Source organism: Streptococcus sp. 9903 (assembly GCF_013276625.1).
In the GTDB taxonomy this organism is placed as follows: Bacteria; Bacillota; Bacilli; order Lactobacillales; family Streptococcaceae; genus Streptococcus.
On record NZ_VMLI01000009.1, the window covers coordinates 1 to 57,671 of the forward strand.

A 57,671-nucleotide genomic window follows, 5' to 3' on the forward strand; every position below is an offset into this window, starting at 1 on the left:
TTTAGGACATCCATTACAGACAAAGGTAGCTTTGTCTAGTAAAGGACAAGGAAGGTTATGGCCTGTAGACTCTCGGACTTGTCTGTTTCGTTTGACCTCTTTGGAAACAGTAGTTGGGTCTTTTAGAATGGATTGTCCAATAGCTTTGAATGTTTCACCGCGCTCTAAACCTAATTGGATATCATTACGGTCTGAAAGGGTAAGGTGTTTATGTTTTGTCATAGTAGACCTCATTTCTAATTCAAACGTCTCACACTTAATTCCACCATAAAAATCCGTTTTAGACTAATTTCCACTTTGGTCAGGCAAGTGGAAGTTACTTTGAGAAGTTACATTCAAACTATTTTTCTAATTTTTTATTCAAAAGACTACTATTTTTTTCGCTTTTATGGTAAAATTTTCTGTGGAGAAGGAAAATAGAGGTAAAAATATGGCAATTCCCAAATATCAATACATAAAAGACGAATTAAAAAATAAAATCATCTCTGGGCAGTTTAGCAGTGGAGATAAATTTTACACTGAAGCAGAGCTCATTTCAATGTACGATGTCAGTTCTATCACAGTTGTCCGCGCCTTAAACGACCTTGCTAAAGATGGCTATATTGTCCGCCAACAAGGAAAAGGAACCTTCGTTTCACGTGCACGCAAACACAAGCTTGTAGAGTTTTCAGATATTGAACTCTTTAATGCTAAAGATGATAAGGTAACTGTTCTTTCAATTGAACGCGGAAACAAACTCGCTTACTTGGAAAAATTGGGTCTACGCGGCGATCAATTCTACTACAAGATTGAACGTGTCCGCGAATCAAACGGTGTCGTTTATATCTACCATACATCCTACATCCCAGAACAATATATCAACGCAAATTATCCAAACCTTGAATACTATAGTTCTATCTATAACCGTTTCAAGTTAGACTACCACATTCACATGAATGATGAACACTTTGAAGAAATCAACGAAATAGTCTTTCCAACTCCAGAACATGCGGCTTCAGTCCTCGGAGTCGATGAACAATTCCCTACTGTCCTACAAACTAAAATCACCAAACTCGAATCAACTGGTCAAGTTTTAGGATACAGTGAAACTTACAAACGATCTGATTATTACAAGATTAAATTCATCTCATGTGATCGTGATCACTAAGAAGAAAGCCTGAGCCTAAGCGCTTGGGCTTTTTCTATGCTTATTATATAACATAGTAGATTGAAATAGAATATGGACAAATCGATTAGGAAATTCAAATCAATTTCTAGTAATATTTTAGAAGTCACAGTATACTATTCTATATTCAACATATTATAAAATATTGGTTATTTTTTTCTAAAGCACTTTAATAAAAAAGAAAAATCGAAGTTCTGCTACTCCTATAAATGGAGTAATAGAAATTCGATTTTTTCTAATTATCCTAATCCAAGACGTTCAAAAATATCATCCACTCGTTTAGTGTAGTAAAGAGGGTTGAAGATCTCGTCGATTTCTTCTTGTGTGAGGCGTGATGTCACCTCTGGATCTGCTTCTAGCAGTGGTTTGAAGTCTACTTGGTTGTCCCAAGAGTAGGCTGTTTTTGGTTGTACCAAGTCATAGGCTTGCTCACGGGTCATCCCTTTTTCAATCAAGGTCAACATAGCACGTTGGCTGAAAATCAAACCAAATGTCGAGTTCATATTGCGGATCATATTTTCTGGGAAGACCGTCAAGTTCTTGACAATATTTCCAAAGCGGTTGAGCATGTAGTCAATCAAGATAGTTGTATCTGGTGTGATGATGCGTTCAGCTGATGAGTGGGAAATGTCTCGTTCGTGCCAGAGAGCAACGTTTTCATAGGCTGTAATCATATGACCACGGATAACACGCGCAAGACCTGTCATATTTTCAGAACCGATAGGGTTGCGTTTGTGAGGCATAGCAGATGAACCTTTTTGACCTTTGGCAAAGAATTCTTCTACTTCGCGTTGTTCAGATTTTTGCAAACCACGAATCTCAGTCGCCATACGTTCGATAGAAGTTGCGATGCTGGCAAGAACCGCAAAGTACTCAGCGTGAAGGTCACGAGGAAGCACCTGTGTAGAGATTTCTTGGGCACGAATACCCAATTTGTCGCAGACATATTGCTCTACAAATGGTGGGATATTAGCAAAGTTCCCAACCGCACCAGAAATCTTACCAGCTTCCACACCAGCAGCCGCATGCTCGAAACGCTCGATATTGCGCTTCATTTCGCTATACCAAGTCGCCAATTTAAGACCAAAGGTTGTAGGCTCAGCGTGCACACCGTGGGTACGACCCATCATGATGGTGAACTTGTGTTCCTTAGCCTTGTCAGCGATGATGTTGGTAAAGTTTTCAAGGTCACGACGGATGATATCGTTGGCCTGCTTGTAGAGGTAACCGTAGGCCGTATCCACCACGTCGGTAGAAGTCAAACCATAGTGAACCCACTTGCGCTCTTCACCAAGAGTCTCAGAAACCGCACGTGTGAAGGCAACCACATCGTGGCGAGTCTCTTGCTCAATCTCCAAAATACGGTCGATGTCAAAGTCCGCCTTTTCACGAATCAAAGCTACATCTTCCTTAGGGATTTCCCCCAACTCAGCCCATGCCTCATCAGCGAGGATTTCTACCTCAAGCCAAGCACGGTATTTATTTTCTTCACTCCAAATGTTCGCCATCTCCGGGCGAGAGTAACGGTTGATCATGTTGTTTCTCCTTAAAAATCTTTTTTATCTATGAGGCTCAGGAAACTTTGCATTATTAGATGCTAAATTAGGGTTTGTAGAAAATAAAATTAGGAAGTAATAATCCTTTGATTACTCTAATCAGCTATCATGCAAACTTCAACCATTGCAATAAGTCAAATGGTATGATTCTCTTATTCTAAAATCTCACACTTCCATTGTTCAAGTCTATTTTCCGCATTTGATACACCCTCTAAATGTTTTAAAACATGTAAATCATCTAAAAGATAAAGTAAAACTAGTAAATCTCTAGCTGTTTTTTTTCGTTCTTCATCAGAAATGGTATCAAAGAAATCAATACTCAAAGTTTTAACCGGATCCTTAAAATGACTTTCACCGTTTAAAACCAGTCTATACATAAGATTCTCAAAATAAGTTCTGTATTCTTTATCAATTTTTTCAACAATTAAAGGATCTGTTGTTAGCTCGGCAATTCCCTTCTTATAATTAAAACTACCATAGGCTTCTAAAATTTTTCTCATTGCATTCCCAACAAAACTTTCCGAAGTAGGTGTACTATTTCCCAATGCATAACCGAAGACTATTTCAAGTAGTTCTGTATAATCGTGAGTACTAGTTTTGAATTCTTGTAATTTACCAGAAACCAATTCTAACTTCTTGTATTTAGATTTTTGTCCACCTTCCTCTTCTTTACAGGATTCCATTATCTCTTTCAAAAAGATATCAAAGTCATATATTGTTTGTTTATCATGGGTCATTAGTAAAACTCTAGTATTACTATTCCCCTTAAAAAATCTAGTTAAACAGTATTTTAAATACGAGGTTATTCCAACTTTATTTTCCATATCAAAACTAGAAATTGGATCGTCAATAACAATAAAATATTCATGACTATAAGCATCTGCTAACTCTCTCTGTTGAATTATCTCAGTAAAGAAATAACATAATGCCAGCGCATTTCGTTCCCCTACGGAAACCCTACTGGGGACCACAGACTTACCTCTTGATAACAGATAGTATTTTCCGTTTTGATTCTGTATAGCTAACCGATTTTTTGAAAAAAATATGTAATTTAAACTTTTATTAATTTCATCAACTGCAATATCTATATTAAGTTTCTTGTCTTCTAAATCAGAAATCTGCTTCTCATAATCCTTTACTCGTTTACTACTGCTATTATAATTATTTTCACAAATTGCTTTTTTATTTGTTTTCTCTTGAAACTTTTTGTATGCATCTTGAATTTCATAAAAAGCTAATTCATTATTTATTTGAAGGAGATCTACTTTTAACTTTTGAATATCCGAGATTTCTGAATTATGTTTGATAATTGCTTGGTTAATTTTTTCAATATCATGCTCTGCTTGACTTAATTCTTGAGAAAAGCTTATATTAGGTAACTCAACTATATTATATGGATTATCAATCTTCTTATCGATTATTGAGTTAATTTCGTTAAATTTAGCATTCAAAGCATTAATACTATTTTGATAAGACTGAATTAATATTGGATCTATCTGTTCATAACCAGAAAAATCTTGATTAATCTCATCAATTTTTTTACCTCTCAATGCGGATTGGTGTTCTTCGACTGCTCTTGATAGTAGTTTAGTTATGCCATTCGTGAGTTCAACTTTAACATCTTCTGATACTGATTGAGTACAAAAAGGACATTTTTTTTGATGTTCATCTTCAAAGAAATCTTTAACTTCTCTCAAATGACGTTCACCTTTTGTGGAATCAGATAATAATGTCAGTAAATACTTATCCCTAGAATTCAACTCAGGTTCTTCGATTTTTTCAGACAATAAAGTTGATAATTCATTGCTATCAAAATTAATATCAGGTAAAGATAGTTCATTATTTATAGTAACTGCGGAATCTCTTATTGAAAAATATCTAGCTTTTTTATTGTTGAATTCAACCTCTAACTCATTTTTATCTAAGATTGGTTGTAAATCAACAAAATTTTGAAAGGTATTATTATGAACGGGAGATGCAGCTCGATTTCCTTTTATCTCCCTATCTCTTTCGGCCCAGTTGCCTACTCCTTTCAAAGAATCTGTCATTTCCTTTTTCCAAAAGTCTGGAGATTTTTCATTTTTTTCATCTAAATATTCTTCATATTCAGCATAATAATCTTGAGATTCAATTTGTGATTCTGATAACTGCGTTCTTAATCTATCCAGTTCCTCATCGATATCAACCTGTTCACCTAAAATTACAATTGTATCTAACCCTTCTTGAGCAATTTTGACTTTCTGATCAACATAGTGTTCATTGAAAACAAATATCGATTTTCGTTCAGTATCACTAAGTACAATATTATTATTATTTTTATCAATAAATGATACTCTATCTGTTCCAAACTCACCATTTTTTAATTGATTTATTCCTCGAGCAATGGTACTTTTCCCTGAACCATTCCTTCCAAACAATAAACTTGCCCTATCGTTTTGTACTGGATTTGTTCCCTCAAAATTTCCTTCAAAGAGTTCTAATTTTGTTTCATCTTCAAAAATACCTGATTTTATATTAATTCCTTTAATTTTTTCAAACATTTTTTCTTTAGACCCCTCTCCCCTAAAACTCTCCCACACTATCTGGTTCATCACTAAATAAAGTCACATGTCCCATCTTGCGGTTGTGCTTCGCTTCTATTTTACCATACATGTGGAGGTGGGCGCTTGGATTTTCTGTGACATATTTTTCAGCAGCTTCGACATGCTGGCCGAGGACATTGAGCATGACGGCTGGAGCATGCAGTTTGATAGCTGGCAATGGTGCCCCCAGAACACCCAGAATATGGGCATCAAACTGGGAGAAGTCGCAAGCTTCAATAGAGTAGTGCCCAGAGTTGTGTGGTCGTGGGGCAATCTCGTTGACAATGATATCATCAGCTGTCGCAAACATTTCCACGCAAAGGGTTCCAGACAAGTTGAGTTGCTCAGCGATTCTCACTGCCATAGCTTTGGCTTTCTCGGCTAAACTTTCAGAAATGCGAGCAGGCACAATAGTTTTTGAAAGGATATTGTTTCGGTGGATATTTTCCTGAACTGGGAAAACCGTCACGTCCTTGCCATTTCCTGATACAATGACAGAAATTTCAAGGTCAAAATTGACAAATTCTTCCAAAACACAGTCTGCTGAATCGGCTAGTGCATTGGCTTCTTCCAAGTCTTCTGCCGAGCGAATGACCTTTTGTCCATGGCCATCATAACCACCTGTTGCCGTCTTGAGGACATAGTTTTTCGACAGGTCGATATCTGCCAAGTCTTGGCTAGAAGTCACAACCTTGTAAGGTGCTACAGTGACTTGAGCCTTGTTTGAGAGGAAGTCTTTCTCAAAGATCCGGTTTTGGGAGATGCGAAGCAGGTCGGTCCCTTGAGGGAGTTGCCCATCCTTGATAACAGCATCAAGACCGTCAGCATCTACATTCTCAAATTCATAAGTCAGGACATCGCAACGCTCAGCTAGCTGACGAAGTGCATCCACATCGTTATAAGGCGCCACAATGATTTCCGCCACACGAGAGGCTGGGCAATCCGCAGCAGGATCCAGCGCAATGACCTTGTGCCCCATATAGATAGTTGAGATCGCCATCATCTGACCCAGCTGACCGCCACCGATAATTCCGATTGTTTTAGATGAGCTCATTGGTAGACTCCTCTGCGATTTTTCCTTGTTCTTCTGCAAAATCTGCCAAAGCTGTCGCGATAGCTTGATCCTCTACTGAAAGAAGACGGAGGGCGAAGAGAGCCGCATTTGTCGCACCAGCTTCACCGATAGCCATTGTCGCAACAGGTACGCCACCCGGCATCTGAACGATAGAATAGAGTGAATCCACTCCACTAAGAGCACGAGATTTGACTGGCACACCAATGACTGGAAGGGTTGTTTTAGCAGCGACCATACCTGGCAAATGGGCTGCACCTCCAGCACCTGCGATGATAACCTTGATGCCACGACTACGAGCTTCTTCGGCATGTTGGAACATGAGGTCTGGTGTACGGTGGGCAGAGACAACTTTCTTTTCGTAGGCTACACCGAAGCGGTCTAAGACTTCTGCTGTTTTTTGCATGGTTGCCCAATCGGATTTTGAGCCCATGATAATGGAAATTACGGGTTTCATTTCTTCTCCTTTTTCCTGTTTTTCAACAATCACCTTAGGTTGTGAGGGACGGCAGCAGCCATCAAAGGTGTCTCATGCCTAAATTGGAAGCCCAAGGTCTTCTAATTTCCCTGAACGGCGGCGATTGTTCTATATTAGCTCGCTAACGCTCGCAAACCATACGGTCATTAACGTATTTTGTGAATTTTTATTTTTCTTTTTGATAATCGTCTAATGTAGTGCGGACGTAAGCGACCGCCTAGGGCGTTCCATTACTAAAACTGGAGCCTAGGTCTCCAGTTTTCCGCTCCTAGTAGCAAAGCTACTAGGAGTTCCACTACTGCGACGATTATTCTATTTTGGCTCGCTTTCGCTCGCCATAACAAAGTTAGTATCTGTTAATCTTTTATCGCCTTGCTTCCGATATCTGTTCGGTAGAAGAGGCCTTCTGTTTTTTGTTGGGTGAGTTCTTGGTAGATGGTATCTTGAGCCTCTTTGACGGTATCTGCTGTGTTAACGAGCATATAGACACGTCCACCGTTTGATAGCAGTGCTCTGCTATTTGCCGCAAACTTAGCACCTGCATAGTAGGTGATAATGCCGCCATTGGTTTTTGCTGGCAATGCAACACCCTTTTCATATTCTAGCGGGTAACCCTTGGATGCGACAACCACACCCAGAGTCACACCCTTATCCGTCCAGGTGATGTTTGGCTCCTTGCTATCCAGAATATCTGTAATATTTTGTGCAAAGTCAGATGTCAAACGAGGCAAGATAATCTGTGTTTCAGGATCTCCAAAGCGAGCATTGAACTCGATGACTTTAGGACCTTCTGCTGTCAGGATAAGCCCTGCGTAGAGGATGCCAAGATACGGACGGCCTTCTTTGATCATCCCTTCAAGAACTGGCTTGACAATAGTCTCAACCGCTGTGTCAACTACACTCTGTGGCAAGTGTGGAACTGGCGCATAGGCACCCATACCACCCGTGTTAGGCCCTTTGTCACCATCATAGGCACGTTTGTGGTCTTGCGCTGTCGGCATGATATAGAACTTGTCGCCATTGACAAAGACAAAGAGTGAAAATTCCTCTCCTTCAAGGAATTCCTCAATAACTACACGCGCACCTGAGTCACCAAATTTATTGTCCAAAAGCATCTCGTGAGCTGCTTCGACCGCTTGCTCGACTGTCTCCGCAACGACGACACCTTTCCCAAGCGCCAAGCCATCCGCCTTGACCACGATAGGCGCACCCTGTTTTTCGATATAGACCTTGGCTTCCTCAAAATCCGAGAATGTGCCATAGGCTGCTGTCGGAACGCCATATTTGACCATGATTTCCTTGGCAAAATCCTTGGACCACTCCAGCTCCGCTGCCAATCTTGTCGGACCAAAGGCTTTGAGACCCGCTGCATGGAAATCATCCACGATACCAGCCGCAAGGGCGTCATCTGGCCCGATAAAGGTCCAAGCAATATAGTTGGTTTTTGCAAACTCAATCAATTTAGAATGTTCGGAAATGGAGATATTTACCAACTCCAAACCATCCAGAGTCATCCCATCATTCCCAGGAGCTACAAATACTTTTTCAACGTCTTTTGACTCAAGTAACTTCTTAGCAATCGCATGTTCACGACCACCTGAACCTACAACTAACAGCTTCATCTCACAACCTCTTTTGCGAATTATTTAATAACATTATACCATAAACGTTCGTTTTAATCTTATTTCACTCCGCATTTTTACGCAAAAAAGGAAAGAAACTGTTTTCTTCCCTTTCGTTTTCTTAATGTCTAAAATGTCTCACTCCTGTGAAGACCATAGTCAAGCCGTATTTGTCAGCAGCTTCGATGGATTCCTGATCACGGACCGATCCACCTGGCTGGATGATAGCCTTAATACCTGCTTTAGCGATTTCTTCCACGTTATCGGCAAATGGGAAGAAGGCATCCGAAGCAAGGACAGCACCGTCAAGACGGTCTTTAGCTTGGTCAATGGCAATACGGACTGAAGCCACACGGTTGGTTTGACCTGGACCAATACCAAGTGTCATATGGTCTTTGGTTACGATGATACCGTTTGATTTGACGTACTTGATGGCTTTCCAAGCGAACTCAAGAGCTGTCGCTTCTGTCTCAGTTGGCTGACGTTTGGTCACCACTTGCCAATCAGCTGGGCTTTCTTTCACTACGTCTTGATTTTGCACCAGAAGTCCACCAACTACACCTGTGTATTCTGCTTCCACTTCACTGGCCTCTTGAGCATCAAATGGCAAGGCAAGGATACGCAAGTTTTTCTTTTTGTTGGTCAAAATGGCTAGCGCTTCATCCGTATAGCTTGGTGCAATGATGATTTCAAGGAAAACGCCGTGCATCTTCTCAGCTGTCGCAGCATCCACCTCACGGTTGAGAACGACAATCCCACCAAAGATAGACACTGGGTCAGACTCATAAGCGTAGTCCCAAGCAGTCTCGATGTCATCAGCTTGACCAATCCCACATGGGTTCATGTGTTTGAGAGCTACAACCGTTGGGCGTTCTTTGAAATCGCGAATAATACGAATGGCAGCGTCAGCATCGCGGATATTGTTAAATGACAATTCTTTCCCGTTGAGCTGTTTCGCTGAAGCAATCGAATAGTCTGTTGGCAAAGCTTTTTGGTAGAAATCCGCATCTTGTTGAGGATTCTCACCGTAACGCATAGCTTGTTTGAGGTCATAGGTCAAAGTGAGCTTTTCAGGTTTGCTTTCTCCGACTTGAGCTGTGAAATACTCTGCAATCAAGGCGTCATAAGCCGCTGTGTGACGGAAAACTTTGGCTGCCAAACGTTGACGCGTTTCGTAAGTCGTTTCACCATTGGCTGACAACTCGTCCAAAACCACTGTATAGTCAGCAGGGTCTACCACAACCGTCACGCTGGCATGATTCTTCGCTGCCGAGCGAAGCATAGATGGCCCACCGATATCGATGTTCTCAACCGCATCAGCGTACCTCACGTCTGGTTTGAGGATCGTTTCCTTGAAAGGATAAAGGTTGACCACTACAAGGTCGATAAGCTCAATTTGGTTCTCCTTGGCCGCTTCCAAGTGGCTATCCAAATCACGACGGGCGAGGAGCCCACCGTGGATATTTGGATGAAGGGTCTTAACACGGCCATCCATCATCTCTGGGAAGCCCGTCACATCATCGATCGCAATAGTCTCCACCCCAGCATTGTCAAGGGCAACCTTTGTCCCACCTGTCGAGATAATATCCCAACCAAGTTTTTTGAGTTCTTGGGTAAATTCAACAATGCCCGCTTTATCTGAGACGCTGATTAAGGCGCGTTTAGTCATGTTAGTTATCTTCCTTTTCTAATATCATATACTTCACTTCGTATAAAATATCTGTTAAATACACTTCTTTTGAAGCCTTTCCAAATACAGGATATTTAATAATTTTTTTAATCCCACTATCTATAAGTTTGATTAAAATTACCATTATAGCTACAATAATAATTATATTTCCAAACGTTTCGCCAGAAATGTTTGTTTTATCTTCAACGAATAATCTATTTAAAGCCAGAGTAATAGTTGCTGTTACCAAAACTTTCCCAATAGTACCTATAGCTTTAACTATATTTTCATATTTTTGTAGCTGACTATTTCTTTTCTCGCTTAAATCATTAACCAACATATCAGCGACTTCTTTAGCATTATCTCCGTAAAGATATTTCAATCTATACTTGACTTTATCACATAATTTGGTAAATTTACTAGGCACCCCAACTGAAACTTCATCAAATTTTATAGTATAAAATAAAACTAATACTGTAAAAATTATGGTAAGAAAAATAAGAATATTCCTCAAACAAACAAATTTAGGGAAAAATTGGAATACAATTGCAGCTCCTATGATAAACAGTATCCATAAGATAAAGTATATCATCAACCTTTGTCTCTCTTTCCGTATTTCAGGATAAAATTGTTTTTCATATTCATTAAAGGATGCTTCAAATTCTTTTATATTTTTCAACAAATCATCAACTACTTTATTCATAAAATTCTCTTATTTATCCTCTCCACTCCCAAACTATCCAGCACCTCTGGATACAACTTATACTCTGCTTCATGAATCCGTTCTTCAAAACTGTCAATGGTATCATCAGCTAACCGTGGCACACGGACTTGTTTGATAACCTTGCCTGTATCCACACCTGAATCCACCCAGTGAATGGTCACGCCGCTCTCAGCAACGTCAGCATTCCAAGCATCCTCAATCCCATGAGCTCCTGGAAATTCTGGCAAGTAGGCTGGATGAATGTTGATAATCCGACCTTCATAAGCCGCCAATAAGGTTGGCCCAACGATTTTCATGTAGCCTGCTAGGCAAATCAAGTCAATCTGGTGTTCTTCCAAGAGTTCGACAATAGCTGCTTCGTAGTCTGCCTTGCTTTCAAACTCCTTGAGTTCAAAAGCATAGGACAGAACGCCGAGCTGCTCTGCACGCTCAAGCACATAGGCGTCACGATGGTCTGAAAAGACAAACTCTACTGGAAATTCTTCGGCAATCACCTGAAAATTTGAGCCATTACCAGAGGCAAAAACCGCTATTTTTTTCATTTGATGATGACACTTTCGTTTTCTTTCTTGACGATACGACCAATTTCATAGACTGGTTCATCCAACAACTCCTTGACACGAATTACATTTTCAGGGCTAACTGCTAGCATAAGTCCCACACCCATATTGAAGATTTCAAACATTTCTTCGTGTTTAATCTGACCGTATTTTTCAAGGGCTTTGAAAATTGGAAGCACTGGAACTTTGCTTTCATCAATCTCAGCAGCCAAGTCAGCTGCAAACATACGAGGGACATTCTCAATAAAGCCACCACCTGTGATGTGGGCAATGCCGTTGACCAACCCTTCCTTGATGAGTGGTAAGACAGCCTTGACATAGATACGAGTCGGCTCAAGAAGAACTTCCTTGAGTTGCTTGCCTTCCAATTCTGGCAAGATTTCCTCACCTGTGTAATCCGCAAAGACACGACGGACGAGAGAGTAACCATTGGAATGAATCCCACTTGAAGCAAGTCCGAGAAGAACATCTCCTTCTGCCACCTTTGAACCGTCAATGATTTGAGATTTTTCAGCCACACCAACCGCAAAACCAGCCAAGTCATAGTCATCTTCGCCGTACATGCCAGGCATTTCAGCCGTTTCCCCACCAATGAGGGCAGCACCTGCCTGCACACAACCTTCTGCCACACCAGCGACAACTTGTTCTAGCTTAGCTGGTTCATTCTTCCCTGTCGCTACGTAGTCAAGGAAATAGAGGGGCTCCGCACCCGCAGCGATGATATCATTGACACACATGGCTACACAGTCCTGACCGATGGTATCGTGCTTGTCGTACTTGATAGCCAGCATGAGCTTGGTTCCGACACCATCAGTTCCTGAAATCAAGACGGGTTCTTTGACACCTGTTTTTGAAAGGTCAAACATACCACCAAAGCCACCCAGAGCTCCCATGACACCTGCACGCTCCGTACGAGCCACGTGCTTTTTAATCCGTTCAACAACTTCATAACCCGCTTCAACATCCACACCAGATTGAGCGTACGCATTTTTATTTGCCATTTTATTTTTCCTTTTCTTTTTTTGGGGGAAAGATTGCGACGTATTTCTAGATAAACAATTATTTTATCTAAAAATACTAGTCAGGGCTCTAGCTTTGATCCTATAGGACAAAGCGTCTACTGACAAATACTTTAGCTTTTAGTCAGTAGTGAGACGTGAAGCATAAGCATTCTTATTTGTCATTCTATCTCCTCTTCCTTTCCTTTAATGGAGAATCTATTGTCTATTTGTAAAAACTGGTCTTTTCTTCCAAACTTCGACGATAGTCTTCTTCGTAGTCATAGAGAGGTGTCGGGTAGTCACCGTCAAAATAAGCAACACAGAGACCACCATTTGGTGCATCTGTTTCAATCCCAATCGACTCAATCAACCCCTCAATAGAAAGATAGGTCAGACTGTCAGCTCCAATGATTTGGCGAGTTTCTTCGACCGTATGATTAGCTGCAATCAGCTCCTGACGGGTCTGGATATCAATCCCGTAGAAGCATGGATAAGCTAGTGCTGGACTACCAATGGCAACGTGAACTTCAGTCGCCCCTGCTTCCTTTAAAAGCTGGACGATACGACGAGAGGTCGTCCCACGTACAATAGAGTCATCAATCATAACCACACGCTTGCCTTTGACAACGCCAGAAACAGCAGATAGTTTCATCCGCACCCCTTGCTCCCGCAATTCTTGAGTCGGTTGGATAAAGGTACGTTGGGTGTATTGGTTCTTGATCAGACCCATTTCATTTGGCAAACCAGATTCTTCCGCAAATCCCATGGCTGCGCTGAGGGAAGAATTGGGCACACCGACCACGATATCCGCCTCATGCTTGAATTCACGCGCCAATTGGGCACCCATACGTTTACGTGCCGTATGGACATTGACACCATGAATGTTAGAATCAGGGCGAGCAAAATAGATATACTCCATAGAACAGATTGCTAACTGAGTATCGTCTGTATAGCTATCATACTGGATTCCCTTGTCATCAATGATGACAATCTCACCTGGCTTCAAATCACGAATCCACTCGGCACCAATGACCTCAAAAGCACAAGTTTCAGAGGAAACAACCACCGCTCCATTAGCCATTTTACCAATCGAAAGCGGACGGAAGCCATTAGGGTCAAGGGCAGCAATCAACTTGTCCTCAAACAGCAGGATATAAGCAAAGCCACCTTTGACAAGGCTGAGCGCTTCCTTGATTTTGCCCATTAGATTAGGATTGTGACTCCGACGAATGAGATGAGCCAAGATTTCCGAGTCCGAAGTCGCACTGAAAATCGCGCCTCTTTGTTCCAGTTCTTTCTTGAGAGAGGCAGCATTGGTCAGATTCCCATTATGAGCCAAGCCAAACTGCATATCGTGAAAACGGAAGAGGAAGGGCTGAATGTTATCTACAGAAGCTTCGCCAGCAGTCGCATAACGCACGTGACCAATCGCACCAGTTCCTGTCAATTTATCCAAATTAGCTGGATTTCTGAAGACTTCTGATAGAAGACCCATATCACGATGCCGCTTTAGTTTCCCTTGGTCATTGGAGAGGATTCCTGCCCCCTCCTGACCACGGTGCTGAAGACTATGGAGACCAAAATAGGTCAATTTAGCAGCATCTGGATGTCCCCAGATACCGAAAACACCACATTCTTCATTAAGAGATTTTACTTCGTATGTCATTTTTATACCTAATTTTCATTTGCAATCGTCAAGAGATAAATCTACATGACTTTTACATTACTGATACTATCTATTAGAAAATCTGTAAATCTTATTTTCCAGTAAAGTATTTAACCGCCGACGCAAACAGGTGCTGATCTTTATTTCCTGGGATATTTTGGAAAAGACCATCCTCATAACGTTCTGAGTGGCCCATCTTACCGATGATTTGGCCATTCTTGCTAGTAATTCCTTCGATGGCATGAACAGAACCATTTGGATTGTACTTAGAATCCATACTTGGTTTGCCGTTAAAGTCAACATATTGGCTGAAAATTTGTCCATTGTCACGGAGCTCAGCGAATTCCTCAGCCGTCACGACAAACTTCCCTTCACCATGCGAAACAGGAATAGCGTGGATATCGCCTACTTGCACACCAGCTAACCATGGTGAGTTGGTATTGGCAATACGGGTTTCCACCATCTTGGCCACGTGTTGATTGGCATCATTGTAGAAGAGGGTTGGACTAGTATTATTAGCATCCTCGAAATTTCCGTATGGAAGAAGACCTGATTTGACCAAGGCCTGGAATCCATTACAGATACCGATAATCAAGCCACCACGAGCGATAAAGCTATCAATAGCTGCACGCACTTTTTCATTGAGCAGGATGTTGACAATAAACTTAGCTGAACCATCTGGCTCGTCCGCAGCTGAGAAACCACCTGCAAAGAAGAGAATGTTAGCCTTGCCGATGTTGTCAACCATGGTTTCAACCGACTTGACAATGGCTTCTTCATTCAGTGTGACAAATGGTACCAAGTTGACCTCTGCACCTTCTTTTTCAAAGGCCTTTGCTGAGTCATATTCTGAGTTGGTTCCTGGGAATACTGGGATGTAAACCACTGGTGTCTCAACTTTTTCTTTAGCTTTAATCATAGCATCTGATGTTACAGCAGGTACTTCTTCTAGTTCAGTAGCCTGTTCAAACTCAGTAGGGTAAACTTCTTCCAATTTTTCTTGGAAGGCACTGTCAAGTTTGTGTCCATCTAGCTTCACACCGTTGACAAGGAGTGTAAAGTCTGTACTTGTTTGTCCAATCTTCTCTACTCCAGCGATTTCTTCAGGCGATGTGAAGATAAATCCGCCTAATTGAGCTGTCAAAGCTGTTTCAAGTTCAGGCAAGACCACCTCTGCACCAATATGATTTCCAAAAGTAGCAAGAGCCAAACTTTCAACCACACCGCCGTATTTGACAGCTGAAGCTGCTGTTACTTTGTGAGCCTTTTGAAGGGCTTCAAATTGAGTAAAGTTTTTCTTAATCAAGTCAAAATCAATCTCTGCTGAGAGGACTTGTCCTGGGATGTAGTAGATATTTTCCCCAGCAGTTTTGAACTCCGGAGAAAGCACCTTACGGCTATCTGCTGTTGTCACCCCAAAGGCTACCAAGGTTGGTGGCACTGTCAATTCTTCAAAAGTACCAGACATAGAGTCCTTACCACCAATAGATGGCAAACCAAGTTGGATTTGTGCTTCGATTGAACCTAGAAGAGCTGCTACTGGCTGACCAAAACGCTCCGCTTGTTTGTCCATGCGCTCGAAGTACTCTTGGTAAGAGAAACGAGCCTTAGACCAGTTTGCACCAGCAGCCACCAAACGAGCAGTTGCTTCGATGACCGCATAAGCAGCACCGTGGTATGGAGACCATTCAGCTACATATGGGTTAAAACCTTGAGCAATGACTGACGCAGTATGAGTTACTCCATGTTGAACTGGCAATTTTTGTACAGAAGCCTCAGTTGGTGTGAGTTGGTAGCGACCACCAAGTGGGTGATTGACCGTTGAACGACCGACAGAACAGTCAAAGATAGTCTGTAATCCTTTTTGACTCGCATGGTTGAGATCAGACAAGACTTCAAGAGTATCCGCTTCAAGGGTTTCAGCAGATGTTTGACGTTCTTCTGGAAGCTTGACATCCTTGTCCACCACCTTTGCATCAACGACCACGCGCACACCGTTTGTATCAAGGAAACGACGTTCCAAGTCGACAATGGTTTCACCATTCCAGTGCATGACTAGATTTGGTTTTTCAGTCACTGTCGCAACCACAACAGCATCAATATTCTCTTTGTTACATTCAGCAACGAAGGCATCTACATACTCAGGACGAACCACGACTGCCATCCGTTCTTGAGATTCAGAGATGGCAATTTCGGTACCATTCAAGCCCTGGTATTTAAGAGGCACCTTGTTGAGGTCAATTTCAAGACCGTCTGCCAATTCACCGATGGCTACACAGACACCACCAGCACCAAAGTCGTTGGATTTCTTGATGAGACGAGTGACATCACCATTACGGAAGAGGCGCTGAATCTTACGTTCCTCGATAGCATTCCCTTTTTGAACTTCAGCTCCAGCAGTTTCCACAGACTCAACTGTTTGAACCTTAGAAGAACCTGTCGCACCACCGACACCATCACGTCCAGTCTTACCTCCAAGGAGGATAATGACATCACCCGCTTCTGGTTTTTCACGGACAACATTGCCCTTAGGAGCCGCACCAACAACAGCACCAAGTTCCATACGTTTAGCTACAAAGCCTGGGTGGAAGTACTCACGAACGTAGGTTGTTGCAAGCCCAATCTGGTTACCATATGAAGAATAACCATGGGCCGCTGTTTTAGAAATAACTTGTTGTGGTAATTTCCCAGCGCGAGTTTCCGAAATCGGCGCTGTAATATCACCAGCACCTGAGATGCGCATGGCTTGGTAGACATATGAGCGACCTGACAATGGGTCACGAATGGCTCCACCGATACAAGTAGCCGCTCCACCAAATGGCTCAATCTCAGTAGGGTGATTGTGGGTTTCGTTTTTAAACATGAGAAGCCATGGTTCTTTCACACCATCAACGTCCACTTCGATTTCTACTGAGCAAGCATTGATTTCGTCTGACACTTCCATATCATCCAAACGTCCATTAGCACGCTCATAACGACCGAAAATAGTTGCCATATCCATCAAGGTTTGCGGTTTTTCAGAACGCCCCAACTCCTCACGCATAGCGATATATTTGTCATAGGTTGACTGCAATTGTTTTTGGAATTTAGAAGCTGAGAAATCAATCTGCTTCAACTCAGTCTCAAACGTCGTGTGACGGCAGTGGTCAGACCAGTAAGTGTCCAAAACCTTGAGTTCAGTCTCAGTTGGCACGCGCCCGATTGACTTAAAGTAGTCTTGGATAAAGAGCAAATCATCCACTTCCATGGCCATCCCTTGCTCGGCCTTGTAGAGAGCAAAGTCCTCTGCTGTATAGCTTTCAAAGAAAGTCAATTTTGGAATGGTCTTGTCTGACTCTGAAAATTCCTGCTTGGCAATCCCTGTCGTGATGTCCTTGAAACGAGAATCAACTGGATTGAGCAAGTAATTTTTGACTGCTTCCAACTCATTCGCATCAATATCTTTATTAACCAAGTACAGTTGAGCTGTGTTGACTGTCACGTCACTTGAACCTCCCAGTAAAAGCAAGGCTTCCTGTGAAGACGTCGCACGCTGGTCAAACTGCCCTGGCAGGCTTTCAATAGCAAAGAAAGCATAGTTAGCAAGATCCGCTTGTACAGCTACTTCATCTAAAACAGTATCTGTAACCTGTTCAGAGAAGATGTGCTTCTCTGCAGGCGCAAACAAGTCCTCAGCCAAATCAAATACATCATAAACTTGCACGATGCGAATACTTTTCAAGCTTGAAAGTCCCAAGTTATGCTGGAGTTCTCTAACCAAACTCTCTGACTTGACCTGAAAATCAGCCTTTTTTTCAACAAAAATACGTTTATCCATCAATCCTTATTCCTTTATTTCAGCTCTTGCAATGTTTCCAAATGACCTTGAGAGTCTTGCAAATAGATTATTTCAAACCCTGCAACTTTTCCCAAACAATTTCGTAAACGTCAGTTAATTCACCTAGTCCCCTACGAAAAACATCCTTATCCATGTGGTTGCCATCCGCATCCCACAAGCGGCAGTTATCTGGTGAAAATTCATCTGCTAAGATAATCTTGCCATCCTTGTCAAAACCGAACTCTAGCTTAAAGTCAATCAACTTAAGCCCAATCTCAGCAAACCAAGCCTTCAAGAGTTCATTGATACGACGCGTTTCTTCCTTCAAATAGGCAATCTGCTGATCATCCGCAATTTTAAGGAATTTCACATGCTCGTCATTGATAAAGGGATCATCCAAATCATCATTTTTATAGTAAAATTCGACAATTGGAGTCTCAAATACGATTCCCTCATCCACACCAAAACGTTTTGAAAAGGAACCAGCCGTGTAGTTGCGGAGCACGACTTCCAAAGGAATAATTTCAACCTTTTTATTGAGCTGTTCCGTGTCCGAAAGTTTCTCCACAAAGTGAGTCGCTACACCAGCCGCATTTAATTTCTCAAAAATAAAAGATGAAATCTGATTATTCAACACTCCCTTACCCGCAATCTGCTCCTTCTTAACACCATTGAAAGCAGTCGCCTGGTCCTTGTAAGTTGAAATAATAAGATTTTCATCCTCAGTTGTATAGATATCTTTAGCTTTTCCCGAATAGATCAATTGTTTTGACATTTTAAAGTTCGCCTTTCGTATTACTTGAGCACATTCTACCATAAAAAACCTAAAATTACAAGAATTTAGCCGAATAAATAAGGTAGTACCTCAAAAATCATAAAGAAAAAAACTGCAAGAAAGATCTTTCTCACAGTTTAAAAATCATTTAACTCTAAAAACACGAACATTACTCTTTGTTCAAAAATTGATCCAAATAATAACGTAGATAACTTTTCCTGCCTGTAATCATCTGTAGACGACCTTCCACCCCGTACCGAAGTTTTTCAGCCTGCTCCGAAGTTAGATTAGTCTCCGCCTCAATTTTAAAGAAATTCCCTTTTTCAGTCTTAGTAGCTGTCGCATCAATACTTGTAATAGTAGAATCTAGGAAAAGTTGATTCTTGGCATCATGAGTCGTAGTATAGCGAACAGAATCACCGACCTTGATCCTTGCTACATCTTTTGAACTAAGATAAGCTGTTAGTTTGGCTTTCCCTTCTTTTTCCAAGGACGGATAGAGTTGGGCTAGTAGGGCACCTTCTGCAACCATGCTAGAATCACTGGTCTCAGGATTAAGGTGAAGCACCCCATCCTCACTCGCCGTAATTTTCCCCTTGTCTAAAAGATTTCCCTGTACCTTCTTACCCGACTCTGCCTCCAAAATTTTCTGGTCTAGAAGGGTCGATTCCTGACCAACCTTAGCCAAGTGTTGGAATTTAAGGGATTCCAATTGACTGCTTAAACCAGACGCATAGGCTTGCTGGCTACCTGAACCTGCATACTGGACACGGTAAGTAGCAAGACTAGATTCTAACTGAGAAAGCTGCGCTTCAACCTGCGCAACTGCCTGAGCTTTAGCTTGAGGATTTTCCTCACCCTGAAACTGGTAGAGAGAGTAGGCTAGATTCTGACTGGCCAAGGAAGCACCTGTTTCAATAGCTGACTTAGCTGTCTGGTAATCGCGAATTTTAGCCTCTGTTTGGCTGATGAGGTTGCCGATTTCGGCTTGGGTTTGGCTAGCTGCTGCATTCTGGGACGCGATGGTCTCATTTTGTTGCGATGTACTAGCCCTAAGACTGCCTGCTTGACTAATATAGTCGCGAAAGGTGGCTTGGTAGCCAAACTTATCCTCCTCTGGAAAGTGGTTCTCCCCTTCTTGCAGGCTCTTTTGCAAATACTCCAATTGCTTTTTTTGATCCTTGAGCATGTCCAACTGACTAGCATAGGCCTCCGCTTGGACACCCTCTGCCCCTTCTTGATATTGAACCAACAGTTCTCCCTTTTTAACCAGCTTATTTTCTTCCAAATGATTGACAAGAATACGATTGTTGCTAGTTGACTGGATATTTGCAAGGATTCGACTAGGCTCGACAGTAGCTCTAGTAGACAAACTCATCTCCTTCTCTGCAAATGTTGCAAATCCAAGTAAAAACACAAGCAGAAGGGACATGGGTACAATCACCCGACTGGAAAAATTATGGTAACGACGATTATAAAACTCCGCACTTTCTAAAAATTCTGGTTTCATCCTCTCCTCTTTCTAGCTATTCACCAAATGGGCATAAAAGCCACCCTGTGCAAGTAAATCAGCATGCATTCCTTCTTCGACAATCTTGCCCTGATCCAAGACAACAACCTTCTCTGTCCGCTCAGCAATGGTCAAGCGGTGGGCAATGAAAATCAAGGTCTTGTCTAAAGCCATCAGATTATCGACAATTCGCTTCTCTGTCAGAATATCCAAACTGCTGGTCGCCTCATCCAAAATCAAGACCGGCGCATCTGTCAAGAGAGCACGCGCCAGAGCAATTCTCTGACGTTGACCACCTGAGATTCCTGCTCCATCCGAAGTCAATTCTGTCTGGTAATTCAGTGGCATGCGCTCAATGTCCTCCCGAATCTCTGCCAATTCGACCGCCCGTAAGATATCCTCTTGAGTCGTCCCTTCCTTGGCTCCCAAAAGAAGATTGTCCAAAATCGTTCCGTTAAATACATAGGGCTGTTGAGGCAGATAGTTGATATACTGGCGCAGGGCTTTTTTATCAATCTGATTGAGATTGACACCACCCAGACTAATCTCTCCCTGACTTGGATCGTAAAAATTAACCATCATCTTGGCCAATGTCGTCTTACCTGACCCTGAAATTCCCACAAAAGCCACCTTAGAACCCTGCGGAATAGTCAAATTGATATCCGACAAGACGTCTCGACCATAGCCATACTTATAGTAAACCTGCTTGAAGGTCATCTCTCCCTTCATCAAGCTCAAATCCTCAACTGTTTTCTTCTCCTCAAACTCAGAAGCTACCAGATAAACCTCATTCAGACGGTTATTGGCAACCTGCGCTGTCTGAAGCTTAGTTTGCAGATTGATGATATTTTCCAAAGGATTGGTAAAGTAAACCAGCAAGGTATTATAAGTAATCAACTGCCCCAAACTCATCTTGCCATCCATGACCAGAACAGCTCCCATCCAGAGAATGCCGACATTGAGCAAGAGATGGGCAACTTTTTTAAGAGCCTTTTGCTGACTCTCTGCCCGACTATAGGTAAAGGATTTTTTCAGATAATCCACAAATTCCTTGTCAATTTTTTGGTAACGCTGACTTTCACTGGTCAAGGACTTGATAGTCTCAATACCGTTGATGTCCTCAATGATAGAAGAAGACAGAACTGCATTGGCTTCCATGGTATCCCGATTCATCTTTTCAAACGGCTTCATAAAGGCAAAGATAATCACTGTATAGATAGGAAGTGCCAATAAGGTCATGAAAAAGAGATTGGTATTTTGTGAAAATAAAACAAGAGAAATAATGACAACCGTTGACACATCTAGGAAAATCGAAAGAATGGTCGAAGCCAGCGCATCGATAATACTGTTAGCATCCGTGAAACGAGACACGATTTCCCCTGTCCGACGTGTCGCAAAAAAGGACATAGGCAAGTGAAAAACATGCTTGATATAGGACAAAATCACATCAATCGACAAGCGTTGCCCCAAAACAAGTAAGAGATACTCCTGAGCGTAAGACAAGATCTGCTGGAGAATATAGACGATAACCAGCCCAATAGAAATAATCCCCAGTGTCGAACGCATCTGATCTGGCACATAGGTATCAATGATAGACTGCAGATAATAAGAACCCACAATGTTAATCAAGGTTACCAAGAGTGTTGCCAAAACGATATTGGCAATCAAGCCACGCTGCTTCACTAATATAGGGATAAAAGAGAACAGACCATTCTTTTGATCCTTATGAGGCTTGTAGTCTGGACTAGGTGCCATAAACAGAGTCACTCCTGTCCATTCTTCCGCAAAACGCTCACGTGGCAGTTTGGTCAATTTCACCCCAGGATCTGGGTCGGCAATATGAATGCTATCCTTATCCTGCCCAGTCACCACATAGTAGTGGAGCAATTTTCCTTCCTTAAGCACATGGGCAACAAAAGGAAAAGTCAAATCTGGCAAGTCAAAAAGCGTCATATCCGCCTTAATTGCTCGCGTCTCAAAACCAATCTCCTCTGCCACCTTGACCAAGCCCAAAGCCGTAGTCCCATCCATGGTCGTCTTGGCCAATTCTCGCAAGTGAGCCAAAGAATAATAGCTACCGTAGTAGCCAAAAACCATGGCTAATGAAGCTACACCGCAGTCCATCTGATCCACCTGCGGACGATAGTGACGTTTCCCAAATTTCATATTCATCTCCTTTTCCTAATACTCAATGAAAATCNNACTGACGAAGTCAGTCACATATATACGGCAAGGCGACGTTGACGTGGTTTGAATTTGATTTTCGAAGAGTATAAACTCATCTGATAACAACTATCTTACCCCAATCCTCAAACAAAAACTGGACTTCCTTCCCAAATGCGCCTATCTCCCTCCCAAATGCACTTTTAGGATAAAAAAATAGGCAGAACAAACGTCATGCCTAAAATATATATTTATTTCTTTTTCTTCCTAATTCTTTTGTCAATCATATACAACACGATAATCGAAAACAGCGGTGGTACAATATAACTCTTTTCACTCATTGTCAGATGAAATCCCAGAGTTGCTAGTATCTTAAAGATGAAAATATTCATCAAAAATAGAAAAACAAATACTAAAAAATATTTTAAAATCTTATTCATTTTTTTCTTCAACTCTCCTAATTTCTATAACTATTTTATCAAAAATACATGTAATACTCAAGGAAAATCAAAAAGCAAACTAGGAAGCTAGCCGCAAGCTGTACTTGAGTACGGTAAGGCGACGCTGACGTGGTTTGAATTTGATTTTCGAAGAGTATAAAACTCCAAATAAACACCTCAACTACACTTTTTTTGGCAAAAAATAGGCAGAACAAACGTCCTACCTACTAAAAATATGCTATTGAAAGGAAAATGATTTTTTTCTGACACCCTAGGCAAGCTTGGGACAAATAAATCATTGATAGTAACCTTTACGACATCCTATTTAAAGTTACTTCAATTTTTAATGTCCCTGCTATTTCTAAGCCACCTATGGTATGATCTATTCATAGTCAGAATAGATTATACCGTTCTAAATTACGATTCATAGTTACTCCTTTTGTTGATTCGTTACTATAAGACACCTATTCCCTATAGAGCGTCTACTGCTTCAAATTTATCTATTCTTTTTTTCTTTACTTCTATATAAAAGAATGAAGACCATCATAAATAATGCAATCGTTGGTATATTGAAACTATCAAGCCAAGTAGGTAAAGATACTTTATTTATGTCAGCTACTAATCTGATGATGATATAAGACATTGAACTAAGTAATACCATGATTTCAGGCCAAACTTTCAGTATTGATTTAACAAATTTCATATTAAACTCCAATGTGATGCATTCTGAGATTCTAGCCTAGTCATTTTAGCACAGACTAACAAATCATTCTTAACTGCTCACTCTACTTGCTTTTTATTGGCCTTATATCCTAGATAAAAGAGCCCAAATAAAACGGGGTAAATTTCTGGATAAAATAGGGTATTGATTGGATTTTTCAAAATCAAATACGTTACGATGTAGATTATGAGCGATACGGTAAAATAACCCTCAGCAAAGCCTAATAAAAATGTTTTCATAAGAAACTCCTAATTACCTGACAAGAATGGCGGAAAAACGCTACCATTCATATGCACAAAATCCTTTTGATTCATGTTCTTCATTTATAGTTTTGATTATTTTTTGACAAATCTTTGCGAAAAATACCAAAATATGCTGAGAAAAGCAACCCAACTAAAGTCCCTTGCCAATTAAAGGATACTAACGAACCTGTACGAATCACATGAAGCGCGACATTAAGAATTATTCCCAACAAAGGAAATATAGTGGCTAGTTTAGGTAACAATGTATTGAGATTAAGGTTGCGACTGTTCATTATCTAACGCCCACGACGAGCAAAATCTGAACCAAATTTGTAACCAGCATTAAAAATTTGTACAGCAGCATTCAGTACTCCTGCAATCCCAACTGCTTCCACAAGACCAAAACCACCTTTTGTTCCCACTAATTCATCGTCAGATAATTGATAAAATTGTTCTAAGTTCATGTTCGTCATTACTCCTTTGTATTATATTTTATTGCTATGTAAATGATTAAAATGAGTATTGGATAAGTAAATACTTCTGAAATATCCATAAAATTTATACTATACTGTCCAGATAATATTTTATAGTCAATTAAAATTTGAACGATAGTAAAAATAATACGTAGCGATAACAATACCCCTAGTAATATCACTTCTTTTTTTAAAAACATAGAAATGCCTCTCTGACTATAATCAGATTATGGTCTATTCGCATAATACCCCAAAGCTGCTCCTCCAGCAAAAAGCGCTGCTGCTCCACCTGCTACTGCTGCACCTATCTTCCAGATAGACACTCCGGCGATTACAAGAGGCAATGCTCCCCCATCCACATCCATCAACTCTTCTTCTGTAAGAGCTACAAAGTTCTGTTCCATTTTGTCAAAATTTGTCATCTTTTTTCTCCTCTTGTTCTATTTTTTCTAAATCTTATCTTCTAAAAAATGGGGTTCCAATAAATATACCGCGTAACAATAGACCTGTAATTAGACCCCGTTGATAACTTTCCTTGCTACCACCCACCAGCAAAGCTAAGTCGCTCTCCTTTAATACTTCAATAGTATACTTATCATTCATTTCATTCATCTCTTATCCTCCTAAAAACCAAAACCTCTACGAAATCCAATGTACCAATCTGCAAGGGTCTTCACCCAATTTTCTCCACCTTGAATATCGGTCAATTCTTCCGAAGTTAGCTCAACAAATCCATAGTAATGTTCTTTCATTATTTTATTCCTTTCTTTTTTCCTCTTACTTATCTATTCGAAAAACAATTCGAAAATGTACAACTAATTAAATTTATTTGAAAAATAATTTAGTAAACCATGGATAGAAAATTGGTAGATACATGAAGCAAACTCCTTTCCTTTTCCTCTCACTTATTTATTCGAAAAAGAATTCGAAAATAAACAACTAAATCAAAATTTATTTGAAAAATAATTTAATGTACCATGAATAGAAAATTGGTAGATACATAAACCAGACTCCTTTCTTTTTCCTCTTACTTATCTATTCGAAAAAATTTTCGAAAATGTACAACTAAATTAAATTTATTTAAAAAATAACTCAGTCAACCATGGGTAGAACATTGATATAAACATGAACTAGGCTCCTTTCCTTTTCCTCTTACTTATCTATTCGAAAAGGAAGTCAAAAAAATAAGAATATCAGAAAATTTTCCGACATTCTTATTGATAAATTTGTAAGTCTATTAAAACTATTCTACCTTGTAAAAAAATCCCTCGGTACTACCATTGATAAGTTGGTGTCCAAACCATAAGCGGTCTTGTGTAATATCAGACGAGTCAGTATAGCCATTATCTGAAGAAGAGGTGACAGACATGGTTATAGGGATTCCTGCTGGTAAAAAGGCAATAGCTGCACCAGCACCTCCATCTTTAGAAACAGAATTTGCCTTAAGATAGTGGTCAATTTCTTTAGCATGTTCAATTGAAATTTTGGACTTATCACTTACTAAACCATTTTTGTCGAAAGTAAATTTAATACCTGAACGATTCCTCCAAGTTCCTGAGACACTAGAAAAATCTCCATTTTGAATTGCAGAAATATCCATCCCTTTACTTTCTGACGGAAAGGAAGATTCTTCACTTATGAGACTTGTGACAGATTTCCAAGAGAAAGATCTTATGTCAAGGGAAGGTGGTTTTGTGCCCAGTCCCTCTTCTGTATCTGATTCGATAACTAAGTCTAATCGTGTTCCATCCTGATTGAACTTGTATAGTTTAAGTTGGATTTGATTAATAGATACTCGGGTAGATAATTGGAAATAGCCATTTTCTAAAGGATTAAAATGTACTCGCTCTCCAATAAAGTCCAGATTGTTTTCTGCATTGGTCAGTCGAATAACTTCGTCATTTTTAAGAGTTCGAATATCTAATAAATCGTAATAGTTAGAATCCGTTTTAAGGGCAACCAAAAGTTCGTCCGTACCATTTTGGTCTAAATCATACAAGCTGTATTGTAGTCCAGAGTATTCTTTAGGATAAGTATTTTTTAAGTTTGCTTTTGAATTGAGCTCTTTAGGTGAAGCTGATGAATCATCTAATACTTTGGCATATTCTTTAAGGACAGGATTATATAGGGTGTAATCATTTTTCTTCTCTTCTGATGTGGAAGTAGGCGAACTGCTACTAGAAGTAGTTGTTTCAGAACTTTCTGAGGAAGTGTTTTTACTCTGAGGTTGGCAAGCTGTTAAAATGGAGATAGCTAAAATACTGATACTGAATAGAAATAATTTTTTCATATGTTTAATCTTACAATTTGAAATTGTTTTTATACCCACTCACCGTTGTAATTGACACGATAACCGTCAGGTGTAGTTGTATTGATTGCGAGTGCACCAGAGCTATAGGCATAGTACCATTTACCAGATACCTTCATCCAGCCTGTTTTCATAGCCCCTGAGCTATCAAGATAATACCAGCTACCATTATCTTTGAACCAACCAGTCTTCATAGCACCTGAACCGTCGAGATAGTACCACGTGCCGTTGTCTTTTATCCAGCCAGTTTGCATCCAACCTGAACTATCGAAGTGATACCAGATATTATCTAATTTTGCCCACTGATTGTAAGGGTAAGACCCATCAAGTTGCATAAACCACCAACGAGAGCCCGATTGTCGCCAAAAACCCATACCCCTACCAATATCTTGCATTTGAAAAAAGAAACCTGGTTTATTAGTCCCGTTAGACTTACCTTGTTTTGTTTTCTTACTGGTATGAGTTCCGATAGCCTTCAAATCTTTGTCAAAAAGATTCGCCTTGGTCGCAAATGTTTGAATTTGAGAAGAATCGACTTCTGTGTATTGAATGGCTTTTCCATAACCGCCAGCTAATTCTTCAGAGCCACCAGATGCTGTTCCGAAACTTTGTGCAATGGTAATCCAACTATTTTTAGGATTCTCAAAGGCTGCAAGTCCCATATAAGTTAATTCTGGATTGATTAAGGATTCGTAGTGTCCAGTTTGACCAGAGACACTTGCCCCACTACGAGATTTAACATAATCGGCTTTTTCCTCATACCATTGATTAATAGCTGTCATAAATCCGTCATAGTTCCAAGCCAAGTTTTCTGCTAGGGAGAAATTTCCTGAAGACCAGGCACTCCAAATATCTTTATTAGATAAACGTTTATGATGCCTGGTTACAGAAGCTTCTGCTGCCCGAACGAAGGCTGTTTTTTCTAGTTCAGTTGACCATTTGATCGGAACATAGCTAGTAACTAGACCTTCATCTGCTGCCTCTTTTCGAATAGCATTGATACGATCTAAGATAGCCTGTTTATCTGGCGTTAAGAAAGTCCCTTCAATCCCAACTAGAGTAGTACCAGAAGAAGTACTAGTGACCTCAGAGTTTAAGATATTGTAGGATTGACCATTGATTGCTTGAGTGGAAACCAGCCTATCATTAGCAGCTACTGATTGTGATGTAACAATTCCTACCCCAAGAAGTGATAGAGCTGAAATCGTTGCAAGTGTGAACTTTTTAGCTTTGGTGTCCATTTCGTGTCCCCCTATTTTTATTTATTGTAAAATAATCAGTTTGTCCTAAAATCTAGACTTTTTTGGACAAACTTGATAAAATGAAAGTGTAATAATAATTGGTCAAAATGCTGGATTTTAGAACCTTTTTTCTAACGAAAACGCTTCTAAAATAGACTGTATTTTCTGTCCAAAAAATCCTAGGTTTTTTGACAAGAACTATGAATTTTTTATCCAATTATGAAAGGTGCTTTTTGATACTCCTAAGATGTCTGCACCTTCTCGTAAGGTTATTTCTTTTTTCTTATATTGAGCTATCACATCAGGGAAATTATTCGGGACAACCAATTTTGGTCTACCGAATTTCTTCCCTTTTTTCTGTGCTTCCCGTATTCCTTCCATTTGTCTTTGTTTGATTTGTTCTCTTTCAAACTGTGCCACATAAGATAGGACTTGTAAAACGATATCGGAGATTAGTTTTCCTGTGATATTATCATTGCTATTCTTTGTATTTAATAAGGGGAAATCTAAAACAGTTATATTTACTTTCTTTTTCTTAGTAATTGCTTGCCATTGTTCTAAAATTTCATCATAGTTTCTTCCCAACCTATCAATTGATTTAATAACCAATTCATCATTCTCTTTCAAGGTAGCTAATAATTTTTGATATTCCATTCTGTCAAAATCTTTTCCTGAAACGTAATCAATAAAAATATTTTCTTTTGATAATTTGTTTTCTACTAAGGCTGAAAATTGCCTATCAATATTTTGTTCTTTTGTAGATACTCGAACATAACCGTAACGCATAAAAACTCTCCTTTTTACACTTATTGTAAAATATAAAAAAGGGCAAAATGCCCTCAAGGAGTAGTGTATTCAACTTATAGCAATTATATATTAGTTCAAACTGGTTCATCAAGCCTTAAAAGTATGTAAAAAATCACAAACTAAGACCTTCTTCATTCCTTTTCTTCAACTTTCCTAATTTCTATGCCTATTTTTTATCAAAAATACATGTAAAACTCCAAATGATGCAAATAGACACTTCAACTGTACTTTTCAGCAAAAAAATAGGCAGAACAAGCGTCCTACCTACTAAAAATATGCTATTGAAAGGAAAATGATTTTTTACTGACACCCTAGGCAAGCTTGGAACAAATAAATCATTGATAGTAACATTTGTGACATCCTATTTATTACTACAATTTCCAATGTCCCTGCTATTTCTAAGCCACCTCTGGTATGATCTATTCATAGTCAGAATAGATAACACCGTTCTAAATTACGATTCATAGTTACTCCTTTTTTTGATTCGTTACTACAAGACTCCTATTTACCTGATAAGAGGAGAGATGGTCCTCTTTACATGTGCAAGATAATTTTGAATCAGATTCATCATTTATCGTTTTGATTATTTTTTGACAAATTTTTCTGTTTTCTTCTCCGAAGACTTTAAAAATTTTTTTCTAATTAAATCATCCATATAGGGACCAAATATACCAACTACTAAACCAATAATAAAACTTTTAAAATCCATAATTACCACCAACATGTCGCTGCATATGCCACACCTCCAAGTATAGCTCCTCCCGCAGCACCAGTTGCTGCACCTTGCCATGTTCCTGTTTTAATTCCTAGCTGAAGACCTCGTGCTGCTCCTCCTCCAACACCTGCTTTGGCAAAATCTCCCCAATTGCATCCGCCACCTTCAAGGCAAGCAAGCATCTCAGTATCCATAATTTCAAATTGTGACATCGTTTTTGTATTCATAACGAATACCTCCTTTTTTATTTTTAATATTTATCTTGTTGCAAACTTGACAAGTTTGGTATAGCAGTGTTTATTAAATTGTTTCATCTAAATCTTGAATTACTGAAATAATCATTCCCTGTATTCTTCTTATTTATCTATTCGAAAACGAATTCAAAAATATAATATATGATATTCGTTTTAATAAACTATATTAATAAAATGCATTGTAAACATTTCGTCCAAATGCTCTACCAGCATTATAGATACCACCGAAAAATCTTCCCGTACTATCAATCACTTTATGGACATCGATGTTAATATTACCTCTCCATGACACTCGACCGCCCTCTACTGTTGCTAAATCTTTTTCTGTAAGACTTGTAAATTTTTCTTCAATTTTTATCATATTCATTATGTCTGTTCCTCTTTATCTATAATTTTTTATTAAAATAAATAATTATAAACCATTTCGCCAAACTTCTGTCCCGCCCAATAAACCGGTCCTAAAAGTAAGGTCCCTAAAGCATAAACCCCAACTACTCCAACTATGAAAATGAATACTTTTACAGGAATTGACTGCAAACTGTAAAAATTCTCTACCCTAGTAATCCAACTTTCTATTATGCGTTCCATTAGCGCTCATCCTTCCCTGTTAACGTCCACGACGCTTAGCATGTGCTCCTGAAGCACCATCTACCGCACCCAATAAAAATGTTCCTGCAATTGCGACTCCTCCAACTACTACCAGACCAAATAGCAAGCCTCCTTCTACATCGGCCAATTCCTCATGACTCATTACATGAAAATTATTTTCCATATTTTTAATTTGTTCCATCTTATTCTCCTTTTTTGATTCTTAACAATTGAAAAAGGTAGTTATTTGTATTTCCTTTTTCATATATTCTGTTCATTGTTGTAGGTAAGCTTCACTCTCTAAATATTATCTTAGAATCCAAATAATGCACGACGTAAAATGAACCCCACCATTAAACCATGTTGGTAACTTGCCTCACTACCACCCACCAGCAAGGCTAAGTCGCTTTCCTTTAATACTTCAATAGTATACTTATCATTCATTTCATTCATCGCTTATCCTCCTAAAAAGCAAAACCTCTACGAAATCCAATGTACCAATCTACAAGGGTCTTCGTCCAATTTTCTCCACCTTGAATATCGATCAATTCTTCCGACGTTAGCTCAACAAATCCATAATAATGTTCTTTCATTATTTTATTCCTTTCTTTTTTCCTCTTACTTATCTATTCGAAAAAAATTTCGAAAATGAACAACTAAATTAAATTTTATTTGAAAAATAATTTAATGAACCACGGATACAAGATTGGTAGATACATAAACCAGACTCCTTTCGTTTTCCTCTTACTTATCTATTCGAAAAAGAATTCGAAAATGTATAACTAAATCAAATTTTATTTGAAAAATAATTTAGTAAACCATGGATAGAAAATTGGTAAATACATCGCGTAGTCTCCTTTCTTTTCCCTCTTACTTATCTATTCGAAAAAAATTTCGAAAATGTACAACTAAATCAAATTTTATTTGAAAAATAATTTAGTAAACCATGAATAGAAAATCGGTAGATACATAAACCAGACTCCTTTCTTTTTCTTCTCACTTATCTATTCGAAAAAAATTTCAAAAATGTACAACTAAATTAAATTTTATTTAAAAAATAATTTAATGAACCACGGATACAAGATTGGTAGATACATGAACTAGGCTCCTTTCTGTTTCCTCTTACTTATCTATTCGAGAAAGAATCCAAAAAAATAAGAATATCAGAAAATTTTCCGACATTCTTATTGATAAACTCATTCAAATCTAACAGATATTAGACATTGAGATGTTTTTTAAGGGTTCTTCTGGCTGTTCGTGATACGGGGAAATGCAAGCCTTCTAACAAGGTCACTTCTGTGGCAGTCATCTCTTCAATGGCTTGTAAACTGACTAAAGTATTGCGATTAGCATAGACAAAGTAATCTTTTTCAGCCTTGGCAGCGATATCCTTGAGACTGCCATAAATGGTCTTGATAGAATGATTGGCATAATAGACCTTGATACGATGGGATTCCACTGAGGTTTCAAAGGCTAAAATCTCATGGTAGGGCAGAGTAAAGCCTCGTCTTCCCTCAAAACTATAGGTGAAGAGACGCATATTTTCTCTCTTGTCCACTGCCAGTACATAGTCCAGACAGCGCTCCAGCTGATGACGGTAATCCTCCTCAGGCTGATCCTTGGAAATAAAATCCAAGGCAGACAAGTGGTAGCGAAAAGCTAGAGGCAAGGCCTCCGAGTGTGTGGACACAAAGACAATACTTGTAAAGGGATCCCGCTCCCGAACCTGTTGAGCAACCTGAAAACCCCGTTCACGCTCTCCATCAATCTCTAAATCCAATAAATAGAGCTGATAATGGTCAAAATACTGAGAATACTTTTCAACATCTCCATAGTTTTTAGCAATATCAATTTCCAATCTTAAATTGCGAGAGCGACCGATATCTAGTAAAGTCTGCTCTATCCGTCCCTGCTGAACTCTATCATCTTCCAAAACTAAAATTCTCATTCCTCTCCCCCTCGTTTCTCATCCTTAAACGGCAATTCTAAATCTTGTCTAAAAGTCGTCTCTCCTAGCTGGGTATCTAAGTTTAAATCATAATGAAAAACCATATCTTCCAAGGTCGCTAAGCCCAGTCCACTGTGGTTACCCTTGGTAGAGTAACCCTTTTGACTGAGAATGATGGGATTCAGTTCTTCTTTCTTACGAGTGTTTTCAATGATAAAACGGACACTCCTATCACCTGCCAACAAAGCAACCCGAATCTGCGGATTTTCAGCCTCACTGGCTGCCTCTAAGGCATTTGTCGTGAGGATAGAGAGGATACGGATAGCCTCCAACATCGGCAATGCCAGCTCTTCGACAACCCCCACCGTCTCCAAACTAAAATGAATTCCCTGATTATCTGCCACAATCATAGCTTTTGCCAAAGTATTACGAATGGCTATATCATGGATATTATGAAGATTAAAGGCCGTGTAATCTGCCTTCCTCAGCTTTTCATTGGTCTTTAGAAAGACATCTTGATAAATGGTAGACACCTCAGCCATGTCTTGATTAGCTATGGCAGGCTCCATGCTGGCGACAATCCCCGCAAAATCATGACGGAAACCTCGAACTTCATCATAGAGATGACCTAGCTTGTCCACCATCCCTTGCAAGGAACGATTTTCTTCTTCCTGTCTCTGAATGGTCTGCTCATCACGATAAACCTGCTCTAAGTGTCTGATATAAAAGAGCCAGGAGAAAAAGAGAATGAAAATCAGGAGAGAAATGGTCGTGTCAAAGCGAACGTAAAAAGAACTATTTCTATTGGTCATGAACGAAGAGAATATCCTAAATCCAGTCAGAGGTAGGATAATGAAAAAGCTCTTACGATAGTGGGTTTTAAAAGTATCTGAAAAGAATAAATCCAAATCCAAAGACCAACGCTTCATAATTTTACAACATAGAAAGATTGATAATAAATCAAATATAGATATATATAAAGTAGAAAACGAATCTACGAAACAACAATGCTCACCAGATAATACACGAATCCAAATTGTCAAAAATAAATAACGAATACTTTGAAAGAAGAGAAAAAGATAGAGCGAAAGAAAAAGAGATTCCCCTTTTCCCTTGTGCAATACTAATAAAAAAATACAGTAAAAGTAGATAAGAACTCCTATATGAAATAATTCTCCAAATGTTTGACGAGCAGATAAACTAATTAAAAATATAAGTATCCAATAACGTTTTTTATAAAATTCTGGGGAAATTTGAGCGCCCAAATAAATAGTAGGCACTATGGTTGAAACGACTACCAACAGTAGATATATCACAGAAAATAAGAATTCTAAAATAAGCATAAATAAATCTAATCTCTAACTAATACTGTGAATTTAAGCAACGTGTCTACCCGTACCAAATAATTTATTGCACCATTTTACAGTATCTTCAAAAATCCCTCCACCATTCACTTCCTCCAATACCTCTGAGGTTAACTCTTCAAATTGTTCCAATTCTACAAATGTATTTTTCATTTCCATGACAGACTCCTTTTCATTATTTTATAGATAACTCTATCCCCTGCTTCATCTACAAAAGGCTTTAGTTTCCTTTTAAAATACAAGAAATCTAAAGCCTCCTGAAAATGGTATATTGGTTAGAGTGTTAACAATTAGTTGTGAAGATGTTATTTTTATTTAACCACAACCACTTTATAATATTCGTTTGAGTGTGGAGATTCAATTTTAATTTTTTCACCATATAAACCATCGATTTCTTTATCCAGATAATCTGAAACTCCTGATGGCAAGCGTTTCATCTTAAGAATTTCACCAGATTGATCCGCATAGGCTAGGAAGTGATAGTGGGTTGTAGCCATACCATCATCAATTAATACAAAGTAACCTGTTTTGAGCTTACCTTGCTCATTTTCTAAATAGTATAGTTTATTGTTATTGATTGTAAAGTGGGTAGCTCCAAGACGAAGTCGTGCACCTGGATTTTCTAAATAGACATCATTGCCAACTTTTTTAATCTCTGAATAGGTTGTCATTGCTGGGATATTAACCACACGATGTCCATTTTCATCAAAGTAGTAGCGATTTGGTAAGTTTTGGAAGTTCTGTACAACTGCCTTAGGATCAATTTCTTGTCCTTCTTCTTTATTATCCACTAAAGCTAAGGTAGTATTTGCAACTTCATCCCCATATTTGTTAGAGAACTTCTTGAACTCTGGTCTGATATACCAAGTGTTTTTTTCAATAATAACATCGTCACCTTTAGCATTTAGCAAATATTCTTGCCCATCTCCAAGTTTGACAATATCATGAATATTGTATCCAGCATCTTTTCTATTTGCTAGATAGCCATCCTTACCAATGACATAACTTTCCCCATCACTGGCTGGAACAGCTCTATCTGCGACCATAGCACCTGATTTTTCAAAGTAAGACCATTTACCATCTATGAACTCCCAACCTGTCATCATAGAACCACTAAAATGAAGATAGTACCATGTAGACCCTTCTTTGTACCAACCTGTACGCATGGCACCACTATTAGCTAGTGAGTACCATGTGTTGCCTTCCTTGTACCAGCCAGTACGCATAGCACCACTATCTGCTAGTGAATACCATGTATCACCGTCTTTGAGCCAGCCTGTCTGCATTTTACCAGTGCTGTCGAAGTGATACCATGACCCAGCATTTTGTACCCATTTATCCTTAGCTAGACTGCCATCTTGTGAAAGATTCCAGTCAGCACCATTTTTAACCCAAGTATCTGCAGCCTGTGCTTGGTTAATAGACAAAAGCAGACCAGCACCTGCAAGCAAACCAAGAGTAAGTAATTTAGATTTTTTCATAGCTATTTCCTCCTTTATCGAACAGCTATAAGAGGGCTTCCCCTCTTTATTTAGCTATATTTTAATACTTTTCATTATCAAAGTCAATAATATTGTGAAAAATTAGACAATATTACCAATATCTACGAATTGTATTTTGAGTAATACCGTATTGATTCATATAAGAAACATATTGACCTGGATATGGAGCATGAACTACCTTTCCACCACCAACATAAATACCTACATGGTCATTTGTCTCTTCACTATTATACAAAATCAAATCTCCAGCTTGTTGAGAACCATTACTTACATAACTTCCTCCTGTTGCTTGACCATAGGTTACTCTAGGAATACTAATATCAAACTTAGCATGAATAGCCATCGTAAATCCTGAGCAATCTACGCCACTATTCAAATCTGCCCCACCCCAAACATATGGAATTCTTCCTACAAATGTCTCTGCGTATTCACCAAGTGCCTGCCCACGATTTTCTACCCATACACCACTTTCTCTAAAGAAATATGGTGTACCATTCACACGTTGATAACCAGTGACCATAGCACCACTAGCAGATAAGTAGTAATAATTGCCATCAGGTTGAATCCAAGTATTTTCTTTCATCCATCCTTGGTCATCAAAATAGTACCACTTGTCATCTAATTGTTCCCAATTTTTAGCATAACCACCTGAACCGTATTTAAACCACCATTTACCATTGGTTTGCATCCATGTTCCTTTCGGATCGCGATATTGATTGAAAGCTTTCTTCTCTTGATTGCCCTCTGCTTGAGTTTCTTTATCTTCAAAACCAATCAATTTTACTTGATCAGCTTCTTCAGCTTTTATCTTACCTTGATTAACTAATTGAGCAATCGCTTCTTTCTCACTTGCTGATGGGGAATCAGCATAGGCTACCGTAGTATTTGCTAGGAGAACGCCTCCTGCAAGAACTAACAAACTAGAATAAAGATATTTTTTCATCATAAAAATCCTTTCTTTTCTCCTTTTTGGAGATTGATTTTTTCTGACTCTATTATATCCCTTATTTGTCCTCAGATTTCTCCTGTCCCTAGAAAGACTAAATCTGTTCCTAAACGGTCACTTATACTCAATGAAAATCAAAAAGCAAACTAGGAAGCTAGCCGCAGGTTGCTCAAAACACTGTTTTGAGGTGGCAGATAGAGCTGACGTGGCTTGAAGAGATTTTCGAAGAGTATTAAGCCAAATAAAAAAGTCCAAAGCAAATACCTTGGAACTCCGATTTCTATTTTGCTTGAATAATCTTAACCACATCTCCTACACTTTGGAGTTGGTCAATTTCCTCATCGCTGATTTCGATACTAAATTCATCTTCCAGTGTCAAGATAAACTCCATCAAGTCAACTGAGTCAGCATCCAAATCGTCTTTCAGACTCAAGGATTCTGTCACGACAAAGTCCTCTCCCTGTCGCTCTTGGATAATGGTCACAATACGGTCAAAAATTTCTTTTTCTGTCATCTCTTTTATTCTCCTGAAAATTCACGCGCAGTCTGGGCAACTACGTCTGTTTCTAGCATGGTACGGATCTGGCGAATCGTACTATAAACAGCCTTGGCATCGCTTGAGCCATGAGTCTTGACAACCGGTGCCTTGACACCAAACAAGACCGCTCCACCAACATCTGAATAGTTGAGCTGTTTTTTCAAACCTCTAAGGCTGTCCTTAAGAAGGAGGGCGCCTAATTTCGCTCGAAGACCACCACCTGTAATAGCTGTCTTGAGCAAGTCCATGATTCCCATGGCTGTCCCTTCAATAGATTTGAGCACAGCGTTTCCCGTGAAACCATCTGCCACAACAACATCCGCAACGCCATTCATCAAATCACGCGCTTCCACGTTTCCAATAAAGTTCAAACTTTCATCAGCCGCTAGTAATTCATAGGTTTCCTTGCGAAGTGGGTCTCCCTTACTACTCTCTGTTCCATTATTGAGCAAACCAACACGTGGTTGCGCAATACCACGGACATTTTTAGCATAGAAGGAACCTAGAACCGCGTATTGATGGAGGTGCTGGGCTGTATTTTCCGCATTGGCACCGAGATCCAGCATGTCAAAACCTTTTCCATCTACAGTCGGCAAGGTCGACATAAGGCCTGGTCGGTCAATGTTCTTGATACGACCCACGATGAAAAATCCTGCTGCTAGTAAAGCACCTGTATTCCCAGCTGAGAGAACAGCGTCTGCCTCTCCATCTTTGACAGCCTTAGCTGCCAATACCATACTAGCATTTTTCTTCTTCCGAATAGCTCTCGTAGGTTCATCGTCTGAATCAATCTTTTCATCCGTATGGATAATGCTAACACGCTCTGTCGCTGTCAGATATTGCTTGATTTTACTTTCATCTCCGTAGAGTTGAACCTCAATATCTGAAAAGTCAGCCAGGGCTTGATTGACACCCTCAACGATGGCCTGAGGTGCATAATCGCCCCCCATAGCATCTACTGCGATTTTTTTCATTTCTTTTCCTCTTTTAGTAATTGTCCCCAGTCGGATAGGGAATCAATAAATTTCTTTGATTTTAGGTGAATTCCCACGTACTCTTCGTAGAGTTGATCCATAAATTGACGTAGCTCTTGCTTGATTTCGGACTTGAGCGAAATGGTCTCCAAGGTCTCAAAATCAATAGCTTGAAATTGATTGAGCAGATAAGGGATATTGGGATTGAGATGGCAACGTCTCTCATCTTCATGATAATGATCTGGACAGAGGCAGGCACCATATTTGAAAGAAAAGTCAAAAGCCTGACCGACCCGATGGCAAAAGACACACTCATTAAAATTGAGGCTAATTCCAAATCGAGTCAAGATTTGGATTTCAAAAATATTGGTCAAAACCTGATAATCCAAACCTGCTTCCATCAACTCCAAAGTCTTTTGCAAAAAAGCAAACAAGGGAGCATCCTGCTGATTGTCCTGCAAACTAGCATCTGCAAGAGCCGCTACATAGGTCGCATAGGCCATGACAAAGAGGTCACTATTAATCTTGGGAAAAGTCATCACCTCATGATAGTCCTCAATGTAGCTAAGCCCATCATCATTGATTCGCAAGAGAAATCGTGCCAGCACCAAGGGCTGAATAACTGGAGCCAGTTTAGACTGACCTGCGTGTTTGACAAAAAACATCCGCTTACCAGCCTGCTCTGTAAAAATCTTGACCAGCTTGTCATCCTCACGAAAATTGCGATTGTAGAGCACCAAGCCTTGACTCGTGATAGACTGAATCATGCTTCTCTCATGTACTCCTCAAGTCGTTTCATGGCTTCTTTGATAGTCTCCATGCTGGCTGCATAAGATAGGCGAACATAACCTTCCCCGTAACGCCCAAAGGCTGCACCAGGGATAAAGGCAACGGCCTTCTTCTGAGCAAAATCCTTCAGAAAAGCAAAGGAGTCTTGATTGTAGCCCGCTGGAATCTTAGCAAAGATATAGAAGGCACCGTCTGGTTTGATAATCTCAAAACCAAGAGCAGTCATTTTCTCGATAATATAGTCCCGACGCTGAATGTATTCCTTCTTCATAGGCTCCGCATCGTTTTTACCAGCTGTCAAGGCTTCCACCGCAGCATGTTGAGCCATGGTATTTGCAGCAGTAACCAAGTACTGGTGACTCTTGATTAACTGGGCTGTGAAGGCCACAGGAGCAAAAATCAGACCCAAACGCCAACCGGTCATGGCATGCGATTTAGATAGACCATTGATAATAATAGCCTGATCTCTCAACATGGTTCCCAGAGACACATGGGCTTCGCCTGTGTAGGTCAATTCTGAGTAAACCTCATCACAGACAACAAAAATTTCGTACTTGCGTAAAACAGCTGCCAAGGCCTCCAATTGTTCCCGACTATAGGTAATTCCTGTAGGATTAGCTGGATAGTTAAGAATAACCGCCTTGAGCTTGTCACCCTGCTCCAAAATGGCCTTCTCCAACATTTCAGGAGTCAAGACAAACCCATTTTCAGTTGTATCAATCTCGACAATCTCTGCCCCAACTAGATTGACAATCGGTTCATAACCCGGATAAGCAGGAGCTGGCAAGAGCACCTTGTCTCCCTCTTCCAAAATAGCCGTCAAAGTAGCAGATAAAGCCTCTGTCGCCCCAATTGTAACCAAGATTTCATTTTCAGGAGCATAGTCCAGTTGGTACTTTTCCTTAACAAAGTCACTGGCCGCCTGACGTAGAGTCAGCAGACCACTCATCCCTGTATAGTAGGATTGGTTCTGATCAATCGCTCGCTTGGCCGCCTCCTTGACATGATCTGGCGTTGTAAAATCAGGTTCCCCCAAGGTCAAACGCAAGACCCCAGGAATCTCCGAAATAGCCTGGTCAAACTGACGAATCAACGAAACTTGAATCTTATCTAACTGTTTATTAAAGCGCTTAGTTAAGTCCATAGATACCTCCTACTTTCAAAACGTATCTCTATTATACTACAAAAGCCCCCCGACCGCAAAAATACATGATAGAATAGCTTTCCACTTTCTATTTTACTTTTCCTGTTTATAGGTCTATAATAGTAACAGATTCTATTTGGAGGTTTTTATGTCATTTCTATCAAAAAATGGAGCAGGCATCTTTGCCTGCCTTCTCATTTCTATCGTATCTTGGTACTTAGGAGGATTCTTCCCTGTTATTGGCGCGCCCGTTTTTGCCATTTTCATAGGCATGCTCCTACATCCCTTTCTCTCGCCCTACAAACAACTGGATGCTGGATTGACCTTTAGTTCCAAGAAATTACTCCAATATGCCGTTATCTTGCTTGGTTTTGGTCTCAATATCTCGCAAGTCTTCGCAGTTGGGCAATCTTCACTCCCTGTCATCCTGTCCACCATCTCAATAGCCTTGATTGTTGCCTACCTCTTCCAGCGCTTCTTTGCACTGGATACAAAACTGGCTACCTTGATTGGAGTGGGGTCTTCGATCTGTGGGGGTTCTGCCATTGCTGCGACAGCACCTGTTATCCACGCCAAGGAAAAGGAAGTAGCCCAAGCCATTTCCGTTATCTTTTTCTTCAATGTCCTGGCTGCACTTATCTTTCCAACCCTCGGCACCTGGCTTCATCTATCCAATGACGGCTTCGCCCTCTTTTCAGGAACTGCGGTCAATGATACTTCCTCTGTGACCGCCACAGCTAGCGCTTGGGACAGTCTCTACCAGACCAATACCCTCGAATCCGCAACCATTGTCAAACTCACACGTACCCTGGCTATCATCCCCATCACTCTCTTTCTCTCCTACTGGCAAAGTCGCCAACAAGAAAATAAGCAAGGCCTGCAACTGAAAAAAGTCTTCCCACTTTTTATCCTTTACTTCATCCTTGCCTCTCTTCTAACTACCCTCCTGACCTCTCTCGGTGTATCCAGTAGTTTCTTTACCCCTCTCAAACAACTCTCCAAGTTCCTCATTATCATGGCTATGAGTGCTATCGGACTCAAAACCAATCTGCTAGCTATGGTCAAATCCAGTGGAAAATCCATTGTTCTCGGAGCCATCTGCTGGATTGCCATCATCCTCACCAGTCTTGGTATGCAGACCCTTATCGGCATTTTCTAACACAAAAGGTAGCCCATCAGCTACCTTTTCTTATGCTTCCTCAATCAAGCGAGTATGTTCTCTCTTGATGCAGCGATTCATCACAATGTCATCGCATCCACCAGCACGCAAGATTGCTTCCGCTTCTAGACTTTCAAGTCCTAGCTGTGCCCAAAAAATCTTAGCATCAGCCTTGAGAAAATCACGCGCCACATCTGGCAAAAATTCACTGCGACGGTAAACATTGACAATATCTACAGGAAAAGGAATCTCTGCTAGACTAGCATAAGCCTTTTCACCCAAGATTTCACCACCTGCCGCCTTGGGATTGACTGGGATAATTTTATAACCCCGAGCCTGCATTTCCTTGGTCACTCGATTGCTAGTTGTTTCCTCACGGTCTGACAAGCCCACCACAGCAAGGGTTTTGCTCGTTGCTAGATACTGACGAATCATGCCATCACTTGGATTGATAAATTCTTGACTCATAGAAATCCTCCTTTTTCATCAGTATAGCACAATTTGAAAAGGCTTGCATAATTCTACTACAAAAAGGAGGACTAGCCCCCTTTTTATTTAGCCTCGTACCAGGTTGTCCCTTCATTTTCATCTGCGATAAGGGGAACACTGAGTTGAATGGCTTCTTCCATAGTTTGTTTGACCAATTTTTTCATCTCTGCCAATTCAGATTTAGGAACTTCAAGGACGATTTCATCGTGCACTTGCAGAAGCATCTTAGTCTGATAACCACCTTCAACTAGAGCCTTGTCTAGCTGAATCATGGCAATCTTGAGAATATCTGCCGCCGATCCCTGGATAGGGGAGTTAATAGCAGTTCTTTCCGCAAAGCCACGAATGTTAAAGTTACGCGAATTGATATCTGGCAACTCACGACGACGCTTGAAGAGGGTCTCTACATAGCCCTTATCACGCGCCTCACGCACCACTTCATCCATGTAGTTTTTAATACCTGGAAAACGTTCAAAGTAGGTATCAATGTAGACTTTGGCTTCCTTACGGCTAATGCCCAGATTATTCGACAAACCAAAGTCTGAAATCCCGTAAACCACTCCAAAGTTAACGGCCTTGGCATTGCGACGGTCGTTTGCAGTCACATCCTCAGGACACTCAATGCCAAAGACCCGCATGGCTGTCGAAGTATGGATATCTGCCCCCTCTTGGAAGGCCTTAATCAAGTGCTCATCCTTAGAGATATGCGCCAAAACGCGCAATTCAATCTGTGAATAATCCGAACTGAGCAACACACTATCCTCCCACTCGGGTACAAAAGCCTTACGAATGAGACGGCCCTGCTCCAAACGCACAGGAATATTTTGCAAGTTTGGATCCACACTAGACAGACGCCCAGTCTGGGTCAAATCCTGCACATAGCGAGTATGAATCTTACCATCAGCCAAAATCCAGTCCTGCAAGCCAATCACATAAGTCGATTGAATCTTAGCAATCTGACGATAGTCGAGAATTTTCTTAACAATTGGCGCAATAGGAGCTAGGCGCTCCAAGACATCCACCGCTGTCGAGTATCCAGTCTTAGTTTTCTTAGTGTATTCTAGAGGTAGCCCCAATTTTTCAAAGAGAAGCACGCCCAACTGCTTAGGCGAGTTGATATTAAACTCCTCACCAGCCAGTTCGTAAATCTCCTGAGTGAGTTGCTCAATGACGACCTCATTTTCAGCTTGCATCTCAAGCAGGGTTTCTTTTTTGACCTTGATACCAGCAATTTCCATCTTGGCAAGGACAAAAGCCAGAGGTTGCTCCATATCATAAAGAAGCTCTAATTGCCCATTTTCACTGAGTTTTTCAAGTAAAACAGGCTCAGTCTCAACCAAAATTGCAAGCTTACGAGCTAAGTGTTCCAAGAATTTCTCACGTTCAGGAAGGGCCTTCTTGACACCCTTACCATAGAAAGTCTCATCATCAACCAAATAAGTCTGACCATAAAGACTAGCGATGGTCGCAATTTCATTGTCCTCCACAGTCGAAAGGAGGTATTTAGCCAAACGGCTGTCAAAAGCAGGCGCCTGCAAATCCACACTCAAACGATGCAAGAGAACTTTAGCCTTTTTGAAGTCATACACTCTCAGAGATGTTTTTTCTAAGAAATCTTTGAAAATCGGGTCTTGCAACAGCTCAAGCTTATCTGTGGCATAGAGCTTTTCCCCACAAGACCAGGCAAATCCAACCAAATCGTCCGTATGGTAATTCTCACCAAAAAGCTCAAAATGGAAGATAGATTCCTCACTCAACATATCTTGACTGATTTGGTCAACGATAGTAAAGTCCAAACTCTCAGCCACATCAGCTGACGACACATTTAAAGCCTGCTTAAGCTGTTTGAAACCCATTTCATCGTAGAATTTCCCAAGATTTTCCACATCTGGACCACTATAGACCAAATCCTCCAAACCAATCTCAATCGGTGCCTTGGTATCAATGGTCGCTAGTGTTTTAGACAAAAAAGCCTGTTCCTTATCATTGATGAGATTGTCCTTCATCTTAGAAGCCTTCATCCCATCAATATTTTCATAAATTCCCTCAAGCGAACCATGCTCCAGCAAGAGCTTGATACCCGTCTTTTCACCGATTTTGGTCACCCCAGGGATATTATCCGACTTATCTCCCATAAGCGCCTTAAGATCGATAAACTGAGTCGGTGTAATGCCCAGCTTTTCCATAAGATATTCTGGCGTAAAGGCCTCAAACTCAGCCACACCTTTCTTGGAAATTTCAACCACTGTATGCTCATCCGTCAGCTGAATCAAATCCTTGTCCCCACTGACAATGGTAATATCAAAACCATCCTGCTCTGCTAGTTTATCCAGTGTCCCAATGATGTCATCCGCCTCATACTGAGCCAACTCATAGTGACGAATCCCCATATGATCCAGCAACTCACGAATAAAAGGAAATTGCTCACGAAACTCATCAGGAGTCTTAGCCCGACCACCCTTATAGTCCGCATACATCTCTGTCCGGAAGGTTGTCTTTCCCGCATCAAAAGCCACCAAAATATGACTAGGCTCAACCCTCTCCAACAAATGGCTCAACATCAACTGGAAGCCATAAATCGCATTGGTATGCAAACCAGCCGCATTCTTAAAACGGTCCAACTGTTGATAGAGCGCAAAAAACGCCCGAAAAGCAACAGAAGACCCATCAATCAATAATAATTTTTTCTTATCCATACACCCATTATAAAGGAAAGCACCAAAAAATACCATTAGTAAGAGCCAGAGCAAGTATTTTTCAAACTTTTTCCGAATAAATAGATAGAGCCAGAGAATCTAGCAAACCTAGATTTAAAACTGTGGTATAATAAAAGGAGGAAAAGGATGATTTTAAGACATCCGGGCATCAGCCCAACCAATGATTTGGTTGCTAAGAAAATCTTTAGCAATCCAGAAATCACTTGTCAATTTATCCGCGATATGCTGGACTTGCCAGCCAAAAATGTGACGATTTTGGAGGGAAGTAACATTCACGTCTTGCCTTCCATGCCTTATTCAGCCCAAGATTTCTATACCAGTATAGACGTCTTGGCAGAGTTGGACAATGGCACGCAGGTTATTATCGAAATCCAAGTTCATCATCAGAATTTTTTCATTAATCGTTTGTGGGCTTACCTTTGCAGTCAGGTCAATCAAAATCTCGAAAAAATTCGCCAACGAGAAGGTGATACTCATCAGAGCTATAAACACATAGCACCAGTATATGCTATCGCAATTGTGGATAGCAATTATTTCTCAGATGATTTGGCTTTTCATAGCTTTAGCATGCGAGAGGACACTACAGGTGAGGTTTTAACCATTACCAATAACGGACAAGAAAACCATCTGGTTAAGATGGCTTTCTTGGAACTAAAAAAATATAGAGAAACCAGCAAAGACGAGGTTCGCAAGCCGTGGTTGGAGTTTTTCGGGAATAAACCCTTTACCCAAGAACCTGAGCGAGCTATCAGCCAAGCAGACCAACTGCTAGACTACAAGAGCTGGTCCGAGGAGGACAGGAAGATGTTTAGTCAACTACGTATGCGTGAAGAACAGGCATTATTAGCACACGACTATGCCTTGGAACAAGCGGAGGAAAAAGGCTTAGAGCGTGGTCGTGCGGAGGGACTTGAACAAGGACTGGAACGAGGACGAGCAGAAGGCATTGAACAGGGACTAGAGCGTGGGAAAGTTGAAGGACAAATTTTTACCTTTCTTGATTTAGTTCACCAACATGTTTTAAGCTCTGAATTTGCCAGCCATCAGCTGGGTATGACTGTCTCTGAGTTTGAAGAATTATTGAAAGATCATCATAAATAAAAATTAAAAAAATATAGAGAAACCAGCAAAGACGAGGTTCGCAAGCCGTGGTTGGAGTTTTTCGGGAATAAACCCTTTACCCAAGAACCTGAGCGAGCTATCAGCCAAGCAGACCAACTGCTGGACTACAAGAGCTGGTCCGAGGAGGACAGGAAGATGTTTAGTCAACTACGTATGCGTGAAGAACAGGCATTATTAGCACACGACTATGCCTTGGAACAAGCGGAGGAAAAAGGCTTAGAGCGTGGGCGTGCGGAGGGGCTTGAACAGGGATTAAAAGTAGGTTTAGTAAATCTAGTCCGCCAAGGTCTCCTGACTTCCGAGGTTGCCAGCCAGCAGTTGGGCATGACCGTCGCTGAGTTTGAGGCACTGTTATAAGATTATACAATCACTAATAACATAAAAGCGAACAAGAATGAAATATTGTCTTGTTCACTTTTTATTTTCTACTATCCAACAAAGCCCTTACGCGATTATATACAAAAAAAGAGAAGGTAACAAGTCCTTCTCTTTCATATTTTTAACTAATTAGTTTTTACGTTTTACAAATGGAAGGGCACCAAGGAGCAAGCCTAGGAATCCTAATGATGCAATTGCAGCATTATCTTTGCCACCAGTGTTTGGAAGTTCTTTCTTATCTTCTGCTTTTGCAGCTGGTGCTTGATAAGTGTTGTCTTGACTAGTACCTGCTACAGCTGGAGCTGTCGGTGCTGGTGCTGGTGTTTCAGCTGTTGGTGCAGCTGGAGTATCTGTTCCAGGAGCTGGTGTAGACGGTGTTGTTGAACCTGATGACCCCGCTGGAGTTGAAGCTGGAGTTTGTGTTGGTTTGTTAATAATATAACGGTCACCTGGGTAAGGACCACCATTATTTGGTAATTTAGGTTGTTCTGCTTCAATATAAGGAAGAAGATCTGGTTGAACAAGTGGTTGAACACCATTTAAAGCAATATCAAGTTCTTCTTCTAATGCTGTAGTATCTTTTCCATCAGCTTTATCTTTTGCAATTTGACGTCGTAATACACGAACTTCTTCAGCTTCACGATCTGCAACATATGAATAATAATCTTCATCTGCTTGATCCAATGCTTCCTCAGCATCTTTCAAATCTTGCTCAGCTTGTTTTAAAGTTTTCTCTGCTTCCTCTTTTGATTTAGAATCTGTTGCAGCTGCTAATTCCTCTTGAGCTGCTTTCACATTTTCTTTAGCTGCTTCTACAGCTGCTTTAGCTTCTTCTCTATTAGATTCAGCTTCTTTTTCATCATGTTTAGCTGCAGCTAATCTTTCTTCTGCATCTTTAACATCTGTATTTTCTTCATCCAAACGTTTGTTGATTTTTTCTGTAACTTCATCAGGAATTCCACCGTTCAATGGTTTAACTTCTGTTACTTCACCTGATTCGTTACGAACTAATTCAGCACCTGGAGCAGGTTTTGCATCTTTAACTTCTACAGGGGCATAGTTTTCACCATATTTTCCTGGGTCTGCTTCATCTGATTCAGTCTTGCTAGCTTCTGCTAAGTCTTTTAGTACTTCTTCAGGTGTGATTTGTTTTTCATCAATAGCTTTTAATAAATCTTCTTTACCGATAGCTGCTTTAGCTTCTAAGATTGCTACTTCTTTATCTTTGATTTTATCATTTTTATTAATAGCTTCTTCAGCTTGTTTTTCTAACTCTGTAAAGTAATCAGCTACATCTTTTTTAGTCACAGCAGTTGCATTAGTATCTTCTTCAGCTTTCACAACTGATGGGTTTGAAGCAAGGAAACCTGCTCCCAGAACGGCAACGCTAGCCAAGCTAGCAGTGAAAAGTTTTTTCTTATCCATAAAGTATTTACCACCTTTAATATCCTTTTTGCTGTCATTATAGCATTTTCTTTCGGAAAAATCAAGAAATAACCTCCTTATTGACAAAAAAATAAGAGGAATTTCCCCTTATTTCTTTATTATATTCCTTACACCCACTCACCATTGGCATTTACTGTGTAACCATCGATAGTTGTGTTCACAGCCAAAGCTCCTGATGAATATGAGTAATACCATTTACTGCTAACTTGGTACCAACCTGTCTTCATAGCGCCTGAGCCAGCAAGATAATACCAAGTACCACCTTGCTTGAGCCAACCTGTTTGCATAGCACCTGAGCTGTTGAGGTAGTACCATGTGCCACCTTGGTTCAACCAACCTGTCTGCATAGCACCTGAACCATTGAGATAATACCATACCCCATCAATTTTTTGCCAACCTGTCTTCATTACACCAGAAGCATCCAAGTAGTACCATGAGCCATCTTTAACCCAACCTGTCTTCATGTTATCTTCCGCATCATAATAGTACCACTTACCATCAATTTTATTCCAACCTGGCTTGCTACTAGCACGATCCGCTAAACGATAAGTCACACCGTCAATAGTGACAGAACCTGTTTTACGTTCACCTTCTGGAGTAAGGTAATGATAAGCACCATCACTATCTTTTACGAGACCAACTTTACGTTCGCCATCATTTGTAATATAGTACCATTTCTTATTTGCATCTTGAACGAGACCTGTTTTGCGGCTACCGTCTGCCAATAAATAATACCACTTCTTCTCAATCTGTTGAAGACCTGTTTGTTGAATCCCCTCTTTAACGTAGTAAATCTTCTCACCTTTTGCAATGATAGTAGTTGGTTTAGAACCATCATCAGTAATATAGTAATCCTTACCACCTTCATTGACCCAGCCAGTTTTCTTCACACCATCTTCATCAAAGTAGTAGCGTTTATCTTTGAGTTCGAGGATTCCTGTTTTCATGACTCCTTTGTCATCAAAATAATAGATTTTTCCATCAACTTCTTGCCAGCCTGTAGCTAAATTATTATTAATATAAAGCTGAAGTTTCCCATTAACAGTTAGCCATTTGTACTCAGTTTTGGGGTTAGTTGATGAGTTAGTATTAGAAGAATCTACATGGTCCGTATTATTTCTACCAGTACTATTGGTATTAACATATGTGTTATCGTTTGAAGCTGGAGGTGTTGCACCAGCGTTTAAAGAAAACTCATGAACCCAAATGCCTCCATCTCTATAACTTTGTTTATAAGTTAAACCTGTCACCTCTCCTGGTTCATCTGAGTATTTCTCAACATATTTGAAGGTTAATGGAATATTAGATTTATCTCTATATCTCCACTCTGTCTTACGAAAGTCTTCTGGATTAGGATTTTCTGTCGTATTTTGACTAGCGTAAACTGTTAGTTCATCTGAAATTGAAGCTAATAAAGTACTAGCTCCAAGTAATGTTACCCCTGCAGCTCCTACTGCTAAAATATGTTTTGCTTTCATCTTTTTTACCTCTTTATCACTTATTCCGTGTATAATGTTACACCCACTCACCATTTTCATTTAGAGTATAGCCGTTAATCGTTGTATTTACTGCAAGAGCACCTGAACTATAGGCATAATACCACTTGCCACCTGCTTGGAACCAACCAGTCACCAGAGCTCCAGAAGTATTTAGATAGTACCAGACACCATCTACTTTTGCCCAACCAGTAGCCATTGCACCATCAGAGTGAAGATAGTACCACTTGCCACCTTGGTTTAACCAGCCTGTCTGCATAGAACCAGCACTATTGAGATAGTACCATTTACCAGAGATAAACTTCCAACCTGTTTGCATACTGCCATCTGCCGCTAGGTAATACCAGCTGCCATCACTGACCCAGCCAGTTTTCTTCACACCATCTTGGTCAAAGAAATACCACTTATCAGCAATATATTGCCAACCTGTACGTTTCTCTTCCACTTTTTCAGTTCCAGTAACACTATCGTCTTTTACAAACCAATGTTTACGAACTCCTTGGTCAATCTTAGTTTCTACAAAACGATAACCTTTAAATGTACCATGTTCAACTTCTTCAGCTTTTTTGGTAGCATTAGCAGGAAGAAAAGCTTTTAGTTCTCTACTAGTTCCATCTGATTCCATTAGCAACCAAGAAGTCCCTTTGACTGTATCTTTAAAGGGTTTTAAAATGTCAGACTTTACAGAAAGGCCATCTACTTTATCTCCTGTAACAGTCACTGCTGGCTTAAAGTAATGCTTTAATACAGTTCCATCTATTGAAGAAGTATCAAATTGATATCCTGAAAAAGTACCTGGGGAAGCTGTTTCAGGTTTTGATGAATCGTAAGATTGCGCATTCTTTAAAATCTTTTCCTTTCCATCTTCCTGTTTTGTGACCCAAACAACTGTCTTATACACATTCGTTTCCGAAGCCTTTACATCAGTTGCTTTTGCGCCAAGAAGAGCAGCACTTGCCAAAGTAGCAGCTAATAAAACGTTTATCACTTTTGATTTCATTGGAAACCTCCTATTATTTTTAACTATTATAATACTTATACAAGATAAATGCAAGAAAAAACAGGAGATAACTCTCCTGTTTTATATTTCATGTATTAGGATTATACCCACTCACCGTTTGCGTTTACGTTGTAACCGTCAACAGTTGTGTTTACTGAAAGGGCACCTGAACCATTCACATGGTACCATTTACCAGCAACTTCAAACCATTGGCTAGCTTTCATAGCACCTGTTGCTTCAAGGAAGTACCAAGTTCCACCATCTTTCAACCAACCAGTTTGCATAGCACCTGATTTGTTTAGGTAGTACCAAGTTCCGTTAACGTTTACCCAACCAGTTTGCATTACACCTTTGTCGTTTAGGTAGTACCAGTTGCCATCAACTTGTTTCCAACCTGTAACAGCTGTAGCGTTTTCGAAGTATTTCCATCCTTCAGCTGTGTTAGCCCAACCATATTGAGCTGCTGAAGTTTGATTACCAATTTTTGCAGCACGATCGTCAAGTTTGTATGGCAACTCGATTTTTCCGTTAGTGTACAATACTTTACCATATGCATTTACATCTTCAACTGTTAACTCTCCTACTAATTCAACTGCTTCTTTAAAGTCAGTAGCTGTCTTAGCAACACGGTATTGAAGTACTTCACCAGCTTTGAAGACTGTTGGAAGTTCAGCATCACCTGCTGCATTAGTTTTAACAGTAAAGTATTCTGGTTTCTTTTCACCTGAAGCTGGTTTCAAGAAGAAGTCTACTTCTACGTTTGGAACTGGACGTTGACCACCATCAACAACAGTTACACGAACATGACGGTCGAAACCATGTGCTGCATCACGGTCGTAACGGATGTATTTAGCTCCAATTGCAAAACCATAACCAAAACGGCTGTTTGTTGTTGAAGCATCTACACCTGAAATGTTGTGGTTAGGTTCAGTACTTCCACCATGATATGTGCTGAAAGAAGAACCGAAACGGCTATTTGTTGTGTCTTCTGCTGAAACAGCTTGTACAGCACCAAATGCTGCAAGAGCGACTGCGCTTGTCAATAAAACTTTTTTCATCGTTTTATCTCCTTTGTTTTTCTTTAAAATATTTTTTCGTAAGACTATCTTACTACCATACAGTATATAAATATTTGCAGGATTTGTCAAGGGTTTTCATCAACTTTTTACCTATTTTTTTCAAAAAAGGTGAAAAAACGTCTTTGTGAGATGAAATACCCTTCAAATACCGTATCTCCCAAGTGAAAATCTCACAAATTTCTTAATCCCTGAGTCAAACCTCACATATCTAATCCATATCGATAGTTGGATAGAACTCACTTCCATGATATTATCCTATAACCCCTTCCAAATGTCAAGCAAAAATGACAAGTATTTTAGAAATAACTCGTCATTCCATTAACTTTCTACTATTTAAAATGTGACCTCATAGCAAGGACTCAAACTCAGCGACTGTCATGCCCAGTTGCTGACTGGCAACCTCAGAAGTCAGAAGACCTTGATGGACCATATCTAGAAAGGCAAAAAGTTTCCCTTCTTCCCTTCCTTCAACTTTTCCACGTTCTAAGCCTTTTTCTTCAGCTTGTTCCAAGGCATAGTCCTGTGCTAACAAGGCTTGTTCTTCGCGCATACGTAGTTGACTAAACATTTTCCTGTCCTCCTCGGACCAGCTCTTGTAGTCTAGCAGTTGGTCTGCTTGGCTGATGGCTCGCTCGGGTTGCTGGGTAAAGGGCTTATTACCAAAAAACTCTAACCACGGCTTGCGAACCTTGTCCTTGCTGGTTTCTCTGTATTTTTTTAATTCCAAGAACGCCATTACTGTGATGGTATTACAAAAGTGCTTCAAACTCCGCTACTGACATACCCAATTGTTCACTCGCGAATTCGGAAGTTAAAACATGTTGGCGTACTAAATCTAGAAAGGTAAAGATTTTCCCACGCTCCAGTCCCTGTTCAACGCCTTCTGCTCGCCCTTGTTCAAGACCCTCTGCACGACCACGTTCAAGACCTCGCTCTAAACCTTTTTCGATTCCTTCCGCTCTAGCAGTTTCCAAGGCATAGTCCTGCGCTAACAAGGCTTGTTCTTCTCGCATACGTAGTTGGCTAAACATTTTCCTGTCCTCCTCGGACCAGCTCTTGTAGTCTAGCAGTTGGTCTGCTTGGCTGATGGCTCGCTCGGGTTCTTGGGTAAAGGGCTTGTTCCCGAAAAACTCCAACCACGGCTTGCGAACCTTGTCTTTGCTGGTTTCCCTGTATTTTTTTAATTCCAAGAATGCCATCTTGATCAGATGGTTTTCCTGACCGTTACTTGTGATAGTTAATACCTCACCTGTCATATCCTCGCGCATACTAAAGCTATGGAAAGCCAAGTCATCTGAGAAGTAATTACTATCCACGATAGCGATAGCATATACTGGTGCGATGTGTTTGTAACTCTGGTGGGTATCACCTTCTCGTTGGCGAATTTTTTCGAGATTTTGATTGACCTGACTACATAAATAAGCCCACAGGCGATTGATGAAAAAATTCTGATGATGTACCTGTATTTCGATAATAACTTGAGTTCCATTATCTAACTCCGCTAAAACATCTATACTAGTATAGAAATCTTGCGCCGAATAGGGCATGGAAGGCAAGACGTGAATGTTGCTTCCCTCCAAAATGGTCACATTTTTTGCTGGCAAGTCCAGCATATCGCGGATAAATTGACAAGTGATTTCTGGGTTGCTGAAAATTTTCTTAGCAACCAAATCATTGGTCGGGCTGATGCCCGGATGACGTACAGTCATATTTCTTCTCCTTTCATTATAGCACATTTTTAAATCTAGGTTTACTAGATTCGATGCTTCTATCTATTTATTCGGAAAAGAGACGAAAAAAAATAAAAGTTATTAAAACTATTGTTTATCCTTAATTTTATCTGTACTAAAAGAGGGTTTGACACCTAATTTTTAAAATTAAAGCACACTGAATCTAGGAACGATTTGAATCATCTTGACCTGCTCTTGGTATTCTTGACTGAGTTTCCAAATCTTCTTTACAGACGGAAAGAGCATCATCGTGTTCCTTGATGATTCTGATTTTCTCACCTTGTTCAGCTATTACATCGTCCGCTATAGCGATTCCCAAATCTCGCATCTTATCCTTCATTCATCTTGGTAATCAACTTCTTAATGTTTGGTTTCTCATCTGGATTCTCAAAGATTCTCTGAATAATAACTTGAGTAAAAAATCATTCCTTAGTTCAACCAATCCACAATATATCTTTCCAATTGCTTGGCAAACCAATCTTACTAGATAATATGATATTTGACTTTTCCATCAACTGTGCCTCTAAACTCATTAAAAAACCGTTCCAATCTTGAACAAAAGAATGTGAATGATGTTGTATAAGATTTTTCATAGCTAAAAGATAAGCAAATAAATCGTTATTATGCGTCTTTTTCTTTTTAGTCTCTGCATTCTTGTTTATTTGACGCAAATCAGCTGAAAAGAAACTTGGACTTGCTATTGTAAAATTTTGACCATATAATCTTAAATGATGTGCAGTTCTATTTCTCATATACCATGTAGCTGAAACCCAGCCAAATAATTTACTCTGGATTTCTTCTCCATGAATTTTAGAATTTACCACACCAGTTGATAAAAATGTAGTATCTATCCAATACTCCCGGTATTCTTTTTTCAGTGCACTTATAAAACGAGTTGTTTCCCCAAAAGTCATCTCTTGAAAAAGCACCCAAATTGGAAATTTAGAACCTTTATTTTTGATATGATGCTGTATTGACAGACTTTGATTCTCTGATAAATGTTTTTCTATAATTGAAATAAATTCGTTATACAATTCAGAATTTTCATAAATAGTTTCATCCAAGTAACACTCACCTTTTTGATATTTTCCATTATATTGCTGACAAAGCGATTCAATAAAAGTTGATTTTATAAACTGCTCTAATCTACCAGAAAATATAAACAGAAACTGTGACAACCAGTCATTAAATTCATACAATGAAATCGCTGCTTGAAATTTTCCTTTATGAAGATTATCTGGAACCTGTTTAATAAAAGCAGAAAACGAATAGTAATTATGGCAACGTAAAAAATTTTTGGAATCTAGTTCCTCTTCAAGTGACATATCTAGCTTATCTGAAAGATAACTTACCAAATCTTCAAGAGGTAAAAATGCTTTCATTTCTCTCTTTAAATCTCTTGACAAAGAAATACTATTATCAGTTGTGTACATCACTAACCTTCTAAATTTATAAAAAAATGACTCCAGTTGCTATGAAACAGGGAGCAAAAGGAGTGCTTGTATCTACATACTATACTATTCTATAAAAAAAGTCAAGTAAACTTGATATTTTTTCAATTTGTGTCTAATTGTTCACTCGTAAATTCGGAAGGCAAAGCATGTTGTCATACTAAATCAATAAAGGCAAAGATTTATCCTTCAACTTTCCCGCGCTCCAGTCCTTGTTCGATACCTTCCACCCTAGCAGTTTCCAAGGCATAGTCCTGTGCTAACAAGGCCTGTTCTTCTCGCATACGTAGTTGGCTAAACATCTTCCTGTCCTCCTCGGACCAGCTCTGATAGTCCAGCAGTTGGTCTGCCTGGCTGATGGCTCGCTCGGGTTGTTGGGTAAAGGACTTGTTCCCGAAAAACTCCAACCACGGCTTGCGAACCTCGTCTTTGCTGGTTTCTCTGTATTTTTTTAATTCCAAGAATGCCATCTTGACTAGTATTGGTGATGGTCTTGCAACAGCGCCTCAAATTCAGCGACGGTCATGCCTAATTGCTGACTGGCAACCTCTGCTGTTAAAAGATGCTGGCGAACAAGATTTGCTAACATAACAAAACCACCTTCCGCCCTAGCTGTTTCCAAGGCATAGTCATGAGCTAACAAGGCTTGTTCTTCACGCCTGCGTTGTTCACTAAACATTTTCCTGTCCTCCTCGGACCAGCTCTTGTAGTCCAGCAGTTGGTCTGCTTGGCTGATGGCTCGCTCTGGTTGTTGGGTAAAGGGTTTGTTACCAAAAAACTCCAACCATGGCTTACGAACCTCGTCTTTGCTGGTTTCTCTGTATTTTTTTAATTCCAAGAACGCCATCTTAACTAGATGATTTTCTTGTCCGTTATTTGTGATAGTTAAGACTTCACCTGTCGTGTCCTCTCGCATACTAAAACTGTGAAAAGCCAAATCATCTGAGAAATAATTACTATCCACGATAGCGATAGCATAAACTGGTGCGATATGCTTGTAACTCTGGTGTGTATCACCTTCTCGTTGGCGAATTTTTTCAAGATTTTGATTGACCTGACTGCACAAGTAAGCCCACAGGCGATTGATGAAAAAATTCTGATGATGAACTTGGATTTCGATAATAACCTGCGTTCCATTATCCAACTCCGCCAAGACATCAATACTGGTATAGAAATCCTGGGCCGAGTATGGCAGGGAAGGCAAGACGTGAATATTGCTCCCCTCCAAAATGGTCACATTTTTTGCTGGCAAGTCCAGCATATCGCGAATAAATTGACAAGTGATCTCTGGATTGCTAAAAATCTTCTTAGCAACCAAGTCATTAGTTGGGCTAATGCCCGGATGACGTAATGTCATATTCTTTCTCCTTTCATTATAGCACATTTTTAGATCTAGGTTTACTAGATTCTCTGGCTCTATCTATTTATTCGGAAAAAAACGAAAAAACCTGAGAATCATCTCAGGCTTGGTCATTAAATTTTTTTCTCAATACCGAAAAGTGGAGAAAGTGGTCGTTTTTCATGAATACGTACGATAGCATCCCCTAGGAGATGAGCGATTGAAATCTGCTCAATCTTATCAATCAAACGCTCTTCTGGCAGATAGATGGTATCCAAAACAACCAATTTCTTGATAGCTGATTTTTGGATATTATCCATAGCAGGACCAGAAAGAACTGGGTGCGTACAGCTTGCATATACTTCAACAGCACCAGCTTCTGCAAGGGCATCTGCAGCGTGACAAATCGTTCCAGCAGTATCAATCATATCATCAATCAAGATACAAGTCTTGCCTTCAACCTTACCGATGATGTTCATGACTTCACTAGTATTCATCTTATCAACGCTACGACGTTTATCAATAATAGCGATAGATGTTTTCAAAAATTCTGCCAACTTACGGGCACGAGTTACCCCTCCATGGTCTGGGCTGACAACCACATAGTCCGAACCAACCATGCCACGACGCTCAAAATAATCCGCAATCAGAGGAGCCCCCATCAAATGATCCACAGGAATATCAAAGAATCCTTGAATCTGGGCAGCATGCAAGTCAATCGTCAACAAACGATCCACTCCAGCTACTTCAAGCATATTTGCGACAAGTTTTGAAGTGATTGGCTCACGCGCTCTCGCCTTTCTATCCTGACGTGCATACCCATAGTAAGGCATGACAACATTGATAGATTCTGCACTCGCACGCTTCAAAGCATCTACCATAATCAAAATTTCAAGCAGATTGTCATTTACGGGCGAGCTAGTTGATTGTAGGATAAAGACGTGTTTCCCACGGATTGATTCTTCGATGTTGACCTGAATCTCTCCATCTGAAAATTGGCGAACACTTGATTTCCCCAACTCTATCCCAATCTCCTGCGCCACACGTTCTGCCAATTCTTTATTAGAAGAAAGGGCAAACAGCTTTAAATCAGAAAAAGACATGATTTCCTCCGGTATATATGTATCGCTTGTGCTTTTCACAAGATTTTCCATTTACCATTGTAGCGCTTTTTGCACTATTTTTCAATCAAAAATAAAAGAAGGGTACCATATTTGTACCCTTGCATCATTCTTTTAAAAAATATTCTAGTTCATCAACTCATTGTGCTTCTCAACAAAGCGATAAGCCTGATAAAAACCATAGAGAGTAATAGTCGTAGCCACTGGAATCGCTAAAGGCAACTCTGTCTCCAACTCCACAAAAGGAGAGTTAAACAAGAAATGAATTCCCAAGGCTAAACCTAGGAAAATAATCCCCTCTTTCTTGCCAACCTTCTGCCCTTTATAGGCTCTGTAAAGCAAGTAAACACCTACTACAGCCAGACCTGAAAAAGTCCAGTGAGAGGCAATTCCTGAGATGATACGCTCTAAAATCCTCGAAATAGTAAAGTCAAAGCCCTCTGGCAAATCCGTACGAATATAGCTAATATCCTCAATCATTTGGAATCCCAAACCAGAAGCAATCCCTAGTAAAAACAAAGATTTTAACTTTCGTACAGGAATCAAAGCCAAAACAAAGACAAGTGGCAATAATTTCAAGGGTTCTTCTACCAAAGGAGCCACAATAGCACTTTCAAAGGCATTTAAAAATGCACTATCTGGGAAAAGAATACCCAGCAAATCATGGATATAGGTATTCGCAAAGCTAGACAACCAGCCTGCAAGGAACATCCCACCCAATAAAGATAGAATCAAGGCCTTCTTTGGTAATTCCCATTTTTTCCCAATACGGAAAAGGAAATAAAGAGCCGGAATCATGTAAAAGAGAGCTAGAAAGATAGAAACTCCCATTAGTCCATATTCCGCAGCTGACATCGAACCATCCGTATAGTAGATAGTTTCATACTGCAAACCAATACATAGCAATAACATAAAAATAAATAAAATACTGTTTTTCTTCATACACTTTCTTTCTAAATGAAGTATTTATAATTCTACGACTGTCATACTTCCTGTATCTACATCATAAATGGCACCAGAGATAATGACATCATCTGGTATTAGGGGAGACTTGATAAGGAGTTGCATGTCCTCACGTACACTCTCCTCTATATCTTGAAAGGGCAAGAAGTCCTGGCCTGACACATCGACACCTAGTTCCTCTTTCAGATACTCCTGAAAAGGACCATTTTCAAAGGTCTGAGCACCACAGTCTGTATGGTGCAATACCACAATCTCTCTTGTCCCCATTTGTTGCTGGGAAATAACCAGCGAACGAATCATGTCCTCAGTCACTCGACCACCTGCATTCCGCAAGATATGAGCATCCCCAAGTGCCAATCCCAAAGCTTGCGCAACGTGCAGACGAGAGTCCATACAGGTCACAATAGCCACTCTGGTTTTGGGTTTAAGTGGCAGATTTAACTGCCCATGTAGGGCAACATAAGCCTGATTGGCTTGCATAAACTGTTCAAAATACGACACGATTCCCTCCTTGAAAATTTGATGGTCAAATATTTCTCCTATCTTATCATTTTTAAAAGGATTTGTCACGGATTATGCAAAGACCTTTTTCAAAACTTCCTGAATCGTTGTTACTCCAATGACCTGAATTTCCTTGGGTGGAGTAATTCCTGTCAAGGAATTCTTAGGCACATAAATCTTAGTAAAGCCCAGTTTAGCAGCTTCATTAATACGCTGCTCGATACGATTCACGCGCCGAATCTCTCCTGTCAAACCAAGTTCTCCTACAAAACATTCCTGAGGATTAGTTGGCTTGTCTTTATAGCTCGAAGCAATAGCAACCGCAA

General features: G+C 40.0%; 58 protein-coding genes and 5 pseudogenes (1 of these 63 running past the window's edge). 4 read left to right on the forward strand and 59 right to left on the reverse strand.

Translation table 11 applies throughout. The features are described 5' to 3' along the window. A partial coding sequence (locus tag HT696_RS04370) for a helix-turn-helix domain-containing protein (protein ID WP_173283370.1) occupies positions 1-222 on the reverse strand: 222 nt, incomplete at its 3' end. A 208-nt stretch (positions 223-430) separates the two neighbouring features. Here HT696_RS04370 and HT696_RS04375 point away from each other — a divergent pair. Further along, the gene (locus HT696_RS04375; RefSeq protein ID WP_173277324.1) at positions 431-1,147 is read left to right on the forward strand and encodes a GntR family transcriptional regulator; all 717 of its coding nucleotides are present in this window, start codon (positions 431-433) and stop codon (positions 1,145-1,147) included. Between the two features lie 257 nt (positions 1,148-1,404). Here HT696_RS04375 and purB read toward each other — a convergent pair whose 3' ends face one another. The 42 genes and pseudogenes from purB to HT696_RS04565 all read right to left on the reverse strand — a co-directional run bounded on the left by purB (position 1,405) and on the right by HT696_RS04565 (position 39,354). Further along, positions 1,405-2,700, reverse strand: a complete 1,296-nt coding sequence (purB, locus tag HT696_RS04380) for an adenylosuccinate lyase (RefSeq protein ID WP_012972422.1) — start codon at positions 2,698-2,700, stop codon at positions 1,405-1,407. 173 nt (positions 2,701-2,873) lie between these two features. Further along, positions 2,874-5,261: an AAA family ATPase gene (locus tag HT696_RS04385; RefSeq protein ID WP_173213937.1), complete on the reverse strand. Its 2,388-nt coding sequence runs from the start codon at positions 5,259-5,261 to the stop codon at positions 2,874-2,876. Between the two features lie 22 nt (positions 5,262-5,283). Next, entirely contained in the window at positions 5,284-6,357 is a 1,074-nt protein-coding gene (gene purK / locus HT696_RS04390) for a 5-(carboxyamino)imidazole ribonucleotide synthase (protein WP_173218997.1), read from the reverse strand. Beyond that, positions 6,344-6,832 carry a 5-(carboxyamino)imidazole ribonucleotide mutase gene (purE, locus tag HT696_RS04395; protein ID WP_038806534.1) on the reverse strand — a complete coding sequence of 163 codons (489 nt, stop codon included), beginning with the start codon at positions 6,830-6,832 and terminating at the stop codon, positions 6,344-6,346. Before purE ends, purK begins: the two co-directional genes overlap by 14 nt. Positions 6,833-6,861: 29 nt before the next feature. Then, positions 6,862-6,957 (reverse strand): annotated as a pseudogene (locus tag HT696_RS10700) (phosphoribosylaminoimidazole carboxylase). 252 nt (positions 6,958-7,209) lie between these two features. Then, complete coding sequence (gene purD / locus HT696_RS04400) at positions 7,210-8,475, reverse strand: phosphoribosylamine--glycine ligase (RefSeq protein ID WP_173219000.1); 1,266 nt, start codon at positions 8,473-8,475, stop codon at positions 7,210-7,212. 121 nt (positions 8,476-8,596) lie between these two features. After that, entirely contained in the window at positions 8,597-10,144 is a 1,548-nt protein-coding gene (gene purH, locus HT696_RS04405; RefSeq protein WP_173283371.1) for a bifunctional phosphoribosylaminoimidazolecarboxamide formyltransferase/IMP cyclohydrolase, read from the reverse strand. Between the two features lies 1 nt (position 10,145). Next, the gene (locus HT696_RS04410) at positions 10,146-10,847 is read right to left on the reverse strand and encodes a hypothetical protein (protein WP_001045459.1); all 702 of its coding nucleotides are present in this window, start codon (positions 10,845-10,847) and stop codon (positions 10,146-10,148) included. Next, entirely contained in the window at positions 10,844-11,410 is a 567-nt protein-coding gene (purN, locus tag HT696_RS04415; RefSeq protein ID WP_173219006.1) for a phosphoribosylglycinamide formyltransferase, read from the reverse strand. Before purN ends, HT696_RS04410 begins: the two co-directional genes overlap by 4 nt. Then, positions 11,407-12,429: a phosphoribosylformylglycinamidine cyclo-ligase gene (gene purM / locus HT696_RS04420; RefSeq protein WP_173219009.1), complete on the reverse strand. Its 1,023-nt coding sequence runs from the start codon at positions 12,427-12,429 to the stop codon at positions 11,407-11,409. The genes purN and purM overlap by 4 nt, the downstream gene beginning before the upstream one ends. Before the next feature lie 223 nt (positions 12,430-12,652). Continuing rightward, positions 12,653-14,095 carry an amidophosphoribosyltransferase gene (purF, locus tag HT696_RS04425; protein WP_173283372.1) on the reverse strand — a complete coding sequence of 481 codons (1,443 nt, stop codon included), beginning with the start codon at positions 14,093-14,095 and terminating at the stop codon, positions 12,653-12,655. 91 nt (positions 14,096-14,186) lie between these two features. Further along, complete coding sequence (locus tag HT696_RS04430) at positions 14,187-17,912, reverse strand: phosphoribosylformylglycinamidine synthase (RefSeq protein ID WP_173283373.1); 3,726 nt, start codon at positions 17,910-17,912, stop codon at positions 14,187-14,189. Positions 17,913-17,979: 67 nt separating this feature from the next. Beyond that, positions 17,980-18,687 (reverse strand): phosphoribosylaminoimidazolesuccinocarboxamide synthase, encoded by a 708-nt coding sequence (gene purC / locus HT696_RS04435; protein WP_173282872.1) that lies wholly within the window; start codon positions 18,685-18,687, stop codon positions 17,980-17,982. A 169-nt stretch (positions 18,688-18,856) separates the two neighbouring features. After that, the gene (gene comB, locus HT696_RS04440; RefSeq protein ID WP_173283374.1) at positions 18,857-20,197 is read right to left on the reverse strand and encodes a competence pheromone export protein ComB; all 1,341 of its coding nucleotides are present in this window, start codon (positions 20,195-20,197) and stop codon (positions 18,857-18,859) included. 12 nt (positions 20,198-20,209) lie between these two features. Continuing rightward, a complete protein-coding gene (gene comA, locus HT696_RS04445) occupies positions 20,210-22,363 on the reverse strand; it encodes a peptide cleavage/export ABC transporter ComA (RefSeq protein WP_173282874.1) in 2,154 nt (717 codons plus the stop codon). 248 nt (positions 22,364-22,611) lie between these two features. Continuing rightward, on the reverse strand, positions 22,612-22,800 hold the full coding sequence (locus HT696_RS10705; RefSeq protein WP_119942193.1) for a hypothetical protein: 189 nt from the start codon (positions 22,798-22,800) through the stop codon (positions 22,612-22,614). A gap of 496 nt (positions 22,801-23,296) precedes the next feature. Then, complete coding sequence (locus tag HT696_RS04450) at positions 23,297-23,503, reverse strand: bacteriocin immunity protein (protein ID WP_173283045.1); 207 nt, start codon at positions 23,501-23,503, stop codon at positions 23,297-23,299. A 77-nt stretch (positions 23,504-23,580) separates the two neighbouring features. After that, entirely contained in the window at positions 23,581-23,760 is a 180-nt protein-coding gene (locus tag HT696_RS04455; RefSeq protein ID WP_173283047.1) for a hypothetical protein, read from the reverse strand. A gap of 80 nt (positions 23,761-23,840) precedes the next feature. Beyond that, positions 23,841-24,056 carry a bacteriocin immunity protein gene (locus HT696_RS10710; RefSeq protein WP_240147170.1) on the reverse strand — a complete coding sequence of 72 codons (216 nt, stop codon included), beginning with the start codon at positions 24,054-24,056 and terminating at the stop codon, positions 23,841-23,843. 3 nt (positions 24,057-24,059) lie between these two features. Beyond that, positions 24,060-24,227, reverse strand: a complete 168-nt coding sequence (locus tag HT696_RS04460) for a class IIb bacteriocin, lactobin A/cerein 7B family (protein ID WP_173219503.1) — start codon at positions 24,225-24,227, stop codon at positions 24,060-24,062. A 236-nt stretch (positions 24,228-24,463) separates the two neighbouring features. Next, positions 24,464-24,658 carry a class IIb bacteriocin, lactobin A/cerein 7B family gene (locus HT696_RS04465; RefSeq protein WP_000180815.1) on the reverse strand — a complete coding sequence of 65 codons (195 nt, stop codon included), beginning with the start codon at positions 24,656-24,658 and terminating at the stop codon, positions 24,464-24,466. 34 nt (positions 24,659-24,692) lie between these two features. Then, entirely contained in the window at positions 24,693-24,848 is a 156-nt protein-coding gene (locus HT696_RS04470; RefSeq protein WP_001004584.1) for a hypothetical protein, read from the reverse strand. Between the two features lie 11 nt (positions 24,849-24,859). Then, a complete protein-coding gene (locus tag HT696_RS04475; protein ID WP_000658223.1) occupies positions 24,860-24,988 on the reverse strand; it encodes a smi_0059.1 family bacteriocin-like peptide in 129 nt (42 codons plus the stop codon). Positions 24,989-25,479: 491 nt separating this feature from the next. Beyond that, positions 25,480-26,526, reverse strand: coding sequence for a DUF6287 domain-containing protein (locus HT696_RS04480; protein WP_173283049.1), 1,047 nt, complete (start codon positions 26,524-26,526; stop codon positions 25,480-25,482). Between the two features lie 29 nt (positions 26,527-26,555). Continuing rightward, positions 26,556-27,785 (reverse strand): CAP domain-containing protein, encoded by a 1,230-nt coding sequence (locus HT696_RS04485; RefSeq protein WP_173219500.1) that lies wholly within the window; start codon positions 27,783-27,785, stop codon positions 26,556-26,558. 198 nt (positions 27,786-27,983) lie between these two features. Further along, positions 27,984-28,571: a recombinase family protein gene (locus HT696_RS04490; RefSeq protein ID WP_173219497.1), complete on the reverse strand. Its 588-nt coding sequence runs from the start codon at positions 28,569-28,571 to the stop codon at positions 27,984-27,986. Positions 28,572-29,175: 604 nt separating this feature from the next. After that, complete coding sequence (locus tag HT696_RS10840; RefSeq protein WP_007284823.1) at positions 29,176-29,301, reverse strand: PncF family bacteriocin immunity protein; 126 nt, start codon at positions 29,299-29,301, stop codon at positions 29,176-29,178. A 2-nt stretch (positions 29,302-29,303) separates the two neighbouring features. Next, positions 29,304-29,534: a bacteriocin-like peptide BlpU gene (blpU, locus tag HT696_RS04495; RefSeq protein ID WP_049512844.1), complete on the reverse strand. Its 231-nt coding sequence runs from the start codon at positions 29,532-29,534 to the stop codon at positions 29,304-29,306. Between the two features lie 193 nt (positions 29,535-29,727). After that, positions 29,728-29,928, reverse strand: a complete 201-nt coding sequence (locus HT696_RS04500) for an SPPN_00645 family bacteriocin-like peptide (RefSeq protein WP_049512841.1) — start codon at positions 29,926-29,928, stop codon at positions 29,728-29,730. Positions 29,929-29,960: 32 nt separating this feature from the next. Further along, positions 29,961-30,149, reverse strand: coding sequence for a hypothetical protein (locus HT696_RS04505; RefSeq protein ID WP_023938651.1), 189 nt, complete (start codon positions 30,147-30,149; stop codon positions 29,961-29,963). A gap of 19 nt (positions 30,150-30,168) precedes the next feature. Beyond that, positions 30,169-30,351: a class IIb bacteriocin, lactobin A/cerein 7B family gene (locus tag HT696_RS04510; RefSeq protein WP_000435077.1), complete on the reverse strand. Its 183-nt coding sequence runs from the start codon at positions 30,349-30,351 to the stop codon at positions 30,169-30,171. 110 nt (positions 30,352-30,461) lie between these two features. Then, on the reverse strand, positions 30,462-30,602 hold the full coding sequence (locus tag HT696_RS04515) for a hypothetical protein (RefSeq protein ID WP_001004581.1): 141 nt from the start codon (positions 30,600-30,602) through the stop codon (positions 30,462-30,464). Between the two features lie 11 nt (positions 30,603-30,613). Further along, on the reverse strand, positions 30,614-30,742 hold the full coding sequence (locus HT696_RS04520; RefSeq protein ID WP_173283050.1) for a smi_0059.1 family bacteriocin-like peptide: 129 nt from the start codon (positions 30,740-30,742) through the stop codon (positions 30,614-30,616). A gap of 623 nt (positions 30,743-31,365) precedes the next feature. Next, positions 31,366-32,097, reverse strand: a complete 732-nt coding sequence (locus HT696_RS04525) for a response regulator transcription factor (RefSeq protein WP_001221869.1) — start codon at positions 32,095-32,097, stop codon at positions 31,366-31,368. Then, the gene (locus HT696_RS10715) at positions 32,094-32,909 is read right to left on the reverse strand and encodes a GHKL domain-containing protein (protein ID WP_000184941.1); all 816 of its coding nucleotides are present in this window, start codon (positions 32,907-32,909) and stop codon (positions 32,094-32,096) included. The genes HT696_RS04525 and HT696_RS10715 overlap by 4 nt, the downstream gene beginning before the upstream one ends. A 564-nt stretch (positions 32,910-33,473) precedes the next feature. Beyond that, positions 33,474-33,620, reverse strand: coding sequence for a smi_0057.1 family bacteriocin-like peptide (locus HT696_RS04535; protein ID WP_173213969.1), 147 nt, complete (start codon positions 33,618-33,620; stop codon positions 33,474-33,476). 152 nt (positions 33,621-33,772) lie between these two features. Next, positions 33,773-34,942: an N-acetylmuramoyl-L-alanine amidase family protein gene (locus tag HT696_RS04540; RefSeq protein ID WP_173275155.1), complete on the reverse strand. Its 1,170-nt coding sequence runs from the start codon at positions 34,940-34,942 to the stop codon at positions 33,773-33,775. 112 nt (positions 34,943-35,054) lie between these two features. Continuing rightward, positions 35,055-35,906 carry a C40 family peptidase gene (locus HT696_RS04545; RefSeq protein ID WP_240150245.1) on the reverse strand — a complete coding sequence of 284 codons (852 nt, stop codon included), beginning with the start codon at positions 35,904-35,906 and terminating at the stop codon, positions 35,055-35,057. Positions 35,907-36,189: 283 nt separating this feature from the next. Then, positions 36,190-36,423: an acyl carrier protein gene (locus HT696_RS04550; RefSeq protein ID WP_000136448.1), complete on the reverse strand. Its 234-nt coding sequence runs from the start codon at positions 36,421-36,423 to the stop codon at positions 36,190-36,192. Positions 36,424-36,428: 5 nt separating this feature from the next. Continuing rightward, entirely contained in the window at positions 36,429-37,421 is a 993-nt protein-coding gene (plsX, locus tag HT696_RS04555) for a phosphate acyltransferase PlsX (RefSeq protein WP_173283052.1), read from the reverse strand. After that, positions 37,418-38,188: a DNA repair protein RecO gene (gene recO / locus HT696_RS04560; protein WP_173283054.1), complete on the reverse strand. Its 771-nt coding sequence runs from the start codon at positions 38,186-38,188 to the stop codon at positions 37,418-37,420. Before recO ends, plsX begins: the two co-directional genes overlap by 4 nt. After that, the gene (locus tag HT696_RS04565; protein WP_138703714.1) at positions 38,185-39,354 is read right to left on the reverse strand and encodes a pyridoxal phosphate-dependent aminotransferase; all 1,170 of its coding nucleotides are present in this window, start codon (positions 39,352-39,354) and stop codon (positions 38,185-38,187) included. The genes recO and HT696_RS04565 overlap by 4 nt, the downstream gene beginning before the upstream one ends. A gap of 148 nt (positions 39,355-39,502) precedes the next feature. Between HT696_RS04565 and HT696_RS04570 the strand changes: the two genes are divergently transcribed. After that, positions 39,503-40,513, forward strand: a complete 1,011-nt coding sequence (locus HT696_RS04570; RefSeq protein WP_173283375.1) for a YeiH family protein — start codon at positions 39,503-39,505, stop codon at positions 40,511-40,513. 30 nt (positions 40,514-40,543) lie between these two features. Here the strand turns inward: HT696_RS04570 and HT696_RS04575 are convergent, their stop codons facing one another. Both HT696_RS04575 and polA read right to left on the reverse strand, forming a co-directional pair. Continuing rightward, on the reverse strand, positions 40,544-40,981 hold the full coding sequence (locus tag HT696_RS04575; RefSeq protein WP_173283376.1) for a CoA-binding protein: 438 nt from the start codon (positions 40,979-40,981) through the stop codon (positions 40,544-40,546). Between the two features lie 83 nt (positions 40,982-41,064). Continuing rightward, positions 41,065-43,698, reverse strand: a complete 2,634-nt coding sequence (gene polA, locus HT696_RS04580; RefSeq protein ID WP_173283377.1) for a DNA polymerase I — start codon at positions 43,696-43,698, stop codon at positions 41,065-41,067. Positions 43,699-43,845: 147 nt separating this feature from the next. On the opposite strand from polA, the gene HT696_RS04585 reads away from it, so the two are divergent. Next, the gene (locus HT696_RS04585; RefSeq protein ID WP_173283378.1) at positions 43,846-44,820 is read left to right on the forward strand and encodes an Rpn family recombination-promoting nuclease/putative transposase; all 975 of its coding nucleotides are present in this window, start codon (positions 43,846-43,848) and stop codon (positions 44,818-44,820) included. Further along, positions 44,821-45,198, forward strand: a pseudogene (locus HT696_RS04590) (hypothetical protein); the annotation flags it as partial. A gap of 150 nt (positions 45,199-45,348) precedes the next feature. On the opposite strand, the gene HT696_RS10720 reads toward HT696_RS04590, so the two are convergent. The 14 genes and pseudogenes from HT696_RS10720 to radA all read right to left on the reverse strand — a co-directional run. Beyond that, a complete protein-coding gene (locus HT696_RS10720; protein ID WP_240150246.1) occupies positions 45,349-46,644 on the reverse strand; it encodes an LPXTG cell wall anchor domain-containing protein in 1,296 nt (431 codons plus the stop codon). Between the two features lie 128 nt (positions 46,645-46,772). Further along, positions 46,773-48,143: a nucleoside triphosphate hydrolase gene (locus tag HT696_RS04600; protein ID WP_173283380.1), complete on the reverse strand. Its 1,371-nt coding sequence runs from the start codon at positions 48,141-48,143 to the stop codon at positions 46,773-46,775. A gap of 37 nt (positions 48,144-48,180) precedes the next feature. Next, positions 48,181-49,161 (reverse strand): N-acetylmuramoyl-L-alanine amidase family protein, encoded by a 981-nt coding sequence (locus tag HT696_RS10845; RefSeq protein ID WP_173283381.1) that lies wholly within the window; start codon positions 49,159-49,161, stop codon positions 48,181-48,183. 101 nt (positions 49,162-49,262) lie between these two features. Beyond that, positions 49,263-49,559 (reverse strand): annotated as a pseudogene (locus HT696_RS10730) (hypothetical protein); the annotation flags it as partial. Between the two features lie 1,027 nt (positions 49,560-50,586). After that, positions 50,587-50,976 (reverse strand): annotated as a pseudogene (locus tag HT696_RS04615) (hypothetical protein); the annotation flags it as partial. A gap of 13 nt (positions 50,977-50,989) precedes the next feature. Next, on the reverse strand, positions 50,990-51,949 hold the full coding sequence (locus HT696_RS04620; RefSeq protein WP_173283384.1) for an Rpn family recombination-promoting nuclease/putative transposase: 960 nt from the start codon (positions 51,947-51,949) through the stop codon (positions 50,990-50,992). A gap of 184 nt (positions 51,950-52,133) precedes the next feature. Beyond that, positions 52,134-52,298 carry a hypothetical protein gene (locus HT696_RS04625; RefSeq protein WP_205380600.1) on the reverse strand — a complete coding sequence of 55 codons (165 nt, stop codon included), beginning with the start codon at positions 52,296-52,298 and terminating at the stop codon, positions 52,134-52,136. A gap of 106 nt (positions 52,299-52,404) precedes the next feature. Beyond that, positions 52,405-53,403 carry an Abi family protein gene (locus HT696_RS04630; protein WP_173283385.1) on the reverse strand — a complete coding sequence of 333 codons (999 nt, stop codon included), beginning with the start codon at positions 53,401-53,403 and terminating at the stop codon, positions 52,405-52,407. A gap of 176 nt (positions 53,404-53,579) precedes the next feature. Further along, positions 53,580-53,900 (reverse strand): annotated as a pseudogene (locus tag HT696_RS04635) (hypothetical protein); the annotation flags it as partial. After that, positions 53,897-54,778: an Rpn family recombination-promoting nuclease/putative transposase gene (locus HT696_RS04640; RefSeq protein WP_173282838.1), complete on the reverse strand. Its 882-nt coding sequence runs from the start codon at positions 54,776-54,778 to the stop codon at positions 53,897-53,899. The pseudogene HT696_RS04635 and the gene HT696_RS04640, both read right to left, overlap by 4 nt. Before the next feature lie 116 nt (positions 54,779-54,894). Beyond that, the gene (locus HT696_RS04645) at positions 54,895-55,863 is read right to left on the reverse strand and encodes a ribose-phosphate diphosphokinase (protein ID WP_050243113.1); all 969 of its coding nucleotides are present in this window, start codon (positions 55,861-55,863) and stop codon (positions 54,895-54,897) included. Between the two features lie 144 nt (positions 55,864-56,007). Further along, positions 56,008-56,823 (reverse strand): PrsW family glutamic-type intramembrane protease, encoded by an 816-nt coding sequence (locus tag HT696_RS04650; RefSeq protein WP_173282837.1) that lies wholly within the window; start codon positions 56,821-56,823, stop codon positions 56,008-56,010. Positions 56,824-56,847: 24 nt separating this feature from the next. Beyond that, positions 56,848-57,345 carry a carbonic anhydrase gene (locus tag HT696_RS04655; RefSeq protein WP_173282836.1) on the reverse strand — a complete coding sequence of 166 codons (498 nt, stop codon included), beginning with the start codon at positions 57,343-57,345 and terminating at the stop codon, positions 56,848-56,850. Positions 57,346-57,417: 72 nt separating this feature from the next. Then, positions 57,418-57,671, reverse strand: partial view of a DNA repair protein RadA gene (gene radA / locus HT696_RS04660; protein ID WP_173282841.1) — the 3' portion only. 1,111 nt of this gene lie beyond the right edge of the window; 254 of the gene's 1,365 nt are visible here — the last part of the coding sequence; its start codon lies beyond the right edge, outside the window; its stop codon occupies positions 57,418-57,420.

Excerpts from the sequence above, each read along its gene's own strand:
- HT696_RS04375 (WP_173277324.1), top strand. The coding sequence starts at position 431 with ATGGCAATTCCCAAATATCAATACATAAAAGACGAATTAAAAAATAAA.
- purB (WP_012972422.1), bottom strand. The coding sequence starts at position 2,700 with ATGATCAACCGTTACTCTCGCCCGGAGATGGCGAACATTTGGAGTGAA.
- HT696_RS04385 (WP_173213937.1), bottom strand. The coding sequence starts at position 5,261 with ATGTTTGAAAAAATTAAAGGAATTAATATAAAATCAGGTATTTTTGAA.
- purK (WP_173218997.1), bottom strand. The coding sequence starts at position 6,357 with ATGAGCTCATCTAAAACAATCGGAATTATCGGTGGCGGTCAGCTGGGT.
- purE (WP_038806534.1), bottom strand. The coding sequence starts at position 6,832 with ATGAAACCCGTAATTTCCATTATCATGGGCTCAAAATCCGATTGGGCA.
- purD (WP_173219000.1), bottom strand. The coding sequence starts at position 8,475 with ATGAAGCTGTTAGTTGTAGGTTCAGGTGGTCGTGAACATGCGATTGCT.
- purH (WP_173283371.1), bottom strand. The coding sequence starts at position 10,144 with ATGACTAAACGCGCCTTAATCAGCGTCTCAGATAAAGCGGGCATTGTT.
- HT696_RS04410 (WP_001045459.1), bottom strand. The coding sequence starts at position 10,847 with ATGAATAAAGTAGTTGATGATTTGTTGAAAAATATAAAAGAATTTGAA.
- purN (WP_173219006.1), bottom strand. The coding sequence starts at position 11,410 with ATGAAAAAAATAGCGGTTTTTGCCTCTGGTAATGGCTCAAATTTTCAG.
- purM (WP_173219009.1), bottom strand. The coding sequence starts at position 12,429 with ATGGCAAATAAAAATGCGTACGCTCAATCTGGTGTGGATGTTGAAGCG.
- purF (WP_173283372.1), bottom strand. The coding sequence starts at position 14,095 with ATGACATACGAAGTAAAATCTCTTAATGAAGAATGTGGTGTTTTCGGT.
- HT696_RS04430 (WP_173283373.1), bottom strand. The coding sequence starts at position 17,912 with ATGGATAAACGTATTTTTGTTGAAAAAAAGGCTGATTTTCAGGTCAAG.
- purC (WP_173282872.1), bottom strand. The coding sequence starts at position 18,687 with ATGTCAAAACAATTGATCTATTCGGGAAAAGCTAAAGATATCTATACA.
- comB (WP_173283374.1), bottom strand. The coding sequence starts at position 20,197 with ATGAAACCAGAATTTTTAGAAAGTGCGGAGTTTTATAATCGTCGTTAC.
- comA (WP_173282874.1), bottom strand. The coding sequence starts at position 22,363 with ATGAAATTTGGGAAACGTCACTATCGTCCGCAGGTGGATCAGATGGAC.
- HT696_RS10705 (WP_119942193.1), bottom strand. The coding sequence starts at position 22,800 with ATGAATAAGATTTTAAAATATTTTTTAGTATTTGTTTTTCTATTTTTG.
- HT696_RS04450 (WP_173283045.1), bottom strand. The coding sequence starts at position 23,503 with ATGAAATTTGTTAAATCAATACTGAAAGTTTGGCCTGAAATCATGGTA.
- HT696_RS04455 (WP_173283047.1), bottom strand. The coding sequence starts at position 23,760 with ATGAAAACATTTTTATTAGGCTTTGCTGAGGGTTATTTTACCGTATCG.
- HT696_RS10710 (WP_240147170.1), bottom strand. The coding sequence starts at position 24,056 with ATGAACAGTCGCAACCTTAATCTCAATACATTGTTACCTAAACTAGCC.
- HT696_RS04460 (WP_173219503.1), bottom strand. The coding sequence starts at position 24,227 with ATGAACTTAGAACAATTTTATCAATTATCTGACGATGAATTAGTGGGA.
- HT696_RS04465 (WP_000180815.1), bottom strand. The coding sequence starts at position 24,658 with ATGACAAATTTTGACAAAATGGAACAGAACTTTGTAGCTCTTACAGAA.
- HT696_RS04470 (WP_001004584.1), bottom strand. The coding sequence starts at position 24,848 with ATGAATGAAATGAATGATAAGTATACTATTGAAGTATTAAAGGAGAGC.
- HT696_RS04475 (WP_000658223.1), bottom strand. The coding sequence starts at position 24,988 with ATGAAAGAACATTACTATGGATTTGTTGAGCTAACTTCGGAAGAATTG.
- HT696_RS04480 (WP_173283049.1), bottom strand. The coding sequence starts at position 26,526 with ATGAAAAAATTATTTCTATTCAGTATCAGTATTTTAGCTATCTCCATT.
- HT696_RS04485 (WP_173219500.1), bottom strand. The coding sequence starts at position 27,785 with ATGGACACCAAAGCTAAAAAGTTCACACTTGCAACGATTTCAGCTCTA.
- HT696_RS04490 (WP_173219497.1), bottom strand. The coding sequence starts at position 28,571 with ATGCGTTACGGTTATGTTCGAGTATCTACAAAAGAACAAAATATTGAT.
- HT696_RS10840 (WP_007284823.1), bottom strand. The coding sequence starts at position 29,301 with ATGGATTTTAAAAGTTTTATTATTGGTTTAGTAGTTGGTATATTTGGT.
- blpU (WP_049512844.1), bottom strand. The coding sequence starts at position 29,534 with ATGAATACAAAAACGATGTCACAATTTGAAATTATGGATACTGAGATG.
- HT696_RS04500 (WP_049512841.1), bottom strand. The coding sequence starts at position 29,928 with ATGAATATGATAAAAATTGAAGAAAAATTTACAAGTCTTACAGAAAAA.
- HT696_RS04505 (WP_023938651.1), bottom strand. The coding sequence starts at position 30,149 with ATGGAACGCATAATAGAAAGTTGGATTACTAGGGTAGAGAATTTTTAC.
- HT696_RS04510 (WP_000435077.1), bottom strand. The coding sequence starts at position 30,351 with ATGGAACAAATTAAAAATATGGAAAATAATTTTCATGTAATGAGTCAT.
- HT696_RS04515 (WP_001004581.1), bottom strand. The coding sequence starts at position 30,602 with ATGAATGAAATGAATGATAAGTATACTATTGAAGTATTAAAGGAAAGC.
- HT696_RS04520 (WP_173283050.1), bottom strand. The coding sequence starts at position 30,742 with ATGAAAGAACATTATTATGGATTTGTTGAGCTAACGTCGGAAGAATTG.
- HT696_RS04525 (WP_001221869.1), bottom strand. The coding sequence starts at position 32,097 with ATGAGAATTTTAGTTTTGGAAGATGATAGAGTTCAGCAGGGACGGATA.
- HT696_RS10715 (WP_000184941.1), bottom strand. The coding sequence starts at position 32,909 with ATGACCAATAGAAATAGTTCTTTTTACGTTCGCTTTGACACGACCATT.
- HT696_RS04535 (WP_173213969.1), bottom strand. The coding sequence starts at position 33,620 with ATGGAAATGAAAAATACATTTGTAGAATTGGAACAATTTGAAGAGTTA.
- HT696_RS04540 (WP_173275155.1), bottom strand. The coding sequence starts at position 34,942 with ATGAAAAAATCTAAATTACTTACTCTTGGTTTGCTTGCAGGTGCTGGT.
- HT696_RS04545 (WP_240150245.1), bottom strand. The coding sequence starts at position 35,906 with ATGAAAAAATATCTTTATTCTAGTTTGTTAGTTCTTGCAGGAGGCGTT.
- HT696_RS04550 (WP_000136448.1), bottom strand. The coding sequence starts at position 36,423 with ATGACAGAAAAAGAAATTTTTGACCGTATTGTGACCATTATCCAAGAG.
- plsX (WP_173283052.1), bottom strand. The coding sequence starts at position 37,421 with ATGAAAAAAATCGCAGTAGATGCTATGGGGGGCGATTATGCACCTCAG.
- recO (WP_173283054.1), bottom strand. The coding sequence starts at position 38,188 with ATGATTCAGTCTATCACGAGTCAAGGCTTGGTGCTCTACAATCGCAAT.
- HT696_RS04565 (WP_138703714.1), bottom strand. The coding sequence starts at position 39,354 with ATGGACTTAACTAAGCGCTTTAATAAACAGTTAGATAAGATTCAAGTT.
- HT696_RS04570 (WP_173283375.1), top strand. The coding sequence starts at position 39,503 with ATGTCATTTCTATCAAAAAATGGAGCAGGCATCTTTGCCTGCCTTCTC.
- HT696_RS04575 (WP_173283376.1), bottom strand. The coding sequence starts at position 40,981 with ATGAGTCAAGAATTTATCAATCCAAGTGATGGCATGATTCGTCAGTAT.
- polA (WP_173283377.1), bottom strand. The coding sequence starts at position 43,698 with ATGGATAAGAAAAAATTATTATTGATTGATGGGTCTTCTGTTGCTTTT.
- HT696_RS04585 (WP_173283378.1), top strand. The coding sequence starts at position 43,846 with ATGATTTTAAGACATCCGGGCATCAGCCCAACCAATGATTTGGTTGCT.
- HT696_RS10720 (WP_240150246.1), bottom strand. The coding sequence starts at position 46,644 with ATGGATAAGAAAAAACTTTTCACTGCTAGCTTGGCTAGCGTTGCCGTT.
- HT696_RS04600 (WP_173283380.1), bottom strand. The coding sequence starts at position 48,143 with ATGAAAGCAAAACATATTTTAGCAGTAGGAGCTGCAGGGGTAACATTA.
- HT696_RS10845 (WP_173283381.1), bottom strand. The coding sequence starts at position 49,161 with ATGAAATCAAAAGTGATAAACGTTTTATTAGCTGCTACTTTGGCAAGT.
- HT696_RS04620 (WP_173283384.1), bottom strand. The coding sequence starts at position 51,949 with ATGACTGTACGTCATCCGGGCATCAGCCCGACCAATGATTTGGTTGCT.
- HT696_RS04625 (WP_205380600.1), bottom strand. The coding sequence starts at position 52,298 with ATGCGAGATTTGGGAATCGCTATAGCGGACGATGTAATAGCTGAACAA.
- HT696_RS04630 (WP_173283385.1), bottom strand. The coding sequence starts at position 53,403 with ATGTACACAACTGATAATAGTATTTCTTTGTCAAGAGATTTAAAGAGA.
- HT696_RS04640 (WP_173282838.1), bottom strand. The coding sequence starts at position 54,778 with ATGACATTACGTCATCCGGGCATTAGCCCAACTAATGACTTGGTTGCT.
- HT696_RS04645 (WP_050243113.1), bottom strand. The coding sequence starts at position 55,863 with ATGTCTTTTTCTGATTTAAAGCTGTTTGCCCTTTCTTCTAATAAAGAA.
- HT696_RS04650 (WP_173282837.1), bottom strand. The coding sequence starts at position 56,823 with ATGAAGAAAAACAGTATTTTATTTATTTTTATGTTATTGCTATGTATT.